Source organism: Hymenobacter daecheongensis DSM 21074 (assembly GCF_900141805.1).
GTDB lineage: Bacteria > Bacteroidota > Bacteroidia > Cytophagales > Hymenobacteraceae > Hymenobacter > Hymenobacter daecheongensis.
In genome coordinates, this window is record NZ_FQYN01000006.1 from 1 (window position 1) to 57,671 (window position 57,671).

46 protein-coding genes, 1 tRNA gene and 1 rRNA gene (1 of these 48 running past the window's edge) are annotated in these 57,671 nt (G+C 60.9%); 28 read left to right on the top strand and 20 right to left on the bottom strand.

Annotation, left to right across the window (positions count from 1 at the left end):
• Positions 1 to 131: 131 nt before the first annotated feature.
• Positions 132 to 243 (top strand): 5S ribosomal RNA (gene rrf / locus BUB62_RS12175).
• A gap of 554 nt (positions 244 to 797) precedes the next feature.
• Here rrf and BUB62_RS12180 read toward each other — a convergent pair.
• Positions 798 to 1,841 carry a LacI family DNA-binding transcriptional regulator gene (locus BUB62_RS12180; RefSeq protein ID WP_073110469.1) on the bottom strand — a complete coding sequence of 348 codons (1,044 nt, stop codon included), beginning with the start codon at positions 1,839 to 1,841 and terminating at the stop codon, positions 798 to 800.
• Between the two features lie 300 nt (positions 1,842 to 2,141).
• On the opposite strand from BUB62_RS12180, the gene BUB62_RS12185 reads away from it, so the two are divergent.
• Positions 2,142 to 2,639: a helix-turn-helix domain-containing protein gene (locus BUB62_RS12185; RefSeq protein WP_073110471.1), complete on the top strand. Its 498-nt coding sequence runs from the start codon at positions 2,142 to 2,144 to the stop codon at positions 2,637 to 2,639.
• A 225-nt stretch (positions 2,640 to 2,864) separates the two neighbouring features.
• Here BUB62_RS12185 and BUB62_RS12190 read toward each other — a convergent pair.
• Positions 2,865 to 2,942 (bottom strand) — tRNA-Val (locus BUB62_RS12190).
• Between the two features lie 144 nt (positions 2,943 to 3,086).
• On the opposite strand from BUB62_RS12190, the gene BUB62_RS12195 reads away from it, so the two are divergent.
• Together BUB62_RS12195 and BUB62_RS19670 are read left to right on the top strand one after the other, a co-directional pair.
• Entirely contained in the window at positions 3,087 to 5,645 is a 2,559-nt protein-coding gene (locus BUB62_RS12195; RefSeq protein ID WP_073110472.1) for an AsmA-like C-terminal region-containing protein, read from the top strand.
• Between the two features lie 163 nt (positions 5,646 to 5,808).
• Positions 5,809 to 6,732 (top strand): TerB family tellurite resistance protein, encoded by a 924-nt coding sequence (locus BUB62_RS19670; protein WP_073110474.1) that lies wholly within the window; start codon positions 5,809 to 5,811, stop codon positions 6,730 to 6,732.
• Between the two features lie 109 nt (positions 6,733 to 6,841).
• On the opposite strand, the gene BUB62_RS12205 is transcribed toward BUB62_RS19670, so the two are convergent.
• Entirely contained in the window at positions 6,842 to 7,993 is a 1,152-nt protein-coding gene (locus BUB62_RS12205; RefSeq protein ID WP_073110476.1) for a mechanosensitive ion channel family protein, read from the bottom strand.
• Positions 7,994 to 8,109: 116 nt separating this feature from the next.
• Positions 8,110 to 9,339: a Glu/Leu/Phe/Val dehydrogenase dimerization domain-containing protein gene (locus BUB62_RS12210; protein ID WP_073110477.1), complete on the bottom strand. Its 1,230-nt coding sequence runs from the start codon at positions 9,337 to 9,339 to the stop codon at positions 8,110 to 8,112.
• Between the two features lie 236 nt (positions 9,340 to 9,575).
• On the opposite strand from BUB62_RS12210, the gene BUB62_RS12215 reads away from it, so the two are divergent.
• Positions 9,576 to 9,884: an ArsR/SmtB family transcription factor gene (locus tag BUB62_RS12215; RefSeq protein WP_073110479.1), complete on the top strand. Its 309-nt coding sequence runs from the start codon at positions 9,576 to 9,578 to the stop codon at positions 9,882 to 9,884.
• 221 nt (positions 9,885 to 10,105) lie between these two features.
• On the opposite strand, the gene hemA is transcribed toward BUB62_RS12215, so the two are convergent.
• Positions 10,106 to 11,377 carry a glutamyl-tRNA reductase gene (gene hemA / locus BUB62_RS12220; protein ID WP_073110480.1) on the bottom strand — a complete coding sequence of 424 codons (1,272 nt, stop codon included), beginning with the start codon at positions 11,375 to 11,377 and terminating at the stop codon, positions 10,106 to 10,108.
• Between the two features lie 314 nt (positions 11,378 to 11,691).
• On the opposite strand from hemA, the gene BUB62_RS12225 reads away from it, so the two are divergent.
• A complete protein-coding gene (locus BUB62_RS12225) occupies positions 11,692 to 12,879 on the top strand; it encodes an ATP-binding protein (protein WP_073110482.1) in 1,188 nt (395 codons plus the stop codon).
• Between the two features lie 108 nt (positions 12,880 to 12,987).
• Here the strand turns inward: BUB62_RS12225 and BUB62_RS12230 are convergent, their stop codons facing one another.
• Positions 12,988 to 14,043, bottom strand: coding sequence for a lipocalin family protein (locus tag BUB62_RS12230; protein WP_073110484.1), 1,056 nt, complete (start codon positions 14,041 to 14,043; stop codon positions 12,988 to 12,990).
• Between the two features lie 145 nt (positions 14,044 to 14,188).
• Between BUB62_RS12230 and BUB62_RS12235 the strand changes: the two genes are divergently transcribed.
• The 3 genes from BUB62_RS12235 to BUB62_RS12245 all read left to right on the top strand — a co-directional run bounded on the left by BUB62_RS12235 (position 14,189) and on the right by BUB62_RS12245 (position 17,852).
• Positions 14,189 to 15,952, top strand: coding sequence for an amino acid permease (locus BUB62_RS12235; protein ID WP_073110486.1), 1,764 nt, complete (start codon positions 14,189 to 14,191; stop codon positions 15,950 to 15,952).
• Between the two features lie 64 nt (positions 15,953 to 16,016).
• Positions 16,017 to 16,619: a transposase gene (locus BUB62_RS12240; protein WP_073110488.1), complete on the top strand. Its 603-nt coding sequence runs from the start codon at positions 16,017 to 16,019 to the stop codon at positions 16,617 to 16,619.
• A gap of 255 nt (positions 16,620 to 16,874) precedes the next feature.
• On the top strand, positions 16,875 to 17,852 hold the full coding sequence (locus BUB62_RS12245; RefSeq protein ID WP_084539034.1) for a lipid A deacylase LpxR family protein: 978 nt from the start codon (positions 16,875 to 16,877) through the stop codon (positions 17,850 to 17,852).
• 366 nt (positions 17,853 to 18,218) lie between these two features.
• On the opposite strand, the gene BUB62_RS12255 is transcribed toward BUB62_RS12245, so the two are convergent.
• Both BUB62_RS12255 and dusB read right to left on the bottom strand, forming a co-directional pair.
• Positions 18,219 to 19,169, bottom strand: coding sequence for a DMT family transporter (locus tag BUB62_RS12255; protein ID WP_084539035.1), 951 nt, complete (start codon positions 19,167 to 19,169; stop codon positions 18,219 to 18,221).
• A gap of 165 nt (positions 19,170 to 19,334) precedes the next feature.
• Positions 19,335 to 20,324 (bottom strand): tRNA dihydrouridine synthase DusB, encoded by a 990-nt coding sequence (dusB, locus tag BUB62_RS12260; protein WP_073110494.1) that lies wholly within the window; start codon positions 20,322 to 20,324, stop codon positions 19,335 to 19,337.
• Positions 20,325 to 20,392: 68 nt separating this feature from the next.
• On the opposite strand from dusB, the gene BUB62_RS12265 reads away from it, so the two are divergent.
• The 4 genes from BUB62_RS12265 to BUB62_RS12280 all read left to right on the top strand — a co-directional run bounded on the left by BUB62_RS12265 (position 20,393) and on the right by BUB62_RS12280 (position 24,784).
• Positions 20,393 to 21,457, top strand: a complete 1,065-nt coding sequence (locus BUB62_RS12265; RefSeq protein ID WP_159437458.1) for a CPBP family intramembrane glutamic endopeptidase — start codon at positions 20,393 to 20,395, stop codon at positions 21,455 to 21,457.
• Between the two features lie 30 nt (positions 21,458 to 21,487).
• On the top strand, positions 21,488 to 22,423 hold the full coding sequence (locus BUB62_RS12270) for a phosphatidate cytidylyltransferase (RefSeq protein ID WP_073110497.1): 936 nt from the start codon (positions 21,488 to 21,490) through the stop codon (positions 22,421 to 22,423).
• 143 nt (positions 22,424 to 22,566) lie between these two features.
• Entirely contained in the window at positions 22,567 to 23,856 is a 1,290-nt protein-coding gene (locus BUB62_RS12275) for a Glu/Leu/Phe/Val family dehydrogenase (RefSeq protein WP_073110499.1), read from the top strand.
• A 265-nt stretch (positions 23,857 to 24,121) separates the two neighbouring features.
• Positions 24,122 to 24,784 carry a phosphatidylserine decarboxylase family protein gene (locus BUB62_RS12280; RefSeq protein ID WP_073110501.1) on the top strand — a complete coding sequence of 221 codons (663 nt, stop codon included), beginning with the start codon at positions 24,122 to 24,124 and terminating at the stop codon, positions 24,782 to 24,784.
• Between the two features lie 169 nt (positions 24,785 to 24,953).
• Here the strand turns inward: BUB62_RS12280 and BUB62_RS12285 are convergent, their stop codons facing one another.
• From BUB62_RS12285 to ribD, 3 genes are all read right to left on the bottom strand, one after another.
• Positions 24,954 to 25,436 carry a GAF domain-containing protein gene (locus BUB62_RS12285; protein WP_073110503.1) on the bottom strand — a complete coding sequence of 161 codons (483 nt, stop codon included), beginning with the start codon at positions 25,434 to 25,436 and terminating at the stop codon, positions 24,954 to 24,956.
• 63 nt (positions 25,437 to 25,499) lie between these two features.
• Complete coding sequence (locus BUB62_RS12290) at positions 25,500 to 26,207, bottom strand: DUF4386 domain-containing protein (RefSeq protein ID WP_073110504.1); 708 nt, start codon at positions 26,205 to 26,207, stop codon at positions 25,500 to 25,502.
• A 76-nt stretch (positions 26,208 to 26,283) separates the two neighbouring features.
• Entirely contained in the window at positions 26,284 to 27,318 is a 1,035-nt protein-coding gene (ribD, locus tag BUB62_RS12295) for a bifunctional diaminohydroxyphosphoribosylaminopyrimidine deaminase/5-amino-6-(5-phosphoribosylamino)uracil reductase RibD (protein WP_073110506.1), read from the bottom strand.
• A gap of 171 nt (positions 27,319 to 27,489) precedes the next feature.
• On the opposite strand from ribD, the gene prmC reads away from it, so the two are divergent.
• The 7 genes from prmC to rfbA all read left to right on the top strand — a co-directional run bounded on the left by prmC (position 27,490) and on the right by rfbA (position 34,894).
• The gene (prmC, locus tag BUB62_RS12300) at positions 27,490 to 28,350 is read left to right on the top strand and encodes a peptide chain release factor N(5)-glutamine methyltransferase (RefSeq protein ID WP_073110507.1); all 861 of its coding nucleotides are present in this window, start codon (positions 27,490 to 27,492) and stop codon (positions 28,348 to 28,350) included.
• A 145-nt stretch (positions 28,351 to 28,495) separates the two neighbouring features.
• The gene (locus tag BUB62_RS12305) at positions 28,496 to 29,119 is read left to right on the top strand and encodes an acyltransferase (RefSeq protein ID WP_073110508.1); all 624 of its coding nucleotides are present in this window, start codon (positions 28,496 to 28,498) and stop codon (positions 29,117 to 29,119) included.
• A gap of 26 nt (positions 29,120 to 29,145) precedes the next feature.
• Complete coding sequence (locus tag BUB62_RS12310; RefSeq protein ID WP_073110509.1) at positions 29,146 to 30,444, top strand: nucleotide sugar dehydrogenase; 1,299 nt, start codon at positions 29,146 to 29,148, stop codon at positions 30,442 to 30,444.
• Between the two features lie 133 nt (positions 30,445 to 30,577).
• Positions 30,578 to 31,606 carry a UDP-glucose 4-epimerase GalE gene (gene galE / locus BUB62_RS12315; RefSeq protein WP_073110511.1) on the top strand — a complete coding sequence of 343 codons (1,029 nt, stop codon included), beginning with the start codon at positions 30,578 to 30,580 and terminating at the stop codon, positions 31,604 to 31,606.
• 131 nt (positions 31,607 to 31,737) lie between these two features.
• Positions 31,738 to 32,793 (top strand): dTDP-glucose 4,6-dehydratase, encoded by a 1,056-nt coding sequence (rfbB, locus tag BUB62_RS12320; protein WP_073110512.1) that lies wholly within the window; start codon positions 31,738 to 31,740, stop codon positions 32,791 to 32,793.
• Between the two features lie 116 nt (positions 32,794 to 32,909).
• Positions 32,910 to 33,917, top strand: a complete 1,008-nt coding sequence (locus BUB62_RS12325) for an SDR family oxidoreductase (protein WP_073110514.1) — start codon at positions 32,910 to 32,912, stop codon at positions 33,915 to 33,917.
• A 95-nt stretch (positions 33,918 to 34,012) separates the two neighbouring features.
• Complete coding sequence (gene rfbA / locus BUB62_RS12330; RefSeq protein ID WP_073110515.1) at positions 34,013 to 34,894, top strand: glucose-1-phosphate thymidylyltransferase RfbA; 882 nt, start codon at positions 34,013 to 34,015, stop codon at positions 34,892 to 34,894.
• 74 nt (positions 34,895 to 34,968) lie between these two features.
• On the opposite strand, the gene chrA is transcribed toward rfbA, so the two are convergent.
• Together chrA and BUB62_RS12340 are read right to left on the bottom strand one after the other, a co-directional pair.
• Complete coding sequence (chrA, locus tag BUB62_RS12335) at positions 34,969 to 36,204, bottom strand: chromate efflux transporter (RefSeq protein WP_394333423.1); 1,236 nt, start codon at positions 36,202 to 36,204, stop codon at positions 34,969 to 34,971.
• Between the two features lie 132 nt (positions 36,205 to 36,336).
• Positions 36,337 to 37,314 (bottom strand): isopenicillin N synthase family dioxygenase, encoded by a 978-nt coding sequence (locus BUB62_RS12340; RefSeq protein WP_073110516.1) that lies wholly within the window; start codon positions 37,312 to 37,314, stop codon positions 36,337 to 36,339.
• Between the two features lie 137 nt (positions 37,315 to 37,451).
• On the opposite strand from BUB62_RS12340, the gene BUB62_RS12345 reads away from it, so the two are divergent.
• On the top strand, positions 37,452 to 38,282 hold the full coding sequence (locus tag BUB62_RS12345) for a hypothetical protein (RefSeq protein ID WP_073110517.1): 831 nt from the start codon (positions 37,452 to 37,454) through the stop codon (positions 38,280 to 38,282).
• 206 nt (positions 38,283 to 38,488) lie between these two features.
• On the opposite strand, the gene BUB62_RS12350 is transcribed toward BUB62_RS12345, so the two are convergent.
• Positions 38,489 to 40,495, bottom strand: coding sequence for a hypothetical protein (locus tag BUB62_RS12350; RefSeq protein ID WP_073110519.1), 2,007 nt, complete (start codon positions 40,493 to 40,495; stop codon positions 38,489 to 38,491).
• Between the two features lie 277 nt (positions 40,496 to 40,772).
• Between BUB62_RS12350 and BUB62_RS12355 the strand changes: the two genes are divergently transcribed.
• On the top strand, positions 40,773 to 42,818 hold the full coding sequence (locus BUB62_RS12355) for an OmpA family protein (protein WP_073110520.1): 2,046 nt from the start codon (positions 40,773 to 40,775) through the stop codon (positions 42,816 to 42,818).
• Positions 42,819 to 43,038: 220 nt separating this feature from the next.
• Here BUB62_RS12355 and floA read toward each other — a convergent pair whose 3' ends face one another.
• Together floA and BUB62_RS12365 are read right to left on the bottom strand one after the other, a co-directional pair.
• A complete protein-coding gene (gene floA, locus BUB62_RS12360; RefSeq protein WP_073110521.1) occupies positions 43,039 to 44,022 on the bottom strand; it encodes a flotillin-like protein FloA in 984 nt (327 codons plus the stop codon).
• 73 nt (positions 44,023 to 44,095) lie between these two features.
• On the bottom strand, positions 44,096 to 44,617 hold the full coding sequence (locus BUB62_RS12365; RefSeq protein ID WP_449544969.1) for an NfeD family protein: 522 nt from the start codon (positions 44,615 to 44,617) through the stop codon (positions 44,096 to 44,098).
• Positions 44,618 to 44,686: 69 nt separating this feature from the next.
• Between BUB62_RS12365 and BUB62_RS12370 the strand changes: the two genes are divergently transcribed.
• Together BUB62_RS12370 and BUB62_RS12375 are read left to right on the top strand one after the other, a co-directional pair.
• Complete coding sequence (locus tag BUB62_RS12370) at positions 44,687 to 45,280, top strand: Crp/Fnr family transcriptional regulator (RefSeq protein ID WP_084539037.1); 594 nt, start codon at positions 44,687 to 44,689, stop codon at positions 45,278 to 45,280.
• Between the two features lie 73 nt (positions 45,281 to 45,353).
• Positions 45,354 to 45,914 carry a DinB family protein gene (locus BUB62_RS12375; RefSeq protein ID WP_073110523.1) on the top strand — a complete coding sequence of 187 codons (561 nt, stop codon included), beginning with the start codon at positions 45,354 to 45,356 and terminating at the stop codon, positions 45,912 to 45,914.
• 153 nt (positions 45,915 to 46,067) lie between these two features.
• Here the strand turns inward: BUB62_RS12375 and proS are convergent, their stop codons facing one another.
• Positions 46,068 to 47,543: a proline--tRNA ligase gene (gene proS / locus BUB62_RS12380; RefSeq protein ID WP_073110525.1), complete on the bottom strand. Its 1,476-nt coding sequence runs from the start codon at positions 47,541 to 47,543 to the stop codon at positions 46,068 to 46,070.
• Between the two features lie 209 nt (positions 47,544 to 47,752).
• Between proS and BUB62_RS19050 the strand changes: the two genes are divergently transcribed.
• Both BUB62_RS19050 and BUB62_RS12390 read left to right on the top strand, forming a co-directional pair.
• Complete coding sequence (locus BUB62_RS19050; protein WP_073110526.1) at positions 47,753 to 49,174, top strand: hypothetical protein; 1,422 nt, start codon at positions 47,753 to 47,755, stop codon at positions 49,172 to 49,174.
• 63 nt (positions 49,175 to 49,237) lie between these two features.
• Entirely contained in the window at positions 49,238 to 50,803 is a 1,566-nt protein-coding gene (locus BUB62_RS12390) for an OmpP1/FadL family transporter (RefSeq protein WP_073110527.1), read from the top strand.
• 93 nt (positions 50,804 to 50,896) lie between these two features.
• Here BUB62_RS12390 and BUB62_RS12395 read toward each other — a convergent pair whose 3' ends face one another.
• Positions 50,897 to 51,838: a hypothetical protein gene (locus tag BUB62_RS12395; protein ID WP_073110528.1), complete on the bottom strand. Its 942-nt coding sequence runs from the start codon at positions 51,836 to 51,838 to the stop codon at positions 50,897 to 50,899.
• Positions 51,839 to 52,089: 251 nt separating this feature from the next.
• Between BUB62_RS12395 and BUB62_RS12400 the strand changes: the two genes are divergently transcribed.
• Positions 52,090 to 53,577, top strand: coding sequence for an energy transducer TonB (locus tag BUB62_RS12400; RefSeq protein WP_073110530.1), 1,488 nt, complete (start codon positions 52,090 to 52,092; stop codon positions 53,575 to 53,577).
• 135 nt (positions 53,578 to 53,712) lie between these two features.
• Positions 53,713 to 55,071: a hypothetical protein gene (locus tag BUB62_RS12405; RefSeq protein ID WP_073110531.1), complete on the top strand. Its 1,359-nt coding sequence runs from the start codon at positions 53,713 to 53,715 to the stop codon at positions 55,069 to 55,071.
• Positions 55,072 to 55,083: 12 nt separating this feature from the next.
• On the opposite strand, the gene BUB62_RS12410 is transcribed toward BUB62_RS12405, so the two are convergent.
• The gene (locus BUB62_RS12410) at positions 55,084 to 56,526 is read right to left on the bottom strand and encodes an aldehyde dehydrogenase (protein WP_073110533.1); all 1,443 of its coding nucleotides are present in this window, start codon (positions 56,524 to 56,526) and stop codon (positions 55,084 to 55,086) included.
• Between the two features lie 69 nt (positions 56,527 to 56,595).
• Positions 56,596 to 57,671, bottom strand: the 3' portion of a protein-coding gene (locus tag BUB62_RS12415; RefSeq protein WP_084539040.1) for an ArnT family glycosyltransferase. The gene runs 523 nt beyond the window's last position; 1,076 of the gene's 1,599 nt are visible here — the last part of the coding sequence; its start codon lies beyond the right edge, outside the window — the gene reads right to left on this strand; it ends in the stop codon at positions 56,596 to 56,598.

The following is a 57,671-nucleotide window of genomic DNA, read 5'->3' on the forward strand; positions in this document are numbered from 1 at the left end:
CCGAGCTGAGCCGTACTAATGACTCGAACACTTCTAAGGACTGTGCTTGACCGCACTTTCTTCTTACCCGTTTTTACTACGTCAACGATTTTGACAGTTTTCACAATCAACATGTGATACTGCGCACCAGTAATGGTGGCTTTAGCACGGGTGTTCACCTCTTCCCATTCCGAACAGAGCAGTTAAGCCCCGTTGCGCCTATGGTACTGCCTTCACCGGCGGGAGAGTCGGTCGCCGCCAACCTTACTACCCGCCCGCCCCGGTCCGCGCCTCGCGCTGCAGACCGGGGCGGGCTGCGTTTATAGCCTACCCCAAAGCCCAGCCACCCGCCCGCCCAATGACCCTACACGGCTCACAGGAGCAATATTTTAGTTGAGATAAAGTAGCGGTGCAGGCAAACGGACGCTATTCGCAAAAAGTAACTAAGGAATAGGGGCATCATGTACTTATCTATGCTCACTTGATGCATAGCTACCCGCCACAGACGATATTGAGACTGTGGCCAAAGAGAATAATTGGCAGATGCCTATATAACTTATGCTGTCGGTCTGAACTAAGCCTTGAGCGTGCGCTCACCTGTACGCACTCTATTATTTAGATTATGCCGGCTGTGTAAGTCAATACGCCCTCGCAGCCGCAGCCTCACGCCTACATTGATAGGTCGTGACAGTGACTAGCTTTGGTTGGGCATATAATCATTCATACAGCATCCAAGTCAGAGCAAATTTCCAAAACCTGGCCCTAGACCTATGGCAACCGTTTGACCTTACGGAGAGCAGTATTGCTTCGATATTAACTTAAACTGCTATGCTGCCCGCAGGCACGCGCTGCGAAGAGCCGCGGATGAGCAATGTGGGTTGGAGCACTACATGACGCGGTGTGACGGGGTGTTTGCCTGCTGTTATCATTTCTAATAGCAGTTCTACCGCTGTTCGGCCCATTTCCTCACACCGTTGGTCTACGGAGGTTAACATGGGCTCTGTCAAGGAATCGAATAGCTCATTGCTGAAGCCTGCCAGGGCAACGTCCTGGGGGATACGTAGACCTTGGCGCTTCACCATTTGCATGGCTCCTACCAGCGCCAAATCGTTGCAGGCAAACACACCATCGAGGTGAGGGACTTTTTTCAGTAGCATAGCCATACCATCGCGGCCGTCCTGCATCGATAAATCGCTGAAATGAATCAAGTCGGGGTTGACGGCCTGGCCGTACTTGCGCAAGGCATTTACGTACCCCTGGTAGCGGTTTTTGCAGATATTCAGGTGCTGGGGGCCGCCTAAGTGGGCAATTTGCTGGCAGCCCTGCTCAAGCAGGTGGCACACGGCATCATATCCGCCCTGATAATCATCGAGTACTACGGCGCTGACTTGCTCGCTCTCCATGATGCGGTCGAAAAACACCAACGGAATGCCGCGGCGGCGTACTTCTTCCAAATGCTGAAAATCGTGGGTAGAGAGGGAAAGGGAAACCAAGATGCCATCCACCTGCGCGTTGAGTAATGCTTCGATGTTCTTCTGCTCCTGCGCTACGTTCTCGTTGGACTGGCAGATCATGACATTGAAGCCGGCCTGATTGGCCAGGGTTTCTATGCCTTTTACTACCAGCGCGAAGAACTGGCCATCGATGTGCGGGATAACGACTCCGATGGTGTTGCTACGACCTTTGCGTAGCGCCGCGGCCAGGTGATTGGGCTGATAGTGCAGCTGACGCGCCAGCTCCCAGACCCGCTGTTTGGTTGCTTCGCTGATGCGGCTGTTGTTGCTCAGCGCCCGTGAAACTGTCGAAACCGATAGGTTCAGCTGAGCGGCAAGATCGGAGATGGAAGCGCGGTGAATGGTCACGGGGAAGGAGAATAATGCTTAAGCAAGGTCGCACAATTCGCGCAACATGCCTGAATGGTGAGAACAACAGCCAACGGAAAACAATCTTTTTTGACGGTTAAGAGTACGGCTGACCTGCTGCAAACTCATTGCGGGAAGGGCAGAGACAAAAATTAAGGCCTATTAGTTTGTGCAATCGTTTGCACAAACTAATAGGCCTTCTTACATTTAAGCCGTTGAATCAGAAGCTATCCACCAGCTTCGGTTTTGCACGGCTCCAAACACGTCTTCTAAGTCTTCTAACCGCTATTTCTACTGTAAATGGGACGTCATCGTCACTCCGTCAGCCTCACCTCTCAGCAACAGACGTATCTGACCAGCTTTGTGAATTCGGAAATTCTTTCCCGCCAGCAGCGCAATCGGGCGCTGGTGCTGCAGCATTGGCAGTCTAATTATTCCGTGCAGGAATCAGCAGAAGTACTGGGGTTGAGCATTCATCGGGTGTACAGTATGCGGCGGGCCTATAGCGAGCAGGGGTTTCAGGACTATCTGCACGCTATCCGGCGGTGCGGAGCGCCGAATAAGCTGACTCCGAAGATGGAGGCGCACTTGCGGCGTTTTACGGAGCGGGCTTCGGCCAAAGGCAAGCGGGTGACGCTGACTGCGCTGGCTAAGCGCGTGGTTGATCTGGGGTATGTAGAAAGTATCTGCACCGTTACCATTCATAAGGTCCTGAAACAGGCCCGCCCGGCAGTTGCGGCGCAAACGGCTCATTTGCTGCTCCGGCCCATTCAGCAGGATAAAGAGCGGGCTGCTTAGGACTGGTAGCCAGGCTCTGGCTTGGACTACTGCATTTATAGAAGATACCTCCGCCCGCTTATCGGCAGGAACTGCTGATGCCAGTCGTTTGGAACGACAGCCTGCAACTCCTGCCGGTAGGCGGGCGGAGGTGTGAACAGGCCCCAGCACATCCGCAATGTGTGAGTATGAAATCGATCTAAAACCAAAAAAGCCACTCTGCCTTGCGGCGAAGTGGCTTTTCGATGGTGGGAGATACTGGGTTCGAACCAGTGACCCTCTGCTTGTAAGGCAGATGCTCTGAACCAGCTGAGCTAATCTCCCGTGTTGTGTACGTCCCGTTTGGGATTGCAAATATGGGAGGTGTTTTTCGAAACAGCAAGAAAATATCTGATCTTGGGTAAAGAATTTTTAGAGAAACCCAGCGTTGGAAGAGTCAACACATTCATTGTCAGAAATTTTTGGGTGTTGAAAAAAAGTAAATTTTTTTTGTGGGGCGGGCTGTTGGTGGCAGTATCGCTGTTGGGCGGCGGGATTCTGGGAGTTTGGCTGGGGCAGGATCGAATTATTTCGCTGTTTGTGCAGGAAGCCAACCGTCACCTGCGCACGCCAGTTCGGGTGGGCCATCTGGAGGTTTCGGTGTGGCAGGCGTTTCCGCGCGTTGCCATCACGCTGCATGATGTGGTGGTGATGGGGTCGTTGCCGGGCGATACGGCGGCCCTGGCGCGGGTAAAGTCGCTTTATTGCGCATTCGACGCCTGGGATATGCTGGCCGGCCGCTACCACATCCGGGCCCTCACGCTGGCTGATGGCCGCGTGCAGGTGCGCCATGATGCTCGGGGCCGGCCCAACTATGCCATATTTCGCGCCGATTCGACCCAGGCCGCGGATAAGCCGCTGGCATTTGAGCTGGAAACCATCAGGCTGGAGCGCGTGGGGGTGCAGTACGCCAACGACAGCCAGCGGCAGCGCTACGCACTGCGGGCGCACGATCTGCGGGCCTCACTCACGGTGACTGATGCGAGTATCCGGATTCGGGCGGCCGGTAATATGCGCGTGGAGACGGTGCGGCTGGGCACGGACGATTATTTCCGGGGCAAAGATTTGGCGCTGACTACGCAGCTAGTGATAGACCGCCAGGCGCAGCAGCTAACCATTCAGCCTTCGGTGTTGCGCGTTGGCCAAGCCAGCTATGACCTAGCGGGCCGCATGGGGTATGGGGGAGCTGCTACCGACTGGGATCTGACGCTGAACGGCCAGCACACGAATCTGCAGGCCCTAACGGCCCTGCTGCCCCCGCGCCTGACGCAACGCTTAAACCGCTACCGCAGCCGCGGCGACATGTACTTCCGGGGCCGCGTGCAGACTGTGGCGGCCGGAACCAATCCACGCATTGATATTCGCTTTGGCTGCCGCGACGCTTCTTTTTACCACCCCGAGTACCAGGAAACGGTGGAGCACGTGTTTTTGCGCGGGGCATTCAGCAATGGGGCTCAGCGCACGGCCCGCACTACGTCGCTCACGCTGCAAAATCTGCGTGGCATGCTGCGGGGGCGGCCGTTCAGCGGCAATCTGCGCTACGAGAATCTGCTGGACCCCAGCGTGCGGCTCGATCTGCGGGCTGATGTGGATGTGGCGCGGGTGCTGCGGTTTTTTCCGGTGGCGGCGGTGCGCGGGGCCAGCGGACAGGCCCAGCTAGCGGTGCGGCTGGCGGGCAATCTGCGCCAGTTTCGGGCGCGGCCGGCCACGGCGGTCCGGCAATCGGGAGGCGAGCTGACGCTACGGGGCGTGAACGTGCAGCTGCGCGACTACGCCCAGCCGCTGACCGGACTCAGCGGCAATTTCCTGCTGCGGGGCAATGATGTCGCCATTACGGACTTCACGGGGCACATGGGTCACTCCGACTTTCGTCTGAACGGCTTTTTCAAAAATGCCCTGGGCTGGCTGCTGCTGCCCCACCAACAGCTGCTGGTGGAGGCCGATGTAACAGCGCGGCGGCTGGACCTGGACGAGCTGTTGCGGATGCCCACGCGGGGCCGAGGTAGGGCTGTGGCTGCGGCCACGGAGGACGCGGGCGGCGCAGGCTATGCGTTGGAAGTGTCGCCGAACCTGGCGCTGGAGCTGCGGGCTACGGTGGGGCAGGTGCGGTTCCGGCGCTTTCGGGGCCGGGCGCTGCACGGCACGGTGCGGCTGCAGAACCAGGTGCTTTCTACGCCCGGCCTGAGCGTGGCGGCGGCCGGCGGCAGCGCCACGCTGCGCGGCCAGTTGGATGCCCGGCAGCCCGATCTGCTCAAGGCCAGCACGCACATGACCTGCACCCAGTTGCCGCTCGATAGTCTTTTTTACGTGTTTGAGGACTTTGGGCAGCAGTTTCTGACGGCCCGTCATCTGCGCGGCACGCTCACGGCCACGGCCGAATCAGACATCTATTTTGACCGCAATCTGCGGCCCCTAACTGACCGCCTGGAGGCGGAGGTGCAGGCCACAGTGCGCAACGGCGAGCTAAATAACTTCGCTCCGCTGCAAAAGCTGAGCATGGTGGCCAGCCGGGAGCAGCTCCGGCATCTGCGTTTCGCGCAGCTTACCAACAGCCTCTACATTCAGAGCCGCACGGTGTACGTGCCCGAAATGGAAATCCGCTCGAACGTGCGGGCGGCGGCGGTGCTGCGCGTGACGGGAACGCACACCTTCGATCAGCAGATGGATTATCATCTCTCGATTCCTATTCTGCCCGGCCTGCTGCGGCGGGTGAGTCTGGGTGGCGAAACGGCTACCGGCCCGACGCTGCTGCTGGCGGTGCAGGGCAACGAGACGGATTTTCGGGTGAGCCTGGACCGGAGCCGAGGCCAGGCAGGAAGGCCGCCGGCTCCGGCCCGGCGCGTACCGGGCCCAGTGCCCGGGCCGGCCACCGGGCCAGCGGCTTCGGGGCCGGAGGCCGCGCCGGTGGTGGCCCCCAAGCTATTTGAGCTGAAGAAGCCGGAAAAGAAGCCGGCGCAGCCGCAGCCCGACCAGTATTTCGACTTTTAGCCGCCTGACTACAAATTTATTGCGTCCGGAATTGGGGCTTTAAGGGGCGGTTTGCGCGAAAGTGCGTCTGGCACGGGAGGAAGACGGGAGCGGGTTCAACCTAAATCTGCCGGCCCTCGTTAAGTCCAACGATTTATATTTTCACTCTCCAACCAACGCACCCATGGACAACCCCCAACTTCTGCAGAACTACTCGGATCAGGAAAAAGCGGCGTATCTGAGCGCCATTGCGAGTCTGGCTTCGGCCGACCGCGAGGCTTCGGCCGCGGAAGTGGAATTTCTGCAACAGCTGGCTCAGACGACGGGCCTGTCGGGCGGGGCTACTCAGCAGGTGCTGAATGCCGCCAAAGACGCTTCCAACGAGTCCATTAAGCAGAGCCTCGATACGCTGCGCGGCAGCGACCTACGCTTCTCGCTCGTGACGGACCTCATCAGCTTTGCCCGCGCCGATGGTGCTTACTCCAATACGGAGGAAGAAATGGTGAACAAAATAGCCGCTTACCTGGGCGTGAACCAGCAGCAGAAGCAGGCGCTGGAAACCGTGGTAGACCAGGCCGCCACCGTACCGCACGATGCCAATGACCCCGGCAAGCAAGGCTTCCTGAGCGGCATTACCGATAAGCTCGACAGCGTGGGTATTCCGAAAGGAGCCCTGATGGCTGGTTTGCTGGGCGTAGTGGCCCCTATGGTGCTTTCGCGCGTGATGGGCGGTGGCAACCGCGGCGGTATGGGCGGTGGCATGGGGGGCATGATGGGCGGCAGCGGCACCATGGGCGGCCTGTTGGGCGGAGCAATGGGCGGTGGCAGCTCGATGGGTGGCCTACTCGGCGGCTTGCTCGGCGGCGGCCTGCTCAGCAGCGTGCTGGGCGGCGGCTCGGGCAGCGGGGCCAGCGCCGGCTACGGCAATATGCCCCAGCAGGGCACGCACGTAGGCAGCGGCGGACTAGGCTCGCTCATGTCTATTCTGGGCGGGCTGGGTGGCCAGCCGGGCTCGGCTCCGCGTAGCGCGGGCGGTGCCGGCCTGGGCGGCTTGCTGGGCGGCGGTGGCATGGGCAGCCTGCTCGGCGGTCTGCTGGGCGGCCGCTAGGTCGTTTCTCAATAGTAGGTCAGATCAACTAAAAAAAGCAGCCAGTCAAACCCTTCGCGGTTTGGCTGGCTGCTTTTTTGCGGAGAAGCCGGACGGAATCAGCAACAAATCAGACCACTGACTGCGGCTGCGACTGCAGGCCGCGCAACGGATCGGCGGCGGGGGCGGCCAGCTGCACCACGCTGATGCTGGTGCTGGCAAAGCTGCCGCCGTGCTGTTCCACCAGCTCCACCAGCCGGTAGTTCAGCTCCTCTTTCACGTCCATATATTCCTCGTAGCTGGTGGTTTCTACGAAGTACTGCACCGTTACTTCCTTGGCGGCCGGGGTGAGGGCCGAAAACTTGATCTGCACGTCATCGGTAGTGAGCGGGTGCTCCTGAATGACACGGTGAGCATCCTGCACGATACCGCGCAGCTGCTCGCTGGTGGTGGTGTGGCTCAGGGCCAGCGTGAAGCTCACGCGCCGGGCCGTGCGCAGAGAAAGGTTGTCGAGCGGCTTGTCAATCATCGACTTATTGGGCACCGTGACGTAGCTTTTTTCGGCGGTGCGCAGGCGCGTGCTGCGGAAGCCCACTTTTTCTACTGTGCCCGTCACGCCGCCCACTTCCACCAAGTCGCCCACGGCGAAAGGGCGGTCGAGGAAGATGGTGAAGGAAGCAATGAGGTTTTCCAGGCTCTCCTTGGCCGCGAAGGCCACCGCCAGCCCGCCAATGCCCAATCCGCCGATCAGGGCCGTGACGTTGACCCCGAACACGCGGCTGAGCATGACCAGAAAAGCCATGGTGAGCACCAGCACCTTCAGCAGATCTTTGGCGAAGGGAATAAGCTGGTTGTTGATGCGGGAGGTGTTGGTTTCGGCGCGGCGCTGAAACACCATTACCAGAAAATCGACGCCCCGCAGCGCAATCCAGGCCACGCCGGTGATGATACCGATCTGGTAGAGCTTGAACAGGGCCACTTTGGGCCAGGGCTCATCGTGGGCCAGCTCGGAGCTGCGCACCGGGTAGTCGAGCACCTGAAACGCCAGATACACCGTGACGAAAAACACCACAATGGACACGGGCTGAATTAGCAACGCCTGAAACTGGGCCTCGCTCACGCCCTCGGTCTGCTTGCGAATAAAGCGGAACGCCAGCTTGGACAGCAGCTTGGACAGCAGCGTTTTGAATGCGTAGCCAAAGAGCAGAATGCCCGCGCAGGTGAGGTACGCGGCTACATCATTGCCCAGAAAGCGCAGGTGCAGAATTTCCTGAAGGGTCATTTTTTAGGGTCTTTGGGTCCTGGGGGCTCGGGGACTTAGTTTTCGGGCAGTTATGAGCAACCAGGCCAGCCGCCCGAAAACCAAGTCCCTAAATCCCCAAGGCCCCATCAGCCAAGCTACACCAGTTGGCGCAGGGCCATTTCGAAGGATTTCTGGGCTACGCCGGTGCGGGCATCGCCCTGCTTGCGGGTGCGCTCCAGGGCGCGGCGGATGATGCGCGACGTGTCGCCGAAGATGGCCTGGTCGGTGATTTCGGCGTTGGTTTCCATCAGGTAGGCAAATACTCGCGCCATGCCGCAGTTGGCAATGAAGTCGGGAATCACGCTCACGTGCTGGTCGGCGTACTCGCCGGTGGGGCCGAAGAAGATTTCGGGGTCCGAAAACGGGACGTTGGCCCCGCAGCTCACCACTTCCAGGCCGCTGGCAATCAGCTGCTCCATCTGCTCGCGCGTGACGAGGCGCGAGGCCGCCGCCGGCACAAAAATCTCGGCTCCCGAAGTCCAGATCTGCTTGTTGATTTCCTCAAACGACAGCAGATTGGGCGCGGCCAGGGCGTTGCCTTCGCGTTTCAGAAACAGCTCCCGGATTTCCTCCAGTGAGAAGCCTTCCGGCTTCAGCAGGCCGCCGGCCCGGTCGATGATACCGGTGATGCGCGCCCCCTGCTGGGCCAGGTAGTAAGCCGCCGCCGCGCCCACATTGCCCCAGCCCTGAATGATGGCCCGCTTGCCGGCCACCTCGCGGCTGCCCCACAGCTCGTAGTAGTGGCGCACGGCCTCGGCCACGCCGTAGCCCGTAATCAGGTCGGCCACGGTGTATTTGCGGCTTAGGTCGGGGGTGAAAGTGGCATCTTCCAGCACTTTCACCACGCCCTGGCGCAGCTGGCCCAGCTTCTGAATCTTCTGGGGCTCGGTGGCGCGGTAGTGCCCGTTCACGATGCCCTCTTGCGGGTGCCACAGGCCGTAGTCTTCCGTAATGGGAATCACGTCGTGGATTTCGTCCACGTTCAGGTCGCCGCCGGTGCCGTAGTAGGCTTTCAGCAGCGGAATGACGGCCCGATACCAGCGCTCCAGCACGCCGCGCTTGCGCGGGTCCTGCGGGTCGAAGTTGATGCCCGACTTGGCCCCGCCGATGGCCGGGCCCGACACGGTGAACTTCACTTCCATGGTTTTGGCCAGGCTTTCCACTTCGCGCTTGTCGAGGCCCTTGCGCATGCGGGTGCCGCCGCCGGCCGCGCCGCCGCGCAGCGAATTGATGACCACCCAGCCTTCGGCCTCGGTTTCGGCATCTTTCCACTCAAAAACGATTTCGGGACGCTTGTTTTCGAATTTGGCCAGCAGGTCTTTCATCAGAGGGTGAAGTGATTAGGGGTGGGGGAGGGAATTAAGGCGCAAAGGTAAGCAGCCCCCGGCAAGCAGGCGCGTCTTTGCCCGCCTACTAGAGTCGATATTGCGTACAGGAAAAACGGGAAAAATCAAAAAATTTAGGCTTAATCCGTTTTAATAGGAACTCTAGAGGCCGGAAATATCGTATTACGCATATTCCTGCCGAATATCCTTCCAGGCCCACCGTTGTACCATAATATATGAAACCTTTGCTCTCACGCGTAGAATCGAAAAAAGTAGATAAGGCTGCCGCAATGCTGAAAGTGCTGGCTCATCCCAAGCGTTTGGCTATCGTGGATTTGCTGGGCAAAGAGGACAAAATGACCGTAACGGAAATCTACCGCACGCTCGATTTGCCCCAGGCTATTGCCTCCCAGCACCTCATCACGCTCAAAGACCGCGGCATTCTGTCGTCGTTCAAGGTGGGCACCAAAATCTACTATTCCCTCTCCATTCCGAAGCTGCTCGATGTGATTGACTCGCTCGAGGATTGCTGCGACTCAATGTAAGCAGTTGATTTTTCCTTCGGAAAAATGAAAAAGGACCGCCAGTTGACGGTCCTTTTTCGTGCCTGTCATTGCGAGCAGAGCGAAGCAATCCGTCCTGAACAATGAGCTGAGCTTTGTAAACAGAAAAGCCCTGACGTAGTGCATACGTCAGGGCTTTTTAGGTTAACAGAGCTTTCTACATTTCAGAGGACGGATTGCTTCGCTTCGCTCGCAATGACAACTTATGCTGACGCGGTCTGGTTTTCCAGGTCGAACAGGTCTGTTAGTACGTCGATGAGCTGGTCGGCTTCGCCGCGCTTGCAGGCGGCTTTGAGCTGGAGCACGGGCTGCTTAAGAATCTTCTGCATCAAGGATTTCGTGGCTTCATCCAGCCGGCGGGCCTCCTCGGGGCTCATTTTCTTCTGGAAGCGGTCCATTTCTTCCTGCCGAATCTGCTCCAGCGCGTTTTTCAGCTTCTGAATAGTGGGCGATACCAGCATTTCCTTGGTCCAGTCCTGCAGGCCGGCAATGCTTTCGGCAATGATGGCCCGCACCTGCGGAATGGCAGCCAGGCGCTGCTCCAGCGCGGCCGAAGCCTTGCTCTGAATGGTGTCGATGTTGTAGACCAGCACGCCGGGCACGCTTTCTACCTCGGCCTCAATGCTACGGGGCACCGAGAGGTCGATGAAGAACTTGAAGTTGAGCACGTCGAGGTGCTCTACCATCTCGCGGGTGAAGAAGGGCGCGGCATGGGCAATAGACGAGATGATGACATCAGCATCTTTGAGGCCCTGCACCAGATTCTCGAACTCCAGCACCTGCAGGCCGCACTCGGCGGCCAGCGCGTCGGCTTTGGCGCGGGTGCGGTTGCAGAGCGTCACGTCGGTGAAGAGCTTGCTGTCGCTGAAGTGGCGGCACACGTCGGCCCCGATTTCGCCCAGGCCCACCACCAGCACGCGCGGGTTGGCGATGTCGGCGGTTAGCTCCTCCACCAGCTCCAGCGTGGCGTAGGAGGTAGAGGCGGCCCCATCGCGGAAGCTGGTTTCCTGCTGTACGCGCTTGTTGGTGAAGAAGATAGTGTGCAGCAGCCGGTGCAAAAACGGCCCCGCCGCGTCGGCATCCGCCGACCACTGGTAGGCCGTTTTTACCTGGTTGCTGATCTGCAAATCGCCCACCACCTGCGCATCGAGGCCCATGGCTACCTCAAACAGGTGCCGAACGGCTTCATCGTAGGAGTCAAGAATATCGAAGTAGGGGAAGTATTCCGCCACGTCGGCGAGGCCCTTCAGCTCGGCCAGGGCCTCAATGATGGCGGGGCTCTGGTCGCGCTCGGCGCTGTAGTAGATTTCGGTGCGGTTGCAGGTGCTCAATACCAGCAGATCCTGGAGGCCCAGATCGTGGTGGAGCGTGTGCAGAAAGCGGCGGCAGGCGGCCTCGTCCAGCGCAATCAACTCGCGGATGGCGAGCGGCGCTTTTTTGAAGGACAGGCTAACGGCCTTAAAGGGATGAAGCATAGCGGGGGCTACGGCGTATTGTAGGGGGCAAAATTACGGCGTAATTCGATAGTCTGAAACAGGAAGTTGGGGGTAGAGGTTCGGCGGGTGGCTATAGTAGGCAATAAATACAGTCTGGGGCGCGTGAGAGGCTTCTTTCGGAGTGCTGCCGGGCATAAAAATACTGGCGTGACCGGCGCGTTTGGCGAAAACGGCGCATAACGAAGTCGGCGCTGCGCCGTTAGGAAGCCACGCGGCGGTGCTGGCGGCGGCTTGTATCTTCGCTGGCCGCGCCGTGGGCCGGGGCTTACGCTTTCTTTCCTCTTTTTCGCTCAGTGCTACCCATCTACGACCAAAAATCCCGGATCAAGCTGTTTGTGCTGGCGGGGGCCCTGCTCATTGCGGCGGCCACCGTTATTTATACCAGCGTGCTGGTGCAACGCCTTTCCGAGCGCGAGCAGAAGCAGATTGCCCTGTACGCCAAGGCCCAGCGCTTCATCATTAGCATTGAGGAAGTTGACGCGAATACGACGTTTGTCTTCGACGAAATTATCAACGCCAATACCACCATTCCCATCATATTCACCGATGGCGAGGGCAATATTCTGGATACCAAAAATCTGCCCCTTCCCAACAAAGCCACCAAACAGGCCAAGGAGGAGTTTCTGCGCCGCGAAATAGCGGTGATGAAAAGCCAGCACCCGCCCATTGTGGTGAAGCTCAGCGCGGGACTGCTCAACTACATCTACTACAAGGACTCGCAGCTGCTGACCCAGCTGCGCACCTACCCGCTGGTGCAGCTGGCCGTGATTGGGTGCCTGGGCGTGATGGCCTATTTCGCGTTCAGCTACTCGCGGCGGGCCGAGCAAAACCGCGTGTGGGTGGGCCTAGCCAAAGAAACCGCCCACCAGCTGGGCACGCCGCTGAGCAGCCTGATGGCGTGGCACACGTACTTAAAGGAGTCGGAACGGTTTCAGCACGAGCCCATCGTGGAGGAGCTGGGCAAGGATGTGCGGCGGCTGGAAATCATTACGGAGCGTTTCAGCAACATCGGCTCGGTGCCGGTGCTCAAGGATGAGAACATTCTGCAGGCCACCAAAAACGCCATTGCTTACCTGCAGAGCCGCGTTTCCAAGAAGGTGCTGTTCGAAATCAAAACCGACCTGCCCACCGACACGCCGGCCCGCATCAACGTGCCGCTCTTCGACTGGGTGATTGAGAACATCTGCAAAAACGCCGTGGATGCCATGGATGGCAAAGGCAACATTACGCTGCACCTGCGCCGCCCCACCAAAAACAAGAACCTCATTGCCCTCGACATCACCGACACGGGCAAGGGCATCCCGAAAAGTAAGATCGAAACCGTGTTTCTGCCGGGCTTCACCACCAAGAAGCGCGGCTGGGGCCTGGGTCTGGCCCTGGCCAAGCGCATTATTGAGAACTATCACGAAGGCAAGCTCTACGTGCGCTGGTCGGAAGTAGGCAAAGGCACCACGTTCCGGGTAGTGCTGAAGGGGGAATGACGGTGAGTTAGCGACTTGGTGATTTAGTGAGTTTCATGTCCTGTTTGCGCAGGCGGCGCAAGTGGCGCAGACAGCACGTCAAAATCACTAAATCACTAAGTCGCTAACTCACTTCGGATTCGTGATTTCGACGTAGCTGCGGCCGGTGACGGGCTGGCCGTGGCGGGTGCCCGAGACGCGGCACATGCCTTCCCAGTAGTGCAGGTTGATGGCTTTGAACAGGCGCAGGCTCAGCTCCTGGTTGGGTAGCTCGGGCTCGATGAGCAGGTCGTAGCCCTGGCTGGGGATGCGCAGGCGCCATTTGGTGGGGTAGCGCTGACGGGAGCGGGGGCTGGTCCAGTATTCCAGGGGTTCAAGCTGAAAATCGGTGGCGGACAGGTGGGTGCTCTGGCTCTGGGCCGAGTTGTGGGTGCCGCCGCCCAGGCTTTCGCCGGAGCGCTTGTTGTGGAGCTGGTAAGCCATTATTTCCTCGCGGGGGCCGTCGAGCTGGATGCTGAGCCAGTCCCAGCCGGTGTCTTTGCCCATCACGGAGTTGCAGTTCCACTGGCGGTCGTACCACAGCTCGCCCTCTACCTGGCGCACTTTGCCGCCTATTTCGATGGTACCGGCGGTGGCCAGGCGCGGGTAGCTATAGTAGCCGGCGCGGGCCACTGGGCCATACTGCTCGTAGCCGGTGCCGCCGTGCAGCAGAATGGGCTTGGCGGGTGTGGTAATAAGGTTGATGGCGAGGCCGGCCTCGGTAGCCATGCGGGCCTGCAGCTGGTAGCTGCCCTCCTGGCCGGTGAGGCTCCATTGCTGCTGGCCTTTTTCCATCAATAAGTTCAGCGGCAGGGTGGGGGGGAGCAGCTCGGGCAGGCTGGCCAGCTGGTAGTCGTAGCGGAACTGCTTCTGCTGCGGGTCGGTGAGGGCGAAGTTCACCATCTGCCAGTCCTTTTTGCCGGTGGGGTTGAAGTGGAAGAAAACGTACTCCACGCCGAAGGTTTCGCCGGTGGCTTTGTCGCGCAGGTGGCCGGTGAAGTACCACCACTCCAGAGAGTTGCGCAGGTGCGGGGCTTCTTCCTGGGGCAGCTGGGCGCGGTCCTGAAATACGTCGTGCTTGTTGGTGGGCTTCAGGGCGCAGGCGGTGGCGAGAAACAGCAGGGTAGCGAGCAACAGATTCTTCATACCCCCGGAAAAGCCATTTTCGGGGCAAAAAGTTTGCGGCAAAACCAGCCCGGTTGCCCATGCACTACCAGCAGCCGGACGCTGGGCTGCCGCAATATTCTTTATCTTTTGGCCCTAATTCCCTTCGCTCCCTCTCTCAACCCGAATGAGTTCTTTCAACAGTCTGTTTCGCCGCAAAGACATCGGCGCTATTCTGCAAAACCCACCCGCCGACGCCGAGCTGCACGCCCACGGCGGCCTGGAGCGCAACCTCACCGTCCGCGACCTGACCGCGCTGGGCATTGCGGCCGTCATTGGGGCCGGCATTTTCAGCACCATCGGCAATGCCTCGCATGATGGCGGCCCGGCCGTGTCGCTGCTATTTGTGTTCACGGCCATTGCCTGCGCGTTTTCGGCGCTGTGCTACGCCCAATTTGCCGCCACCATTCCCATCAGCGGCTCGGCCTACACCTATGCCTACGCCTCCTTCGGCGAGCTGACAGCCTGGATTATCGGCTGGGCTTTGATTATGGAATATGCCGTCGGTAATATCGTGGTGGCCATTTCCTGGTCCGATTACTTCACCGGACTCATGGAAGGCGTGGGCATTCACATTCCCATCTGGCTGACGATGGGCACGCAGAGCGCCTACAAAGGCTACCACGAAGTGCTGACGCTGATGCAGGCCAACCAGCCGCTGGCCGATGTAGCGCCGGCCACGCTGGATGCCTACAAAGCCTGGAACACGGCCCCCACGCTGTTCGGCGACTTCCGCCTCGTCTGCGACCTGCCCGCGTTCCTGATTACGGTGCTGATTACGGCCGTGGTGTACGTGGGCATCAAGGAGTCCAAAACGGCCAGCAACCTGCTGGTGCTGCTCAAGCTGATTGTGGTGGCCGTGGTCATTGCCGTGGGCGTGTTCTATGTGAATCCGGCTAACTGGAGCCCCTTCGCGCCCAACGGCGTGGCCGGCGTGCTCAAGGGCGTATCGGCGGTTTTCTTCGCCTACATCGGCTTCGATGCCATTTCGACCACCGCCGAGGAGTGCAAAAACCCCCAGCGCGACCTGCCCCGCGCCATGATCTACGCCCTCATCATCTGCACCGTGCTCTACGTCATTATCACGCTGGTGCTCACCGGCATGGTTTCGTACAAGGAGTTGGGCGTGGGCGACCCGCTGGCGTTCGTGTTTCAGAAAGTGGGCCTGCCGCAGTTGGCGGGCGTGGTGGCCGTGTCGGCCGTGTTTGCCATGGCCTCGGTGCTGCTCGTGTTCCAGATCGGGCAGCCCCGCATCTGGATGAGCATGAGCCGCGACGGTCTGCTGCCTCCCATTTTCGGCCGGGTGCACCCGCGCTTCCACACGCCGTCGTTCAGCACCATCGTCACGGGCTTTTTCGTGGGCGTGCCGGCGCTGTTTCTGAACATGGACCTCGTTATTGACCTGACCAGCATCGGCACATTGTTCGCCTTCGCGCTGGTGTGCGGCGGCATTCTGGTGCTTGACCCGCACGGCACCTCCGAGGCCCGCTTCAAGGTGCCCTACATCAACGGCAAGTTCCTGGTGCCGCTGCTGATGCTCGTTGGCATCGGGCTGCTGTTTGCCTACAACGGCGAGGCCGTGGGCGAAATGGGCCGCACCATGACCGGCGCGGGCGGCTACGAGGCCTTCCGTCACTACATCCCGATGCTGGTGTTTTTCGGCTTCTGCGTGTATCTGGCTATTGCGTCGTTTCGCCGCAACCTGTCGCTGCTGCCCACGCTGGGCCTGCTCACCAACCTGTATCTGATGACGCAGCTGGGCTTTAATAACTGGCTGCTGTTCTTCGCGTGGCTGGTTATCGGGCTGGCGCTGTATTTTAATTACGGCTACAAGCACAGCAAGCTGAACGTCGGGGCCACGGCCAACAGCCAGCCGCCGGTGATTCGGTAGGGGCTGATTTTCGCGCCGGTATCGTGGCCGGCACCCGCCCTTTTTTCTTCTGACGCGTCCTGCCATGCTCCCGCCCGGCGAAACTATTTTCACCACGTTTCGCCTGGCGGGCTCGGTGCCCGCGCGGGCGTTTCGGGAACTGCACCGACAGCGGCAGGTAGCGCAGGAAGCAGCCCGCGCCCTGCCGGACCCCGCCGCCTACCAGGCCGCGCATCGCCGGGCGGAAAAGGTGTTTTTCGCCGGCTTCGATGCGCTGCTGGATGCCGCTACGGTGGGCCCCACGTTTCTGGAGAAAGAGAAAATAGCCGAGCTGGTGGCCGGCGAGCTGATGCTGCTGGAGGAGCTGGGGTTTCAGGTGCTGGCCTTTGCGCTGCTGCCCAACCACGTGCACGCGGTGCTGCATCTGCCGCAAGGCAGCGGGGTTTCGTTCTACAAAGCCCTACAGCTGCTGCACCAGCGCACCGCCGCCCAGAGCCGCCGCCTGCTGCGTAGCACGCTGCCCCCCGAGGCCGACTTCTGGCAAACCAGCAGCTACGACTACGCCGTACATGAGGCCGCTGAGCTGCCGCGGCTTATCGACTACGTGCGGCACAATGCCGAACGCAGCCACAAACAGGGCCGCTGGCTGGAATGGCCGTATTGCTATGTTAGTCCGGCGTTTGAGTAGCGGCAAAGGTAGCAAGCCGCAAAAAGAACGTCATTCCGAGCGAAGCCGAGGAATCTCGCGTGCTTCGTCGCTTCGTTGTCATACTGAACCCAGCGAAGAACCTCTGACGCTTCGTCTGAATGGCTTTGCAACAAAGCGGTAGAGATACTTCGACTTCGCTCAGCATGACAGATACTTTGGCAATGTCAGCACGCGAGATTCCTCGGCTTCGCTCGGAATGACGTGCTGGTTTTCGTGTGCTATCCATACTTCATCATGCGTTTCCTCCTGTCGCTTCCGGTATTGCTAGCCCTGATGGCCCCGGCCGCCCGCGCCCAGTCGGTGCCCGACAGCCTGACCAGCCCGGACCGCATCATCCAATATACTTTCGCCAACGACGCCTTCTTCCGCACCGATTACTACTTCACCCAGGGCATGACGCTGAACGTGGTGCTGCCGGCGCTGCGCAAGTCGCCGGTGAACAAAATCCTGCTGCCCGGCCCCGCTAACGCAACCCGGCACCACGGCGTGAAGCTGCACTACGATGGCTTCACGCCCCTGCGCATCCAGGACGACACCATCCGGCGCGGGGACCGGCCCTATGCCTCCTACATCTACGCCGCGCTATACCGCATTTCGACCAATGAGGCCCGCCGCCAGCGCCTCACCTCCGGCCTCGATGTCGGCTTTATCGGCCCCGCCGCCGGGGCCAAGGGCTTCCAGACCACCGTCCACCGCCTGATTGACGCGCCCACGCCCCGCGGCTGGGATTTTCAGGTGCGCCATGACTTGGTGCTAGGCTACCGCGTCGGCTACGAAAGGCAGCTGCTGGCCGCCGGCCGCGCCGCCGAGCTGATCGGGACTACGCAGGCTTCTTTGGGTACGCTGAGCACGTTTGGCGCAGTCGGCCTGCTGCTGCGGGTAGGGAAGATGAATCCGTATTTCCGCAATCTGGGCGTGGAAACCGGGTCGGCGCGAGGCTTCGGGCAGAAGCTTCAGCTTTATGCCACGGGCCAGGCGGAAGGGCGGCTGGTAGGCTACAATGCGACGTTGCAGGGCGGCGTTTTTAACCGATCCAGCCCGTACACGTTGCCAGCCCGTCAGATTTCACGCGCTGTGGGCCAGGCCACTGCCAGTCTCGTGGCCGCGTACGGCGGCGTGAGCTTCCGCACGTCGGCCACCTGGATTACGCCGGAGTTCAAGGGCAGTCGTAACCACGCCTGGGTGCAGTTTGGGCTGAACGTAGCGTTTTAGCTGTCGGTTGGTAGTGGCTGTTTTGAAGAACCGGCTACCTGACACCATAGCCCGGTGACAAGAGCGTCTGTCCGGGTGGCATGGGCTGTTGCGGAGGTGGCAAGGCTTCAGCTGGGGCCGTCATGGCACCTGATGGGGGTGACATGGCTCTTGCAAGACGTGACATGCCACTGAATGGGCGTGACATGCCACTGAACGAAGGTGACATGGCATCGTGCGAGCGTGACATGGCACTGAAAAAGCGTGACATACCACCGTGCGAGGGTGACATGGCACTGAAAAAGCGTGACATGGCTCTCGCACAGGGTGACATGACACTGTGCGAGGGTGTCATGCCAGTAAGCAGGCCCCAGATACTCCGCAGCGCTACTTAGCCCGGTGAATGATGGCGACGCTGACCAGAATAATGACCATGCCCAGCAGGTGCCAGAGGTTGAAGGCTTCCCCATCGAGCACGCCCCAGGCCAGGGCCATGATGGGCACAATGTAGGTGTTGGAAGCCGCAAACAGCGCCGTGGATTGGTGAATGAGCTTATTGAACAGCACCATGGCCACGGCCGTGCTCATAGTAGCCAGCAGGGCAATGTAGCCGAAGGCCTTCCACGCGCCCGCCACGTGCTGAAGCTTGTACAGAAACCCGGTGCCTACCAGCAGGTAGGCCAGCGCCGGCCCGCCAATGAACAGCAGCAGCAACCCCGTGACGGCCAGCGGCGGAATGCCGTGCAGGCGGCTTTTTATCACGTTCACGCTCACGCCGTAGCCCAGCGTGGCCAGCACGATGTAGAGGCCGTACCAGGCGTTGCCCTCACCGCTGGGTGTGGCCGCGCCGCCGCTGCCGCCGAGCAGCATCAGCACCACCGTGCCCACCAGCCCCAGCACAATGCCCAGCACCCGCAGCGGCGTGATCTTCTGGCCAAAAAACAAGGCCCCCACCAGCAGCGTGAATACGGCCGTCAGGGCATTGAGCACGCCGGCCAGGCCCGAGGCCAGCTTGGTTTCGGCGTAGGCAAACAGAAAAGCCGGAATGAGCGTGCCCACTACGCCGGCCAGCACCAGCCACTTGATGCGCGGGCGCTCCAGCTGCGGCAGGTGCTTCAGGGCGAAGGGCAGCAGCAGCAGGGCCGCCACCGTCACGCGGCACGCCCCCAGCTCCATGGCCGAAAACACCACCAGCCCCTTCTTCATCAGAATAAACGACGTGCCCCAGATGGTGGCCAGCGTGAGCAGCAGCACCCACGCCGAAGCCGGCGTGCGGGCTGGGACGGGCGCGGCTATCGGGGTAGTGGTGAGGGCAGGAGCGGAGGGGGCGGTAGGCATTGGATGAGGTGGGAAACAGCGACAAAAAATTTGCCTGTCATCCTGAGCAGAGCGAAGGACCTTATCGCAGTTGCACGACTATCGTTGCCACGACTCGTTCTACTGCGATAAGGTCCTTCGCACTGCTCAGGATGACAGGGTAAACAAAGAGTAAGTCCAAAAAACCTACCCCACCAGCACCGGCTCCGCGGCCATGATTTCTTCCAGAATCGCCTGTACCTCTGCCACCGAGCCGGTTTCTACCAGGCGCATACGCCATTGCTTGGCGCCTTCCAGGCCGCGGAAATAATGGGCATAGTGGCGGCGCATCTCGAAGATGCCGGCCCGCTCGCCTTTCCACTCAAGGCTTTTCTCGAAGTGCATCCGGCACATGGCCACGCGCTCTTCCACGGTGGGCGGGGCCAGCAGCTCGCCGGTGGCCACGAAGTGCTTCACCTCCCGGAATATCCAGGGGTAGCCGATGCTGGCTCTTCCGATCATCACCCCATCCACGCCGTAGCGGTTCTTGTATTCCAACGCTTTTTGGGGCGAGTCGATGTCGCCGTTGCCGAAAATCGGGATTTTGATGCGCGGGTTTTCCTTGATTTTGGCAATCAGGCGCCAGTCGGCGTCGCCCTTGTACATCTGCACCCGGGTGCGGCCGTGCACGGTGAGGGCCTCGATGCCTACATCCTGCAGGCGCTCGGCCACTTCCTCCACGTTCAGCGTATTTTCATCCCAGCCCAGGCGGGTTTTCACCGTTACGGGCAGGTGGGTGTTGCGCACCACGGCCGCGGTCATCTCCACCATCTTCGGAATGTCGCGCAGCAGCGCGGCGCCCGCGCCCCGGCAGGCCACCTGCTTCACGGGGCAGCCGTAGTTGATGTCAATCAGATCGGGACCGGCTACGGTGCTGATGCGGGCGCATTCGCCCATCGTGTCCACGTCGGAGCCGAAGAGCTGGATGCCGATGGGCCGCTCGTAGTCGAACACGTCGAGCTTCTTGCGGCTCTTGGCCGCGTCGCGAATCAGGCCTTCCGAGGAAATGAACTCGGTGTACATCAAATCGGCCCCGTTGGCTTTGCACACGGCCCGAAACGGCGGGTCCGATACGTCCTCCATGGGCGCAAGCAGCAGCGGGAAATCGGGCAGGGCAATGTCGCGGATGTAGACCACAGGGCAGGCTATTACAGTAATTTGACGCAAATTTACGTCTTTTAGGCTCTTCCAGACCCCAAATGCCCATGAAAGGTTTCGTATCCAGCCGCTTGCATCCCGTGGTGAACCTGCTTTTGCTGGTGGTGCTCATGTTTGCGGCCTTCAGCGTGGCGGGCTTCCTGATTGGTGTATTGGGCAATGTGCTCTACGGTGTGGGCCTGTTTGAGCTGGGCAACGTGACCCAGAACCCCGCCGCGCACCCCAACGGCTGGGCCATTTCGATGCTCTCGCAGGGTCTGCTGCTGCTGGTCGGGTTTGGCGGGGCCGCGCTGGCGCTGGTGGGCCTGATGGGCTACCGCTGGGCCGACTATTTCATGCCGCGCCGGCCCGTATCGGGGCTGTGGCTGCTGGCGGCGGCGCTGCTGGTGCTGGGCAGCATTCCGTTTATGTCGGGGCTGGTGGAGTGGAACGCCAAGGCGCATTTTCCGGCCTTTATGCACGGCCTCGAAGAGCAGGCCCGCGAGCTGGAAACCCGCGCCCAGGTGCTCACCAAGTTCCTCACCCGCTTCAACTCCACCGGCCGGTTTCTGATAGGGCTGCTGGTCATTGCCATTGTGCCGGCCATCAGCGAAGAGTTGGTGTTTCGGGGCGTTATTCAGCGCAATCTGGTGCAGTGGTTTGGCTCGCGCCACGCGGGCGTGTGGCTGGCGGCGGCCATTTTCAGCGCCATTCACTTCCAGTTTTTCGGCTTCGTGCCGCGCTTCGTGCTGGGGCTGATACTGGGCTATTTATACGAGTGGAGCGGCAATATTCTGGTGCCCATAGTAGCCCACTTCACCCAGAACGCCTTTCAGCTGCTGCTGCTCTATCTGCAGCAGCGCGAGTGGACCACCTCCACCTTCGACCCCGACTCGACCGAGAGCCTACCCTTGCCCTGGATGCTAGCCTCGCTGCTGCTCACCGGCTACCTACTCTACTTTCTGCACCAGCGCTGGCGCTCCGAGCTGGTAGCCCCGCCCACCGAAATGCACGTTATAAGCAGCCACGGCGTGGCCGTAGCGAAGCCCGACGCCGAGCTGCCCGCCGGCCATACGCTGGGCAGCACCGGCATCATTGAGGCAAAGCCCGCCGCCCCCGATGCCCCGCAGTAGTTCCTTTCTCCCTTCCCGAATCCCGCTTCCTTGCCTGCTTCCCCCACGCCCGCCCCGCCCGCTCCTGACCAGCCCACCGAGGATAAAAAGCCGATGTCGAATCTGGCGCAACGGGTCATTTTCGGGGCCATTGGCGCGGCCCTGCTGCTGGGCAGCGTGTGGTACAGCGCCTGGACGTTTGCGCTGTTCTTCGCCGCCGTGCAGGCCAAGATGCTGCTGGAGTTTTACCGCATGATGCGCCAGGCAGGCTACAAGCCGGCGGCGTTGCTGGGCACGACTATCAGCCTGTTTCTTTTCGCAGGGGTACTGGGTGTTAGCCAGGTGCTGGCTCCCGCCGCGGTAGGGCTGCCCCGGTGGCTGGCCGATGCTCATGCTGCCGGCCTGTTGCTGACGGGTATCATGTTGCTGCTGCCGGTGGTGCTGATTTTGCGGGAAATGTACTCGTGGCCCCGCGAAAACCAGGCGCTTTCGCCCTTCTCCAACGTAGGCGTGGCACTGCTCGGGCTGCTCTACGTGAGCCTGCCCATGAGCCTGCTCAGCGTGCTGGCGCTAAGCCCGGCCGGCTACGACTACCGCCGCATTTTCGCCCTGCTTTTCCTGGTCTGGTCGTCCGATATCGGGGCCTACGCGGCGGGCAAAACCTTCGGGCGGCACAAGCTGGCCCCCAAAATCTCGCCCGGCAAAACCTGGGAAGGAGCCATCGGCGGCTTTCTTCTGACCTTGGCAATGGGTTGGGCAATGGGCTATTTGCTGCCCGAGCTTTCGCTCACCTACCGTCTCGTGGCCGCCGGCGCGGTAGCCATCTTCGGCCCCCTGGGTGATTTGGCCGAGTCCATGCTCAAGCGCAGCGTGGGCGTGAAGGACTCCGGCACCATCATGCCCGGCCACGGCGGCCTGCTGGATCGGTTCGATGCCTTTTTGTTCATTCTGCCCGTGCTGGCGCTGCTGCAGCTGCTTTGGGGGTAAAAGCAGGTGGCCTTGCCCGCCCCGCTTTTTCCTGCGTATGGCATAAACCACTACCTTTGAGGCCTCAAATCCGGCCGCTGGCTCTGGTTTCCCACCGCTGAACAGCTGCTTTTCTTCCCACCCACTAATTTATCCTCCCCCGTATGGCTGCCACCACGGTGTACAAAGAACCGGCTCCCCGCGTCGATGCCGAAAACCCCCTCGAGTCCATGATGTCGCGCTTCAACGTGGCCACGGAAATCCTGGGCCTCGATGAGGAAACGTATGATGTGCTCAAAGCGCCTGACAAGCAGGTTATTGTGCACATTCCCGTCACGATGGACAACGGCAAGGTGCGCGTGTTCGAGGGCTACCGCGTGATTCACAACACGATTCTGGGCCCATCGAAAGGCGGCATCCGCTACGACAAGAACGTGCACCTCGACGAGGTGAAGGCCCTGGCGGCCTGGATGACGTGGAAGTGCGCTGTGGTAGATATTCCCTACGGTGGCGCCAAAGGCGGCATCATCTGCGACCCGACCAGCATGAGCGCCGGCGAAATCGAGCGTCTCACCCGCGGCTATACGCTGGCCCTGAAAGACGTTTTCGGCCCCGATAAAGACATTCCGGCCCCCGATATGGGCACCGGTCCCCGCGAAATGGCCTGGCTGATGGACGAATTCAGCAAGACCGTGGGCGCCACCTCGCCCGCCGTAGTTACCGGCAAGCCGCTGGTGATGGGCGGCTCTTTGGGCCGCACCGAGGCCACCGGCCGCGGCGTGATGGTATCGGCTTTGGCCGCCATGAAAAAGCTGGGCATGGACCCCAAAACCGCCTCTGCCGCCGTGCAGGGCTTCGGCAACGTGGGCTCCTGGGCCGCCAAGCTCCTCTGCGAGCAGGGCGTTACCATCAAGGCCGTATCCGATGTGAGCGGGGCCTACTGGAACGACAACGGCATCAACATCGATGAGGCCATTGCCTACAAAAATGCCCACAAAGGCCGCCTCGATGGCTACACCGGCGCTACGCTGATGGAAAACGCTGACGACCTGCTGCTGGCCGAGGTAGACGTGCTGGTGCCCGCCGCCGTGGAAGATGTGATTACGGAGCACAACGCCCACCACATCAAGGCTAAGCTGATCGTGGAAGGTGCCAACGGCCCCACTTCGGCCTCCGCCGACCCGATTATCAACGAGAAAGGCATCATGGTGGTGCCCGACATTCTGGCCAACTCCGGCGGGGTCACGGTTTCGTACTTCGAATGGGTGCAAAACCGCCAGGGCTTCAAGTGGACCGAGGAAATGGTGACCGAGCGCGCCGACCGCATCATGTCCGATGCCTTCGAGAAAGTGTACACCACCAGCCAGAAATACAAGATTCCGATGCGCATCGCGGCCTACGTGGTAGCCATCGACAAAGTAGCCCAGACCTACCGCTTCCGCGGCGGCTTCTAAGTAGTGAAATAGTGAGATGGTGAACTGGTGAGTTTGACGTTCTAGTAGCGCAAGTGGCGCATTTGGCGCAAGCCGAACATCAAACTCACCAGTTCACCATCTCACTATTTCACCGAAAAGATAGCCCGGGCCTGCTGGCTCGGGCTATCTTTGTGTAGTTTGACACGTAAAGGCGGGGCCGGGCGGCGTCAGCGGCCCGGTACTGTTTCTGAAAGAGCGTCTGAATCAGCGAAATCAGCTTTTAATCAGCGCTAATCTGCGATATATGAAGATTCACAAAGAAGGACGACGGATCCTGTTTTTTACCCTGCTGGTGCTGCTGGCCGTCAATCTGCTGCTGTTTCAGCTTAATGCGGAAAATGGCACGTTCAACCGCATTTTCGTGGGGGCCTCGCTGGTCGCCTTTCTCATTCTGCTGCAGTTTTTCCGCAGCCCGGCACGCCGCCTCTTCACCCACGAAGACCTGATTATCGCCCCCGCCGATGGCAAGGTGGTCGTTATTGAGGATGTGCATGAGTCGGAGTATTTCGACGATACGCGCAAGCAGATCAGCATCTTCATGTCGCCCATCAATGTTCACATCACCCGCAACCCGATTTCGGGCATCGTGCGCTACTTCAAATACCATCCGGGCAACTATCTGGTGGCCTGGCACCCCAAAAGCAGCACCAAAAACGAGCGTACTACGGTGGTAGTGGAGTCGGAAGTGGGGCCTTTTGTACTGTTCCGCCAGATTGCCGGCGCTATGGCCCGCCGCATTGTGTGGTATGTCAATGAGGGCGACGAGGTAAGCCAGGGCGAAGAGTTCGGCTTTATCAAGTTCGGCTCCCGCGTCGATATTTTCGTGCCCGTCAATACTGAAATGAAGGTGCAGATTGGCGAGAAAGTAAAAGGCGGCCAGACTGTTATCGCGCAGCTTAAAGTCTGACCACGGCTTGCCGCGGAATTTTCGGATTTCACGGATTTTGTGGAAGATTTTTTAGGAAGCAGAAAGGCCACCCAAGCGGGTGGCCTTTCTGCGTTTTATAGTCCCTGAACAGTTGGGCTTGCCGTCCACAAAATCCGTGGAATCCGAAAAATCCGGACAAATCCGTGGTTCAGAACCAAGTAGCGGCTAGCTGCATCAGCTGTTCCAGTGCGTGCTGGTCGGCGGAGTCGAAGTCGTTGAGCTGGTCGCTGTCTACATCCAGCACGGCTACTACCTGGCCGTTTTTGAGGATGGGCACCACGATTTCGGATTTCGACTCGGAGCTGCAGGCAATGTGGCCGGGAAACTGCTCCACGTCGGGCACGAGCAGCGTGGTGGCCTGCGCCCAGCTAGCCCCGCACACGCCCTTGCCGTGCCGGATGCGCGTGCAGGCAATGGGACCCTGAAACGGCCCCAGCACCAGCTCCTCGCCCTTTACCAGGTAGAAGCCCACCCAGAAAAAGCCGAAGGCCTGCCGCAAGGCCGCGGCTGTATTAGCCAGATTGGCCGTCAGATCCGGCTCGCCGGTCGTCAGCGCTTCAATCTGGGGCAGAAGCTGCCGGTATTTTTCGGCCTTAGTGAGCGTGGTATCGAGAATGAGTTCTTCGGCCATGAGGTAAGCAAGTGAAGCAGGAAGTTGTGGAGCGGGGGTTCCACCAGGCAAAGGTACGGGCTACTAGGCTGGTTCGGGCAGCGTGGACTGTTGCGGAATCCGTCCGCCCCGGATTAGCAGCCACCCCATAAACAGCAGTTCCCCATAAAATGTGAAGGCCGCAAAATCGACGTTCAGGTCGGGGGCCACGTAGGGCCGCAGACTGGTAAGCAGGTAGCCTAGCCCCGTGACAACCAGCGCTACGCCCAGCAGGCGAGGGATATATCCCGATTTGAAGACCATGTAGCCGGCCAATACGAGATGAATGCCAAACAGGGACAAATCAAAGTACCAGTGGTTTTTGAAAGCGCGCAAGTATACCATTGCCAGCGCCTGCACCTGTGCCGGACTAAAGAGCGTTGTGTACTCCGGAGTGGTGAACAGACGTAGAGCTGTAACCATATTGTTGAGGGCCACCAGCGCCAGCACCGTGTACACCAGCCGAAAACCCGCCGTGAGCTGAGCGAGGGACTTGCTCACGGGCTTCAGCAAAATATAGAGCGACCAGCTTAGCACCAAGTCCAGCACGAAGGTGAGGAAGTAGGCGAAGATGGCGGCCGTAAACAGGCCTTGGTGGGCCAGAATGTTCTGGGCAGTTTCCGCCGCCTTGTAGGGCACAACCAGCTTCGGAAGTGCATACATCTCAGCAAATGGAGCCGCAATAACGGAGCCCAGCAGGCAAAAACCCGTAATCAGGGCCGCGCTACGCAGGGAAGTAGAGGAGTTGGACATGGCCGGTTCAGATGAGGACGGAACTACAGATGCGGAACGACAAAAAATAGTTGCCCGGCCTTGCCACAAGGGCTCCTTAGCGTTTCAGATATATAAACACGTCATCGTCGCCGAGCGTGAATTGCTCGTGCAGGCCGGAAAGCCCGGGTTTGGGGGCCGGAATGCCGCCACCCAGCGTCTGGCGGTTGCGCAGAATGCGCAGCTCGTCCCACAGACCGTCGCGCAGCAGGGAGTTAAGCACCGTCGGCCCGCCTTCCACCAGCACCGACTGTATGTTGCGCTGATGCAGATTAGCAAACAGTTGCGGAAACAAATCGTCGGCTTCCGACAGCGTGATGTAGCCCAGATTGCCCTGTGTGGGGCGGCTGCGGTAAGTGTAGACCAGCGTGGGCTGCTGGCCGTCGAAGAGGTGGTGGGAAGGCGGCAGGCTCAGGTTTTTGTCGATGACGATGCGCGTGGGGTCGGGGCCGGGCCAGTCGCGGGCGTTCAGGCGCGGGTTGTCGTGCAGAGCCGTGCGCGTGCCCACCAATATGGCCTGCTCCTCGGTGCGCCACTGGTGCGTGGCCAGGTGCGCCAGCTCCCCGCTGATGCGCACCGGCTGAAAATAAGGCCCGGCCAGGTAGCCATCGGCAGTTTCGGCCCATTTGAGCACGATATAGGGGCGCTTTTTTTCCTGGAAGGTGAAAAAGCGGCGGTTCAGCCAGCGGCCTTCAGCTTCCAGCACGCCCGTTTCTACCCCAATGCCGGCCTCGCGCAGCTTCGCAATGCCGGCCCCGGCCACCAGCGGATTGGGGTCGAGGTTGCAGACCACCACTTCGCGCACGCCTTTGGCAATGAGCAGATCGGCGCAGGGCGGCGTTTTGCCGAAGTGGGCGCAGGGCTCCAGCGTCACATACACCCGGCTTTCGGCCAGTAGGCGCGCATCGGCCACGGCCGCCAGCGCGTTTACCTCGGCATGTGGCCCGCCATACTGCCGGTGCCAGCCCTCGCCGATGATGCGCCCCTCGTGCGTCACCACGCACCCCACCAGCGGGTTGGGGCGGACGTATCCGGTGCCGAGGCGGGCCAGATCGAGGGCTCGGCGCATCATAAGGGCATCAAAATCAGTCATACCGGGCGAGAATGTAGCTTTGCAGTTCCGAAGGTAGGAGCGTACGGGTTCAGAATGTTGAATTTTAAGTGTTGAATGGCTTGGCTCCCGAATATTCAGCATTCATCCTCCAAGTATGCCTCTCAGGCCTGGAATTCATAATTCATAATTCAACATTCAGAATTCCCAAAAATGACCGTCCGGCAGCTCACCACCGACCTTGGCACCGCGCTCCAGGCCATTTATCCGGGGCCGGAAGCAGCGGCCATTGCCGCGTTGGTCGTGGAGCACCTGCTGCATTTGTCGCCCTTGCAGCGCCGGATGCAGGCCGCCGAGCCAGTACCGGCCGACGTTTTAAACCAAGTGCCGCCGCTGCAACAGCGCCTGCTTTGCCACGAGCCGGTGCAATATGTGCTGGGCGTGGCGCATTTTTTCGGGCTGGAGCTGGAAGTGACGCCCGCCACGCTCATCCCGCGCCCCGAAACGGAGGAGTTGGTGCAGCTGATTATCAACGAAAATAAAGCCCAGCCCAACCTTTCCGTGCTCGACGTGGGCACCGGCAGCGGCTGCATTCCGTTGGCGCTAAGTATGGCGCTTCGGCCCGAAAAAGCTCTTGCTGTTGATATTTCGGCGGAGGCGCTAGCCGTAGCCCGTCGCAACGCGGCCCGCTACGACTGCACCGTTGAGTTTGCGCAGCTCGACATTCTCAGCCAGGAGCCGCCGGGCTTGACCCCAGCTTCGCTGGCGGTGCTGGTCAGCAACCCGCCCTACGTGCTGGAAAATGAGCGGCCCCTGATGCGCCCCAACGTGCTGGACTACGAGCCCGCCACCGCCCTGTTCGTGCCCGACCACGACCCGCTGCTGTTTTACCGTCGTATCGCGGAGCTGGGCCGGCGCTATCTGCGGCCCGGCGGCGGCTTGTACTTCGAAATCAACGAGCAGTATGCGGCCGCGCTGGTGGCACTGCTGTATGGTTTGGGCTATCAGCAGGTGCTGCCTAAGGCTGATATGTTTGGCAAAGACCGGATGCTGCGGGCCACTTGGCCGGGCTAATGGGCTCAACTTCACGCCGCCGCGGTTTAGGGGGCGGTTTGGGTGGCTAGCTAAACTTCTGCGGCGGCGCACGCATAAACTTTTGAAAAGCCCTACCTTTGCCGGCTGAAAAACTGCCCGCCCGTGGGCGGATTATTACGAGCCCGTGACCGAAACCCCCGCCTACTTCGCGCATCCTACCGCCGTCCTCGACGAAGGCTGCCGCATTGGGGACGGGTGCCGCATCTGGCATTTTGCCCACCTGATGCCCGGCTGCGAGTTGGGCGAAGGCTGCAGCATCGGCCAGAATGTGATGATTGCCGACGGCGTGCGGCTGGGGCGCAACGTGAAGGTGCAGAACAACGTGAGTCTCTACACCGGCGTAGCCTGCGCCGACGACGTGTTTATCGGCCCGTCGGTGGTATTCACCAACGTACGCAACCCCCGCAGCGCCGTGCCGCGCCGCGACCAGTACCAGCCCACGGAGTTGGCCCAGGGCGTGAGCATTGGGGCCAACAGCACCATCGTGTGTGGCGTGCGGCTGGGCGAATACGCTTTTGTCGGGGCCGGCTCCGTCGTCACGAAAGATGTGCCGCCGTATGCCCTGGTGTACGGCAACCCGGCCCGGCAACACGGCTGGATGAGCGCCCACGGCCACCGACTAGCCTTCGATGCCGCCGGCCGGGCGCAGTGCCCCGAAAGCCACGAACAGTATTTATTGACCAATCAGCGGGTTTCCCGTATCAGCCCAACGGAGGCGGCCCGTAACCAGCAGCATCCAAGATCCTAAGTCCTCCAGACCCTAAGACCCCAACCGTGTACGAGCAACTCCTCCAGAAAAAGACCAAGCTCGCCGTTATCGGCCTCGGCTACGTCGGCTTACCGATTGCCCTCGAATTTGCCCGCCACATCAGCGTTATCGGCTTCGACATCAACGCCGCCCGCGTCGATCTGATGCGCAATAACATTGACCCCAGCGGCGAGCTGGAAGCCCAGGATTTTGAGGGGCGCGACATCGTCTTCACCGATTCGCTGGAGGTGCTGCGCGAGGCTACGTTCTTCATCGTGGCCGTGCCGACGCCGATTGACGAGCACGCCCAACCCGATTTGCGGCCGCTGCTCGGCGCTTCCACCACGATGGGAAAGGTGCTGAAAAAGGGTGATTACGTGGTGTTTGAAAGCACCGTGTACCCTGGCTGCACCGAGGAAGACTGCATTCCGGTGATGGAAAAGCATTCGGGCCTGAGCTTCGCCAACGGCGACTTCAAGGTCGGCTACTCGCCTGAGCGGATCAACCCCGGCGATAAGGAGCACACGCTGGCCCGCATCGTGAAGGTGGTCAGCGGCTGCGATGAAGAAGCCCTGGACCTGATTGCCAAAGTGTATGAGCTGGTGATTACGGCTGGTGTGCACCGCGCCAGCAGCATCAAGGTGGCTGAGGCCGCCAAGATCATCGAGAACACCCAGCGCGACGTGAACATTGCCCTGATGAACGAGCTGTCGATGATTTTCGACCGCATGAGCATCAACACTTACGAAGTGTTGGAAGCGGCCGGCACCAAGTGGAACTTCCTGAAATTTTCGCCCGGTCTGGTGGGCGGCCACTGCATCGGCGTTGACCCGTACTACCTAACTTACAAGGCCAAGGAGTTGGGCTACGATGCGAAAGTGATTCTGAGCGGGCGCACCACCAACGACAACATGGGGGCCTACATTGCCCGCAAAACCGTGCAGATGATGATCAAGCACGGCAAGGACGTGGCCAAGAGCCGCGTGCTGGTGATGGGCGCTACTTTCAAGGAAAACGTGGAGGATATCCGCAACTCCAAGGTGGCCGATGTGATTCAGGAACTGAAGAACTTCTCCGTGAACGTGGATATCATCGATCCGCACGCCAGCTCTGATGAGCTGCACCACGAATACGGATTCCGCCTCACCGCCCCCGACGACATGCGCAAGGACTATGATGCCGTCATCGTGGCCGTAAGCCATTTGCCCTACGCTACCCTCAACGAAGACTATTTCAAGTCCATCACGTCCGAAAATCCGGTGCTGGTGGATATCAAGGGTCTGTTTCGCGGCAAGATCGAGGACATGCACTACTGGAGCCTCTAAGGCGAAATGGTGAGATGGTGAAATGGTGAGTTTGATGTTCTGTATGCGCAGGACAGCGCCATCAGAACATCAAACTCACCATCTCACTATTTCACTATCTAACCATCTCACTATTTCACAATTTCACCTCAAGATGGAGCGCACGAAAATACTGGTGACGGGAGGCGCGGGCTATATTGGCTCGCACGCGGTGGTAGAGCTATATCAGGCCGGCTATCAGCCGGTTATCGTTGATGATTTCAGCAACTCGCAGGAGTCGGTAATGGCCGGACTGCGCGCTATTCTGGGCGTGAGCGTACCCCTGCACCGCATCGACTGCAATGACGTGGAGGCCATGCGGGCGGTGTTTGCCGAAGAAGGCAGCCTGCGCGGCGTGATTCACTTCGCGGCCTATAAGGCCGTGGGCGAGTCCATTGTAAAGCCGCTGGAATACTACCAGAACAACGTCGGCTCATTGCTGACGCTGTTGCAGGTGATGCGCGAATTCGGCGTGGAATCTTTGGTGTTCTCCTCATCGTGCACGGTGTATGGCGTGCCCGATGCGCTGCCTGTAACCGAGCAAACGCCTACCAAAAAAGCCAACTCGCCCTACGGTGCCACCAAGCAGATGTGCGAAGACATTCTGCAGGATGTGGCGGCTGCGCCCGCCGTGGCGCTACGCGCCATTCTGCTGCGCTACTTCAACCCGATTGGAGCCCATGATTCGGCCCTGATCGGGGAACTGCCGCTCGGCGTACCCCAGAACCTGATTCCGTATGTGACGCAGACCGCCGCCGGCATCCGGGAAAAGCTCACCATCAACGGCGACACGTACGACACGCCCGACGGCACCAACATCCGCGACTATATTCACGTGGTAGACCTGGCCAAGGCACACGTAGTAGCCGTGCGCCGGCTTCTGGAAGGCAAAGCCGCCGCGGCCGTGGAAACCTTCAACGTGGGCACTGGTCACGGCAACAGCGTCTTGGAAGTCGTGAAGGCGTTCGAGCACGCTACTGGCCAGCGGCTCAACTACACCATCGGCCCACCCCGGGCCGGCGACGTGCCGGCCATCTACGCCGACGTAACCAAAGCCAGCACCGAGCTGGGTTTCACCACCACCACATCGCTGGAAGACTCCCTGGCCAGTGCCTGGAAATGGCAACAGAGTTTAAATCGTTAATGTGCTGATGTGCTGATGCAGGAATGGGTTGGCTTCCGGCTGTCCATACCGGCTACCAAACGCAGGCTTCCTCATTCTCACCAATAGCACATTACCACATCAGCACATTATCACATCAGCACATCAAAACCATGAAAATTATCATCACCGGCGGGGCCGGCTTCATTGGGTCGCACGTGGTGCGCCTGTTCGTGACCAAGTATCCGGAGTACCAGATCCTGAATCTGGACGCGCTGACGTATGCCGGCAACCTGGAAAACCTGCGCGACATTGAAAACGCGCCCAATTACCGCTTGGTGAAAGGCGATATCACCGATCAGGCGTTCGTCGATCAACTCTTCGCTACCGAAGAGCCGGATGCCGTGATTCATCTGGCCGCCGAGAGCCACGTAGACCGCTCTATCACCGACCCGCTGGCGTTTGTGAAAACCAACGTGATGGGCACGGTGAACCTGTTGCAGGCGGCCAAAAACCTATGGAAGCCGCTGGGCTACGAGGGCAAAACCTTCTATCATGTGAGCACCGACGAAGTGTATGGCTCGCTGGACTTCGGTCCCGAAATGTTCACCGAGGAAACCAGCTACGACCCCCGCTCGCCGTATTCGGCCTCCAAAGCCGCTTCCGACCACTTCGTGCGGGCTTGGCACCACACCTACGGTCTGCCCATTAAGCTCTCGAACTGCTCGAACAACTACGGCCCGAACCACTTCCCCGAGAAACTGATTCCGCTGGCCATTCACCGCATTCAGCACGGCCAGCCCGTGCCGGTATATGGCAAGGGCGAAAACGTGCGCGACTGGCTGTTCGTGAAAGACCACGCCACTGCCATCGATGCCGTGTTCCACAAGGGCAAAGTGGGCGAAACCTACAACATCGGCGGCGTGAATGAGTGGGCCAACCTGGAACTGATTCACCTGCTCTGCGACACGCTGGACGAGAAAACCGGCAAGGAAAAAGGCACTTCGCGCAAGCTCATCACCTTCGTGAAAGACCGCGCCGGCCACGACCTGCGCTACGCCATCGACAGCAGCAAAATCATGAACGAGCTGGGCTGGAAACCGTCCGTCACTTTCGAGCAGGGCCTCTCCCAAACCGTGGATTGGTACCTGGAAAACGAGGAATGGCTGAACAACGTAACCAGCGGCGCCTACCAGCAATACTACAACCAGCAGTACGCGGCCCGCTAGCCCGCAATCAAGAATAAATGTGCTAGTGTGGAAATGTGCTAATGTGCTAAACTCGTAACGGTCACTACATCAGCTTATTTCCACATTTTTCACATCAGCACATCAGCACATTAAAAATGTACGAAACTCCTTTTCACGACCAGCCGCTCGATAACCTGACCTTTCTGGTAACGGGCGGAGCAGGGTTTATTGGCTCCAACCTGGTGGAATACCTGCTGAAGTACAGGGCCAAAAAGGTGCGCGTGCTTGATAATTTCTCCAACGGCTTCCGCAAGAATGTGGCGCTGTTTGCCGATAATCCGGCGCTGGAAGTTATCGAAGGCGACATTCGCGACCGGCAGACCTGCATCGAGGCCTGCCAGGGCGTGGACGTGGTGCTGCACCAGGCCGCGCTGGGCTCGGTGCCGCGCTCCATCAACGACCCGATTACGAGCAACGACGTGAACGTGGGTGGCTTCGTGAACATGCTGGTGGGGGCCAAGGAAGCCGGCGTGAAGCGCTTCGTGTACGCAGCCTCGTCTTCCACCTACGGCGACCACAAGGCCCTGCCGAAAGTGGAGGACCGCATCGGCAAGCCCCTTTCGCCGTACGCCGTGACCAAATATGCCAACGAGTTGTACGCCGACGTGTTTGGCAAAACCTACGGCATGGAAATCATCGGGCTGCGCTATTTCAACATCTTCGGCCCGCGCCAGGACCCGAATGGAGCCTATGCGGCCGTTATTCCGCTTTTCATTGATGCCGTACTGGAAGGCAAGCCGCCGCGCATGAACGGCGACGGCGGCCAGACCCGCGACTTTACCTTCGTGGAAAATTGCGTGCAGGCCAATATCAAAGCCGCGCTGGTGCAGAACCCGGCGGCCGTGAACCAGGTCTACAACGTGGCCGTGGCCGACCGCACTTCCCTCAACGACCTGTTCAACATCCTCAAGGAAGAAGCCGGCTCCGACATCACCCCCGAGTACGGCCCCGACCGCGCCGGCGACATCCGCGACTCCCTGGCCGATATCAGCAAAGCCAACACGCTGCTCAACTACCAGCCACAGATCCGCATCCGTGAGGGTTTGCAAAAAACGCTGAGTTGGTTTAAGCAGAATCAGGCTTTTATTGCGGAGCGCAATTAGCTTTGAGTTGTTATGCTTCAACCTCGCGGACGACAGATAAAGAATGACGCTTTAGTAGCTAATGCCCCGAGTTTTCAAGACCCCAAAACCCCACTATGAAAGGTATTATTCTCGCCGGCGGCTCCGGCACTCGTTTGCACCCGCTCACGCTGGCTGTGTCCAAGCAAATGATGCCGGTGTATGATAAGCCAATGATTTATTATCCGCTATCAATTCTGATGATGGCTGGTATTAAGGAAATCCTCATCATCACCACGCCCCACGACCAAGCCCAGTTTCAGAAGCTGCTTGGCGATGGCAAAAACCTAGGATGCAACTTCCAGTACACGGTGCAGGAAGTGCCTAACGGCCTAGCCCAGGCCTTCGTATTGGGTGCTGACTTCATCGGCGACGACAAAGTGGCGCTGGTACTCGGCGACAATATTTTTCACGGGGCCGGCATGGAGGAACTGCTCAAAGCCAACAACAACCCCGACGGTGGCGTGGTGTATGCCTACCATGTGCACGACCCGGAGCGCTACGGCGTAGTAGAGTTCGACGCCAACAAGAAAGCTCTCAGCATCGAAGAAAAGCCGGCCAAGCCCAAGAGCAACTATGCCGTGCCCGGCCTCTATTTCTACGACAACGAGGTCATTCAGATTGCCCGCGACCTGAAGCCCAGCCCCCGCGGCGAGTATGAAATCACGGATGTAAACCAGGAATACCTGCGTCGGGGCAAGCTGAAAGTGGGCATACTGGGCCGGGGCACTGCTTGGCTCGACACAGGCACGTTTGAAAGCCTGATGCAAGCCGGCGAATTTGTGCGCGTATTGGAGCAGCGGCAGGGTCTGAAAGTGGGCTCGATTGAGGAAGTAGCGTACCGCCAGGGCTTCATCGATGCCAACCAGCTTCGCAAAATCGCCGAGCCGCTACGTAAGAGTGGCTACGGCGACTACCTCATGCGCCTGCCCGAAAGCCTAATGCTGAGCAACGAGTAAAGTTTTGTAACACATCAAAAAAGCCATTCTCAGTCGGGAATGGCTTTTTTAATGCTGTTGCTTGAGCGGACTGCCTAAAACAAGGCCCCCGCCAGCAACCCGGCCAGCACAATGGCATACGAGGGAATCTTCTCCCACAGCAGCAGGAAAAACGTGGCCGCCACCAGCACCAGATTCACCGGCGTATCGGGCAGTGGGTGGTAGAGCAGGAACGTAGCCGCGCACACCAGCCCCGCCGACACGGCGTTGATTCCTTCCAGTGAAGCCTTCACCACCCGGTACTGCTTGAGCTGGTCCCAGAAGCGAATCAGGAAGAAGATGAGCAGCGTGCCCGGCATAAAAATGCCCGCCGCCGCCACCACCGCCCCCAGCACCTGTCCTCCAATGCCGCTGCCGTCGCGCCGCATGGCCAGAGCCCCGATGTAGGAAGCGAAGGAAAAATTGGGCCCCGGCATGGCCTGCACCAGTCCCAGCCCCGACAGAAATTCCTGGGTGCTTAGGTAGTGCTTAAATTCCACAAACTCAGCGTAGAGCAACGGTGCCAGCACCTGGCCGCCGCCAAAAACCAGGCTGCCGTTGCGATAAAAGTTTTCGAACAGCAGCACCGGCAGCAGGCGCGTATACGAGCCCAGCAGGGCCGCCCCGATCAGCACGCCTATCCACAGCGCGAAGTTGGCCCACTCAATCTGCAAGGGCTGCTTATCGGGCAGTACCGGCATTTTGCGGTAGCGAAACGTAGTGATGGCCCCGCCGGCCAGCAGCAGCAGCGGCAGCAGCCAGGGCAGCTGAAAGCGGTAGGCCAGCATGGCCGAAGCGACCATCAGCGCCACCGAGGTCTTGGTATGAATGACTTTCTCCGCGATTTTGTAGGCCGAATACGCCACAAAGCCCACCGCAATGGGCTGCACGTACTGCACCAGATTGGTTACCTGAGTTTTATCCAAGTACGTGATGGTGAGGCCCGCCAGCGTCATCATCGTCACGGCGGGTAGCATCCAGACCAGAACTGTGAGGTAGGCCAAGTTGGGCCCGCCGAGGCGAAAGCCGATGGCTGTGATGGTTTGGGTGGACGTGGGGCCGGGCAGAATCTGGCACAGGGCCGTCAGCTCCAGCAGCTCAGCCGCCGTGAGGTAGCGGCGCTTGTCTACCAACAGGCGCAGCATCATGGCCAAGTGGGCCTGCGGGCCGCCAAAGGCGGTGAGGCCCAGCGTGAGCACGTCTTTCAGGAAAATAATGCCCCGCACCCGTTTCGTGCGGGCTCCGCGGCGGCTCCGGGCGGGGGGCACAAGCTGGATTTCTTCCGTTTCCAAGACCAGGGGGAGTGTGGGGCCTTTAACCGAGGCAAAAGACCTCAACAGCACCGAACTTACCAAAATAAAATCGGTTGCCAAGGTGGATATCAACCCCGGCAACCGATTGCGAAGCATCAGCCAATGAGAGGTTTACTTCTTTTTTAGGCCCAGCTCAATCAGGCGCTCATTCAGAAACTCGCCGGCCGTGATGTCGGCTTCCTTCTTGGGGTTTTCGGGCGTTACGCAGCTAGGCAGCGCCGCCAGGCTCATTTCGGAGCGCGGGTGCATGAAAAACGGCACCGAGAAGCGCGAGGAATTCATCTTCTCGCGGGCGGGGTTCACCACGCGGTGAATGGTACTTTTCAGCACGCCGTTGGTCAGGCGCTGTAGCATGTCGCCCACGTTCACCACAATCTGGTCGGGCAAAGCGGTGATGGGAATCCACTTGTCGTCGCGGCGCTTCACTTGCAGGCCATCGGCCGATGCGCCCATCAGCAGCGTAATCAGGTTGATGTCGCCGTGCTCAGCGGCCCGTACGGCATCGGCCGGCACCGCGTCGGGGTTTTCGATGGGGAAATAGTGAATTGGACGCAGAATAGAATTTCCATTGCGTACCTTGTCATCGAAGTAGTTTTCAGGCAGCTTCAAATAGAGGGCAATGGCCTTCAATACGTCTTTGCCCGCCGCTTCCAGCGTTTTGTAGGTGGTCAGGGTGCTCTCGCGGAACGAGGAAATTTCCTCGGGCCAAATGTTATCCGGATATTCGTGGCGGATGGGGTCGTTTTCATCGTCCACTTCCTGGCCCACGTGGAAGAACTCCTTCAAATCGCCGGTATTGCGGCCCTTTGCATGTTCTTTGCCTTTGCTGATGTATCCTCGCTGCCCGGCCAGGGCCGGGTTTTCGTAGCGCTGCTTGGCCTCATCGGGCAAGGAGAAGAACTGCTTCACGTCGCGATACAGCGCCTGGGTCTGCTCGTCGGTGAGGCCGTGGTTCTTCAGTGCCACGAAACCGATGTTCTGATACGCTTCGCCCAGCTGCTGAACAAAGCGGGCCTTGCGCTCCGGGTCACCGGAACGGAAATCGGCCAGGTCGAGGGACGGAATTTCTTCCAACAATTTTTCTTCCATAGCAGGAAATCATTATACTTTTGAGCGAACCTTACGTATTGCGCAAGGTACTGAAAAAATCATTCGTCGTTTCGCAGTCGAAACGCGCCCGGACAAGCGGTCCGGTAGTCTTGTAAACCCTTCCATTCTTTCCCCACATGAAAGCATCTGCTTTATTGGTGAGCAGCGCAATGCTGCTCGGGCTGGCCGCCTGCGATACGGCCCGCCAGCAACAGGAGTCCGGCTCGAACGCCACGGCCAGCACGATTTCGAGCGGTTCGGCGGCTTCGATGGAGAAAAATGGTCTGCGCCTGACTCCGTTCAGCGACTCGCCCAAAATGCCTGAGGCTCAGCTGCTGCTCAAGTCGCCGGCCTCTGGCTCCAGCGTCGCCAGCGGCAATGTTGCCTTCGACTACGACATCACCAACTTCCAGCTGAGCAAAATGACCGGCGGCATGCACGCCGGCGAAATGGCTACCTCGGAGAAGGGCCAGCATATTCACAATATCGTGGACAATGAGCCCTACACGGCCCATTATACCACCGAATTTACCAAGCCTTTGGCCGACGGCCAGCACGTAGTGCTGTCGTTCCTGTCGCGCTCCTACCATGAGAGCCTTAAGCACCGCGGTGCCTACGACCTGCGCGTAGTAACGGCGGGCAATGCCGCCACCGCCAAGCCCCTGGGAGCCGACCTGACCGCGCCGCACCTGTTCTACAGCCGCCCCAAGGATACGTACTCCGGGGCTGATGCCAAGAAGGTGATGCTGGACTTCTATCTGGTAAACACCACTTTGTCGCCGGACGGCAACAAAGTGCGGGCTACCATCAACGGCACCGAATTCATGCTCGACCAGTGGGCTCCCTATATGATGGAAGGCCTGCCCGCCGGGCAGAACACCGTGAAGCTGGAACTGGTAGATGCCAGCGGCACCATGATTCCCGGCCCCTACAACTCCGTGACGCGCACGTTTACGCTGCAGCCGTAAGGTGAAATAGTGAGTTTGATGTTTTGGATGCGCTCCTTGTGCCAGCAGAACATTAGACTCACCATTTCGCTATTACGCCAAAACGCCCCCTTTCCAGCTGGAGAGGGGGCGTTGCTGATTTATGACAGCGGCGAATAGATCATGCCTGTCCTTGCGAAAAGGCATGACATTCCGCGTATCAAGTGAAGCAATGACAGGCAATCATTTCATCGCCAGCTGCCTACGCGCCAGTTTATGGCTATTTCGAAATAAGGGTAGAGGTTGCGAGTGGCGCGGGCCAGCTCTTCGGGGGCGTAGCTGGTGCCGGCGTAGAGGCCGGGGCCTTCGCGGTAGCGGTAAAAAGTGCTTAGCTGCTGCAGCCAGAGGCTGGTGGTGAGGGTGAAGCCGGCGGCGGTGTGGCGCTCGTAGGCCAGGTCGGGGCCCTGCTGGCGCGTTACGTGGCGCAGGTAAATGAGAATGGGCGTGCCGCCGGCGGTGGCCAGCAGGGCAGCGCGACCGTGGGTGCGCTGCTCCAGAAAGCGGTAGCCCACGCGCAGGCTGCTGCGGCCGCGCGGGCCGCTCCAGCCCTGGCGCAGGCCGCCAGCCAGATCGTGCGTGATGGTGGTATCCAGGGGGCTTTCGCGGAAGCGGGGCCAGTTGAGCAGGCCCACGCGGTTTTCGCGGCGCACGTAGTCCAGCGTGAGAAGGCGCTGGGGCGTGAGCTGGTAGCTAAGGTTCTGCTGCTGCTCCAGCACCCGGTTGGCGCGATTTTTCAGCTGCTCGCTGGCCCGGTCGCGCACCTGGTAGCTCACCCACAGATGATACGTTGATTTGAGGCTGAAGCGGCCCGGTGCCCACGTGAAGCCCGGCTCCCAGTGCAGTAGGCGGTCGGTGTAGTTCTCGGCACTCTGGGCGGCTTTGATGAAGATGAACTGCCGGTATTCGCCGCCCACGGCCAGGGTGGTGCGAAATGCGCCGGCCCAACGCCCGGCCCAGGTGAGGCGCAGCAGATGCTGCGACTCGTCGCGGTCCTGCTCGTTTTCCTTGCTGGGCGTATCCACGCGCAGCAACTGGGCCGTGCCCAGCAGCGTGAGGGCGTGGCGCGGCTGGGGCAGCCACGTCAGCTCCGACTGCCAGAGGGTAGTTTTCTCGGTAATGTCCTTCACCCGCTCGCGGGCCATAGCCGTTTCCAGGCGCGTGGGCAGCAGGTTGCGGTTGTTGTCGAGCGAGTAGGCGCGGTTTCGCTCCCGGTAGTTGAAGGTGAGCATGAACTGCAGCTTTCGGCTGCCCAGCCGCACTTCCTGTCGGGTATCCAGCTCCTGCTGCTGGTAGCGCAGGTTTTGCACGGTATCTGCCTCAGAAGCAAGGCGACGGTAGAGGAAGGCTCGACTGGGGAGCACCAGGGAATTGTCGGAGCGGAACGAAACCCGGTCGGCGAGGCGGTAGACCCACGTGAGCTGGGTGGCCACGGTGTCGCTCTGAATGCGCTGCACGTTGCCGGGCACGTAGTCTTCGGCCCGGTTGGAGCGGTAGCCCAGGCGCAACGCCCCGGTCGAGTAGTCGTCGAACGTGCGCTCGTAGAAGCCTTCGGCCACGGTGCGCTGCCAGATGCGCGGACCCAGGTTGGAGCGCGTGCCATAGAGCCGCACCGCCACCGGCTGCGTGGAGCCCTGATGGGGGTACACCAGCGTCGTCACTTCCAGTCCATACGCGGGGCCGGCATCGCGGCGGCCATTGCGGGCATCGTAGCCCAGCCCGCCAAACAGCACATAGCGGGCCTCCGACAGCGTATCGGTGGCTGCCAGTGGGCGCAGGCGGTGGTGGTAGCCCAGCCGGCCCAGCCAGGCCCCGGAGCGGGTGGCATTGGCCCTACTTTGCTCAAAGTGTAGCTGCTGACCGGCCTCCCAGCCCCGGCCCAGGCGCAGGGTGTGCAGCGCATGGGCCAGGTAGTCTTCGCGCACGAAAGGCGGGCGGCCGCGCTCGTCGTAGAGCCACTCGCTGAGCAGCCGGTAGCGCAGGTGCTGGCGGGCCGTAAGGCGGTAGCTACCCAATAGATTGGTTTGCTGGGCGTAGGTACTCACGCCCACGCGCCGGGCCCGGAAGGAAAGCAGCACCAGCGAATCGGGGGCCGGGACTTGGCCGGGCTGCTGGGCCCTAATTGGCACCGCGCACCCGGCCGCCAGCACCAGGCTCACAATGAATACGAACAGAAACCAGGCACCGCGGCGACACATAACAAACAGATAATAGGGCGCATCTGCACGGTGCCGCCAGCAAGGGGTAAGGTAGCCAATCGGGGCCCGCGCCGCAACGGACCGCCCGGCGGAGTGGCGCTGCCGGCCGCCATACCGCAAAAAATAATGCTAAACCCAAGCTCGGCTGTTTATTTTTGGGTTGGCTTGTCGGGCTTGTCGTAACTTCCCGGCGGCACAAGTCGTCTTGTGTGTCCGGGGTTGCCATAGGGGTAAGTTGTACAAACCCGCAGGCTTTTGTTTTGCCATCATGTAGCTTATGATTGTTCGGAAACTTTTTCTGTCGCTGGGGTTGGTTTTGGGCGGTGCCGGGCTTACGCAGGCGCAACACGCCATCTGGGCCGCCAAAGTGGTAGGCGTATCTTCGCAAAAGGCGGAGGGGAAAGAAGCCTTTTCGCCCGAAAAAGTACTGGGCGAGCCCAACGCGCAGCCGCTGGGCCAGATCAGCAACGATGCCTGGATTCCTAAAAAGGAAGGTACCAACGAATTTATTGAGGTGCGCTTCGGCAAGTCATTGGTGGCCAAGCAGGTGACAGTGATTGAGAACTTCAACCCCGGCTCCGTTATCAAGATTGAGCTGGTGGACACCCGCGGCACCAAGCACCAGATTTATACCAACGACAGCCCCGGCCCTATTCCGGAGCAGTTCCGCTCGCTGCAGGCCACCTTCCCGGCTGCTACCTACCGCACTATCGGCGTGGTAGTGACCATGAATACCAAGGCCGTGAACGGCGTAAACCAGATCGACGCCATCGGCATTGCAGACGTGGCGGAGGTGATGGTGAAAAAGGAATTCGCTAATGTGGCCCCCGAGGGCAGCGTGCGGTTCGACTCCGCGATGGTGAACCTGGGGCCAAACGTCAACTCAAAATACGTAGACACCCACCCGGTCATCAGCCCCGACGGCAAGACGCTGTTTTTTGCCCGCCAGGAGAGCCCGCAGAACGTGGGCGGCTCGAAGGACGGGCAGGACGTGTGGTACAGCACCCTGGCCAATGCCGCCAAAAAAAGCTGGAACCCGGCCAAAAACATCGGCGGCCCCATCAATACTCCCGGCCCCAACGGGCTGGCCTCGGTGTCGTCGGATGGTAACAGCGCGGTGCTCATCAACGTGTATCGCCCTGACGGCTCGCTCGATCCGAAAGGCGTGAGCACAGTTCGCCGCACCAAAACGGGCTGGGGCATGCCGGTAAAGATGGAAATCGAGGATTTCTATAACGACGACCCCGACCATGTCGACTACTTTTTGGCTACTTCCGGCAAAGCCCTGCTGATGGCCGTGGCCCGCAAAGACGGTAAGGGCGAGCAGGATATCTACGTGAGCTTTCCTAAGCCCGACGGCGGCTGGTCGCGGCCCAAAAACCTGGGCTCGGCAGTGAATACCAAGAAGCCCGAGTTTGCCCCGTTTCTGGCGGCCGATGGCAAAACGCTCTACTTCGCCTCCGAAGGCCACACCGGCTACGGCAACGCCGACATTTTTTACTCCAAGCGCCTCGACGACACCTGGACCAACTGGAGCGCCCCGCGCAACCTGGGCACCAGCATCAACTCGCCTGATTTCGACGGCTACTTCACGCTGGCCGCTTCCGGCGAAGATGCCTACCTGGTTTCGTCCCGGAAGGGTATTGACAATTCCCGCGACATTTTCCGCATCAACCTCACGCCGCAGTTCAAGCCCGAAGTGGTGACGCTGGTGCGGGGCCGCGTGCTGGATGCCGCCACTCAGAAGCCGGTGGCCGCCACCATCCGCTACGAAAACCTGCTGACCGGCGAAGAAATCGGGGTGGCGGAAACCAGCCCCGTTGATGGCTCCTACACCATTGTGCTGCCTTCGGGCGCGCACTACGGCTACCGCGCCGAGTCGCCGAACTACCTGGCTGAGAGCGACAACCTCGACGCTACCGACAAGCAGAAATACAGCGAAATCACCCAGGATTTGTTTCTGGTGCCCTTCGCGGTGGGCTCCACCATCAAGCTGAACAACATCTTTTTCACCCAGAGCAAGTACTATCTGCGCGACAATTCTTATCCCGAACTGTTGCGGCTGGTGCGCATTCTGAAGGATTATCCGGGCGTGGAAATTAAGCTGGAAGGCCACACCGACAACCAAGGCGACCCGGCGCTGAACGTGAAGCTAAGCTTGGACCGCGTGAACGAGGTGAAGAAATACCTGGTGTCGAAGGGCATTCCTGGTAACCGCATTGCCACCGAAGGCTTCGGCGGCTCGAAGCCCATTGCCAGCAACGAAAAAGAAGAAACCCGCAAGCTGAACCGCCGCGTGGAGTTCCGAATTACGAAGAAGTGATTTTTTAATGTGCTGATGTGGAAATGTGCTGATGCAAAGCGCCTGTCATCCTGAGAAAAGCGAAGGACCTTTCTCCGTTAAGCGACAAGCTTTTTAAAATGAGCAAAGCCCTTTACCACGCAAATGGTAAAGGGCTTTGTGCGTTGAATGACAATTGCAGTAGCTGAAGAGGAAGATCCTTCGCAGGCTCAGGATGACAGACGAAATTTTTAGCAGCTTATCAACTCGGCTTGGTGCTGCTGCCCTGGCCGCCGGGGTTGGCGATGGAGTCGCGCATGTCGGTGTCGGCTTGCACGTTGCGCATTTTGTAGTAATCCATCACGCCGAGGTTGCCGGAGCGGAAGGCGTCGGCAATGGCTTTCGGGATTTCAGCTTCGGCCTCCACCACGCGAGCTTTGGCCTCCTGGGTTTTGGCGCGGTTTTCCTGTTCCACGGCCACGGCCATGGCGCGGCGCTCCTCGGCCTTGGCTTCGGCCACCTTCAGGTCGGCGTTGGCCTGATCTATCTGGAGCTTGGCCCCGATGTTGGTGCCGATTTCGATGTCGGCGATGTCAATGCTCAGGATTTCGAAGGCTGTGCCGGCATCGAGGCCCTTGCTGAGCACGAGCTTGGAGATGCGGTCGGGGTGCTCCAGCACTTCCTTGTGCGACACCGACGAGCCGATGCTGGTCACGATGCCCTCACCCACGCGGGCCAGAATGGTTTCCTCGCCGGCCCCGCCTACCAGCTGCGTGATGTTGGCCCGCACCGTGACGCGGGCAATGACGATAAGCTGAATGCCATCCTGCGACACGGCGGCCACATTCGGCGTATTAATCACCTTCGGATTCACGGAAGTTGTGACGGCCTCAAACACGTTGCGGCCCGCCAGATCAATAGCCGTGGCTTGCTTGAAGGTGAGCGGAATGTTGGCCTTGTCGGCCGAAATCAGGGCTTTAATAACGCTGGGCACGTTGCCGCCGGCCAGGTAATGCGTTTCCAGCTCGTTACTGGTGAGCTGCAGGCCGGCTTTAGTAGCCGTGATAAGCGAGTTGACAATGAGCGTGGGCGACACCTTGCGCACCCGCATCAGCACCAGCTGGAACAGGCTGACCCGTACCCCCGAGAAGATGGCCGTAATCCAGAGGCTGATGGGGAAAAAGTACAGGAAAACCAGCAGGGCAACGCCGGCAATGGCAACCGGAACGACGGGAAAATTATTCATGCGGACAGGATAAGTTGGCGGGGCAAGGTGGCGCTTAAATCGATGCAATAATAATGGGCAGCTGACTTTATGCTCAAGCCACCGCTTCCACGATGATGCGGTTCTGCTCTATGCGCAGCACCCGCACCGCCGCTCCGGTCGGCACGAACTCGCCCCGCGTCACTACTTCGCGGCGGTGCTCGGCAAAGAGCACCGTGCCCGAGGGCCGCAGCGCCGAAATGGCCCGGCCCACGGTGCCGGGCTGCACGTCGGGCAGGCGGGCATCGCGCACGTGGGTGTCGTTTACTTCGGTGAGGGCCAGCCGCGCCATGTTCTTGGGCCGCAGGCCGATGTAGATGATGATGCCGGCCAGCACCAGCGCCGTGACCAGCGTGACGTGCCCGGCCGAGGTACCCAGGTCGCGGTAGCCGAACCAGATGCCAGCTGCCAGCAGCGCGAAGCCCGCCAGCCCCACCACCGTGGTGCCGGGAATGAACAGCACTTCGGCAATGAGAAACAGCAGGCCGAAAAACAGCAGCAGGGCAATGCTAATCCAGTCCATGAGGTGAAAACGGTAGGGGTGAGGGTGCTCTAAAGATACGCAGAAAGCCGCCACGCCGCGCAGTATGTTCGGCGGCCAAAGTGTTAGCTTCGCCTGTTGCCCGCGCCTTTACTTTCCCTTCTTATGTCGCTTATTTCCGCCACCCCCGCCGCCGCTGCCCCCGAGCTATTGGCAGCCCTGTTGCGGCAGGTGCCTTTTCTGACGGAAGAAGACATTGCGGCCTTCGTGCCGCTCTGGCACAAGTCCGTCCGGCTGCAGCGCGGCGACTTCCTGATTCGGCCGGGACAGGTGGAGCACCATTTGTACTTCGTGCGGGCGGGCACGCTGCGTATCTTCTACCCCAGCCAGACCGAGGAAATCTGCGTGGGCTTCGCCTACGGCAACACACTGGTGTGCTCGTTTCCGTCGTTCGTGGCCGGGCAGCCATCGGAGTACAGCATTCAGGCACTGCGCAAAAGTGAGCTGATCGGTATCAGCCGCGCCGATTTTTCGGCCATCGTGGAGGCGCGGCCCAACTTCGCCCGGTTCTGGCGGCTGGAGCTGGAGCGGGCCGTGATGGGCCGCATCGAGCGGGAAATTGACCTGCTACTGCCCGAGCCAGAGCGGCGACTGGCGCGCCTGCTGGCCCGCAGCCCGCACCTGTTTCAGCTGGTGCCCAAAAAATACATTGCCTCCTACCTGCGCATGACCCCCGAAACGCTTAGCCGGCTGCGCTAAATCTTGCGCTCAATCAAGATTCTGCCCGGCCAGATTGGAGAGTTTTGTAGCCCGCACCAAACCGCATTTTGTCATGAACTCCCGCGCTTTTCTCGAAGCCCTGCATGGCCGCGTGCAAGCCCTGCACACCACCGTCAGCACTGACTTCGCGCCCCTGGAAGCCGCGCTGCTGAACGTCAAGCCCAGCCCAACCAGCTGGAGCATTCTGGAGTGCCTGGAGCACCTGAACCGCTACGCCCGCTACTACCTGCCGCAGCTGGCCAAGGCGCTGGCCCAGCCGGCCGGGCCAGCGCCCACCGATTTCAGCCACAGCTGGCTGGGGCGGAAATCCATTGAGGCCGTGCGGCCCGAAAACCAAAAAAAGCAGAAAACGCTGGCCCGTATGAACCCCAACCAAAGCCAGCTCAGCCCTGCCACCATAGCAGAGTTTCTGGCGCACCAGCAGCAATTGCTTGCTTTGCTTGCCCAAGCCAAAACGACTGATTTGAGCCGCAAAGCCATTCCGGTCGAGTTTTTCCGGCTGCTGAAGCTAAGTATTGGCGACGCGCTGGAGTTTGTAGTAGCCCACCAGGAGCGGCATGTGCTGCAGGCGGAGCGTGTGCGTCAGCAGCTGCATCTGGAGTTGCGCGTGTGAAGCCAAGCTTAGTTTGGAATATAAAAAGAACGTCCTACCGAGCGAAGTCGAGGTATCTCGCGTGCTGATGTTGGATTAGTAATCCAGTGTCAGCACGCGAGATACCTCGACTTCGCTCGGTAGGACGTTCTTATCTGCTTTAAAATAAGTTGTTTAGTAAGCCCGGGCGAAATACACGCGGCGGGCACTGGGCTTGCCGGTGAGCATATCCACGCCTTGCTCGTCGGGCTCGGCCAGGGCCAGGCAGCGGATGGTGGCTTTGGTTTCTTCCTTGATGCGCTCCTCGGTTTCGGAGGTGCCGTCCCAATGCGCTACCACGAAGCCGCCCTCACCTTCGAGGGCCTGCTTGAACTCCTCGTAGGTATCCACGCGGGTGGTGTGGGCTTCGCGGAAGCGTAGGGCCTTGTTGTAGATGTTGGCCTGAATGTCGTCGAGCAGCGCGGCAACGTGGTCCACGATGTCGGCCAGAGGCAGGTTCATTTTCTCCTTGGTGTCGCGGCGGGCCACTTCCACGGTGCCGCTTTCCAGGTCGCGCATGCCCACGGCAATGCGCACGGGCACGCCTTTCAGCTCCCACTCCGCAAACTTGAAGCCTGGCCGCTCGGTGTCGCGGTCATCAAACTTCACGCTGATGCCGCGGTCCAGCAGGCCCATCTGCATAGGGCGGATGCGCTCGGCCAGCTCTTCCAGCTGCCCGGCCTTATAAATGGGCACGATAACCACCTGAATCGGGGCCAGCTTGGGCGGCAATACCAAGCCTTCGTCGTCGGAGTGCGCCATTACCAGAGCGCCCATCAGGCGGGTGCTAACGCCCCAGCTGGTGCCCCATACGTGCTCCAATTGGCCTTCCTTGTTGGTAAACTGCACATCGAAAGCCTTGGCAAAATTCTGCCCCAGGAAGTGCGACGTGCCGGCCTGCAGGGCTTTGCCGTCCTGCATCAGTCCTTCGATACAATACGTATCCAGGGCACCCGCAAACCGCTCGTTTTCCGACTTCACGCCTTTCACCACGGGCAGCGCCATCCATTCTTCGGCAAACTGGGCGTACACGTCCAGCATCTGGCGGGTTTCGGCAATGGCCTCCTCGGCCGTGGCATGGGCCGTGTGGCCTTCCTGCCACAGAAATTCGGCGGTGCGCAAAAACAGCCGGGTGCGCATTTCCCAACGCATCACGTTGGCCCACTGGTTGATGAGCAGCGGCAGGTCGCGGTAGCTCTGAATCCAGCCTTTGTAGGTGCTCCAGATAATGGCCTCCGAGGTGGGCCGGATAATGAGTTCTTCCTCCAGCTTGGCGTTGGGGTCCACGCGCAGCTTGCCGGGGTTGTCGGGGTCGGTCTGCAGACGGTAGTGCGTCACTACGGCGCACTCTTTGGCAAAGCCCTCGGCGTTTTTTTCCTCGGCCTCAAACATGCTTTTGGGCACGAGCAGCGGGAAGTAGGCGTTCTGGTGGCCCGTGCGCTTGAACATATCGTCGAGCTGGCGCTGCATCTTCTCCCAGATGGCGTAGCCGTAGGGTTTGATGACCATGCAGCCGCGCACGGCCGAGTTTTCGGCCAGGCCCGCCCGCTTCACCAACTCATTGTACCACAGTGAATAATCTTCACTGCGCTTGGGCAAACTTTTACTCATATTCGGGGTATCTTTGGTAGGGGGAAAAGCGCCTAAAGCTGGTACAGGATTTGTCCTTGTTTCGGGGCACCGTTTCGCCGCCAAATTACGTTAAAAATAAACCGGCGTAACCGGCGATTGTCAGACAACCATTCGCGGGTTTTCGCCCTCTTCGGGGTAACGGTTTACACGCTCTCCCTCTTCCGGCCCTTTCTTACGCGCAAGCAGCCATGAAAAAGATCTTAACCGCATTTTTGCCGGCCCTGTCCCTGCTCGCGCTGGGCAGTTGCGCCAGCACCTCGCAGCTCGCCTCTACGGAGGACGACGGCGTGTATTACTCCTCCAAAGACCGCACCACCCGGAATGCCACCGCCTCCGCGGCTCCTTCTTCCGGGCAGAGCGATGCCCGCGCTGCGCAAGATCCTAATGACAAGGCGGATACCGATGCCGGTGCTGACGAAGCCACTAACCCGGAGTACCGGAGGGAAAGTGGCCGTGCCTCGGGTTCAGCCAGCCGCACCGAGTACTACGATGACGACTACGGCTACTCGGCCCGCATCCGGCGCTTCCACCAGCCCGCGTTCCGGGGGTTCGGCTACGGCTACTATGATTTTGCCTACGTTGACCCCTTCTGGTACGGCGGCGGCTTTTCGCCCTACGGCTGGGGGCCGGGCTACTATGGCGCGTTCTACGACCCGTTTTATGACCCCTTCTACGGCCCCTATGCCTACGGCGGCAGCTTTGTTAATATCAACATCGGCTTTGGCCGACCCTACTACAACCCCTGGCGCTTTGGGGGCTTTGGCTACGGCTACGGCTATGGCGGCTTCGGCGGCTACCGCAACGGGTATCGCAACGGCTATTATGATGGTCTGAACAGCGGCTATAGCTACGGCGGGCGCGGTGCCGGTACCAGAACTTACTATGGCCCCCGGCGCGACGGAGCCCGCGAGGCTACCTCGGCCGCTGCGGGCCAGGGCAACGCCGGGCGGGGCCGGGGCCGCATCGAGGAAGGCGGTATTGCCAACCCAAGCGGTGGCGGCTCGTCTACGGGTGGCTTTTCCAACGGGGGCAATGGCAGCGGCACCTCGACCGTGGCACCCGGTCGGGGCCGCGGCCGCATTGTGGAAGGCCAGAGCAGTGGCACGGCCGTGTCGGAAAGCACGATTCGGCAGAATCCAAGTGGCCAGTTCAATAACGCTAGTGAGGCAGCGGATAAGCAGTTGAAAGAGCGGGAGATGCGTCGGAGCCAAATTTCGGAGGCCGAGCAGCCGCGCCTGAACACGGAAAGCTCGCGGGGCCGCTGGCGGGTGGTGGAGAATGGCGGCGGCACCGATGCCGCTCCGGCCACCACGCCCCAGGACTACGCCCAGCCCCGGCGCGGGAGCTACCGCGAAATGCCCCAGCCCCAGCAGGCCGGCGGCGATGACGAGCAGCCTCAGCGGGTTCGGCAGCGCGTATTCGGCAATGCTGACCAGCCCAGCCGGTCGCGGGAGCAGCCGGCGGAGCAACCCCAGCGCCAGCGCTATTCGGAGCCTTCCCGCTCGGAGCCTTCGCGCACGTACTCCGCTCCTCGCAGCTCCGGTAGCGACAACAGCGGCGGCGGTGGTAACAGCGGTGGCGGCTCGCGCGGCCGGGGCCGGATGCAGTAAGCCGGGCCTCGCCAACTCCTTGATTGTGAACAGCCGGGTAGCCGGCTCCCTTCCTTTTTCCTGATGAAAAACCTGAAATATGGCCTTGGCCTGGTCCTGATGGGACTGGCCGGCCACGCCTTTGCCCAGAATGAAACGGATGCGCTACGCTATTCGCGGATTCAGTTTGGGGGGCCGGCCCGCACGCTGGGCATCGCTGGGGCCAACGTGGCGTTAGGCGCTGACCTGGGCAATTTGAGCAGCAATCCGGCCGGCCTGGGTCTGTTCCGCAAGTCGGAGTTCAGCTTCACGCCAGGGCTGGGGCTGGGGCAGGCCGAAACGCAAGCGCCGGGCGCCGATACCCGGCTCACGGCCAACCGCAACAGCTTCCACGTCGGCAGCTTTGGGGCCGTGTTCACCAACCGCCTGACCGACGACGACATCAGCTCGGACTGGCGCGGCAGCAGCTTCGGCATTGGCTTCACCCGCCTGAACGACTTTAACGCCCAGTACCGCTACACCAACACCGTGAGCGAGAACCGCTCGTTTTTTGAGCGCCTGCGCAATCCGGAATTCGTGGATGGCAGCCTGATTGGGGCCTACGATGACATTGATGCCCAGTATAAGGATGGGGAATACGTGTCGCTGGACGGGCTGGCCTACGGCGGCCTGCTGACAGGCTTCTACGACAAGAAAAAGCGGGCCGACCCCCGGGTGCCGGAAGACTCGCTCGGCACCATTCGGCGCGTGGGGCCCATCACGCAAAATGAAACGGTGCTCACCACCGGCGGACAGAATCAGTTCGACTTCGCCTTCGGGGCCAGCTACAAAGACCGGCTCTACGTGGGAGCCAGCGTGGGCCTTGTCACCAGCAGCTACAACGAGACGCGCACCTTTCAGGAAACGGAGGCCAACGACCCCAACAACACTACGCCCTTCCTCAGCCTGAGCCGGCGCGACCAGGTGGAAACCCGCGGCACGGGCCTCAACCTGAAAGTGGGGGCCATATACCGCCTGAACGATGCTGTGCGCCTGGGCGGCTCGGTGCAGACGCCCACCTTCATGCGCCTCACCGATAACTACTCTACTTCGCTGGATACGCGCTTTTCGGCGCTGCCCCAGCCGGGTACCGCGCTTTCGGCCTCGGTGAAGTCGTTGCCGGGCGAGTACACTTATTCGCTCACCACGCCGTTCCGGGCTTCGGGCGGGGCCGCCGTCACCATTGGCAAGCATGGCTTTCTGACCGGCGACGTGGAGTATCTGAACTATAGCCAGGCCCGGTTGGGCGGCGACGCCGAAACGAACAACACCTACGCCTTCGACCGGGAAAACAACAGCGTGAAAGCTCTGTACCACTCGGCCGTAAACGTGCGCTTCGGTGGCGAGGCCCGCTTGGATGTGTTCCGGGTGCGGGCTGGCTACGCCCGCTACGGCGACCCATTCAAAACCAACGAGTTTGACCGGACGCAGCAGTACTTTACCGGCGGTCTGGGCCTGCGGCAGGGCAACTTCTTCCTCGATGCCGCCGCCGTGTACGCCCTCGACAAACGCTACAGTCAGTCGTATTCGCTGCCCAACGCGGCGGCCCCGGTCATCCGCATCGACGGCAACCGCTACACCACGTCCGTTACCATCGGCTCCACGTTTTAAGGAGTTGAATAGCTGCGGATCAAACCCAAAAAGGGGCGTTCCGGTCAGGAGCGCCCCTTTTTGGGTTTACTTAAGCCGGAATCAAAAGCCTCCTTACTTCGTGACGCGCACTTGCAGGAGCACGGTCGGAACGGGCGCGGTGAGGATTTCCTGCACGAAAAACAGCCCGGATTTCTGGTCCTGGGTGCGGAAGGCGTAGACCTGGCCTTTGGCAAGCGGCGCGGTGCGGGTGGCTGGGGCGTTGGGGTTGCCCGCGAACAGGTCGGTCAGCTCCTGGCCGGTGTCGGCGGCATCGAAGCCGGCCTTATCCAGGGCGGTAGACCGGAAAGCGGTGGGGCGGGCGGGCCAGGCGGCCAGATGCGCGATGGTGTCGGTGGGAGCGGCCAGTACGATGCCGTTGCGGGTGGCTACATACACCACATCGATCAGGCTCTGGGCCGCCGCATTGGTGCGCACCGTGAAGCGCGGCAGCGTGAGGCCGGGCAGCAGCGCCAGAAAGCTGCGGCGGTTGCCGCCGGCCCCAGGGGCCTGCAACTGAGCAGTGTAGCGGTGGTAGGTGAGGCGCAGCGAGTCGCTGTTGCGCAACTGCAGCTGAAAGCTCCGGCTCACCTTATTGCCCTCCGCGTCTTCGGCCTCGAAGCGCCACTTTTCCCGGCCCGAGGTCGTGCGGGCGTTCAGCGTGGTCTGGAGAAGAAATTCGCGCGCGGACATGGCCGAATCGAGAAAAACCAGCTCCGGGTCTTGGTTGGCCGCCACCGTCACCGCGTCGTAGTCGGCCCGTTCGCGCAGCGGGTTTTTGGTGGGCGTGTAATTCACGAAGATGCGCACATGCGTTAGCAGCCGGTCGGCGGTGCGCACGCTGCTGTAGAGCTTGAACGTAACCGTGTCGCCAGGCGTGGTGAGGATGCGGTCGAAGCTGGTGTAGCGGCTGCTGCCCACCAGGTCCAGGCGCGGCCCGGCCGGGGTTTTGGAACAGGCTACCAGCAGGCTGAGCAGGAGCGGGGCGGGCAGAAGCAGAAGCAGGCGATGACGCATAGAGAGCAAAGGTCGGAAGGAAGCCGCGAAGTTTTGGCGGCGCGGCCGGCGCGGGGCCGCCAGCCGCGCCGAAATCAATATCTTTAAACCGCTAACGCCCCAGCCCGGGTTCTATTTCAGCGCGCCGTAGGTGGGGCCCGCGGACAGAGTGGCCCGGCCGCGACTGGGGCCGGCTCAGCCCCAAGTTTGCAGGAAAAAATGCCGGGGCAGCGTTTGTTTCTGAGTTTTTCGCGTAGAATGGCCTCATGCGTATGCTCCAGATAAAAACCCGCTTCCTGCTCGGAGCACTGCTTCTGGCCGGCCTGGGAAGCTGCCAGCGCGAAAAGCCGGTTCGCGCCGCCCCCGCCGAGCCCGCTGCCCCCGCGCCGGCCCTGAACGACTCCTTGCCCCAAACCCCGGCCACGGGCCAGACTATAAACCGGACCTGGCACCGCTTAGCCCAGCGCACCCGCCGCAACGCGCCGCTGGTGTACCGGCGCGGCACCACGCGGCCCTTTGCCGCCGATACCGCCGCCCCGCCGCCCTCCGAAGCCCGCCTGCACGACCTCACGCTGAAGGCCAGCGAGTATTTTCAGATTGACCCTACCCAGCCCGCCGAAGTGCACGGCCGCGAGGGCACCATCGTGCGCTTGCCGGCGCAGGTGCTCGTGAATGCCAGCGAAAAGCCCGCCACCGGTCCGGTGTGGGTAGAGCTGAAGGAGTGCTACACGGTGGCCGATATGCTGCTTTCCAACCTCTCGACGGTGACCCCGGAGGGCGACCTGCTCGATTCGGGCGGCATTGTGCTGGTGCGGGCATCGGCACACGGGCAACCGCTGCACGTAGCGGCGGGGCAGGCTTTTCAGCTCGAAATGCCATTTGTGCGCCGCCAGAAAGGCATGCGACTTTTCTACGGCCAGGGCAGCCGGCGGCAGCAGCCCGCACACTGGGTGGCGGCCGGCCCTATCGTGCGCCACCCAGCCCCGCCGGCCGTTGCCACCCAAGCTACCCAAATGCCCAGCTACGGCAGCGGCCCCGCCGATATCAACCGCCTGATCCGGTATCCGGCGGCGGCGCTGGCCAGCCGCACTGAGGGCCTAGTTTACGTTTCCTTCGTGGTAGATGAAGGTGGCAAGGTGCTGAGCCCCAATGTCGTGCGGAGCCTCGGCGACGGCTGCGATGAGGAGGTGCTGCGCGTGCTGGCTCTCACCTCCGGCCACTGGACCCCGGCCCGGCAGGGCGGCCAGCTGGTGCCCGTGAAGATGACGCTGCCCATCCGCTTCTCCCTGCAGCAGCAGGGCCAGATGACGGCCGAAAATAGCCCCGACCCCGCCGCCAACGCCGACACGTTGCCCGCCACCGACGAAGGCGACGACCACCCCGAAGTCTCCGAGCCGGCTGCCGCGCACTACGCCTTCCAGGCTGACAGGCTGGGCTGGCTGACTTGCGAGCGGGAGTGGCGGCCCGCCGGGGCGCAGGCTGCTTTCACCGCCACTGCCGATACCGAGCCCACCACCAGCGTGCATCTGGTATTCCGCGAGAGCACCACCATCGTGGCGGGGGAGCCACGGGCCGAGGGCTACCATTTTGCGGGCGTGCCGGCCAACCAGCGGGCGGTGGTGGTGGGCGTACAGTACCGCAACGGTACGCCGTATCTGGCTATGCAAGAAACCGTTACGGGACAGCGAGAAACAGAGACGCTGGAGTTTCGGGAAACGACGCTGGCTGAGCTGGAAAGGGAGCTGGAGAAGCTGCAGTAGCCGGGCAGCCTGCGTTAGGACAGAGTGGTTTGGGGAGAAAAGAAAAACCAGTGCTATTTGCAGCCGGTTTGCCGCCCGCGCCTTTTGGTGGCTGCGGCGGGTCAGTCAACCAGTACGTTTTGCCGAATATTTTTCATGATTCCTCCCGGTTCGCTCCGCGCGACTAGTCCGGTCCTGTTGGCAGGCATTGGCTTGCTCTTCGTGCTGGAAACGCTGTTTTTTACGTATCTGCGTGGCGGCCTTGGGCCATATTGGAGCCCGTTGGTGCTGTATCTGCTGGGCTTGGCGCTGTGCCTGCTCACGGCCCGCGCCGTGCTGGACTCGCGCTTTCAATGGCCCGCTCCCGCCGCCGGCCCCCGGACCGTGCTGCCCCGGCTGGCCATCGGTGCCGGCCTCACCTTTATCAGCTGGCTGATTACGGCTCCGGTTATCGCCAAGCTCGTCGGGCGGGTGCAGGTGGCGGATATTGGGGTAAAGTCGGATATCATCCCTGCGTTGCAGGTCTACGTAACCCGGTTTCTGGGGCCGGAGACGGTTTATCGGCCCATCACACTGCTGGGCTACACGTTTCTGCCCAATTATCCGCCCCTGCAGTGGCTGCCGTTTGTGCCGGCCGAGCTGTGGGGCCTCGACTACCGGGCTTGGGCATTTGGCCTGCTGCTGCTGGCGCTGCTGCTGGCGTACCAGTGGCCGCTGGCCCGGCTGGCCCTGCCGCGGGGCGAGTGGCTGCTGAAAGCGGTGCTGCCCGTGCTGGTGCTGCACTTCGCCGTGCTGACCGATAAGAACATGTACAGCCTCACGGTGGAAAGCCTGATTGTAGGCTACTACTTGGTGCTGGCGGGCGGCACGCTCAGTAAAAACCCGTGGCTCAAAGCGTTGGGGTTGGTGCTATGCCTTTTGTCGCGGTTTTCGCTGGCGCTGTGGGTGCCGCTCTACGGGCTGCTGCTGCTGTGGGAAAACCGGCGGCGCGGCTGGCTCACGGCCGGTTTGGCGCTGGCCGTGGTGGTGCTCATCTTCGGTCCTTTCCTGCTCTCCGACCCCACTATTTTCCTGCGGGCCCAGCTGGAAAATATGGGCATTGCCGAGGGCGAATGGCAGCGCATCGACCCCCGCGCCGTGCCGCCGCTGCCCATGCACCTGTTCAACGGCGTGGGCTTCGCGCCCTGGTTCTACGATATGACCGGCACGCTCACGGAGCGCATTGCCCGGCTGCAAACGGTGCATTTCGCAGCCTGTACGGCCATTGTGGTGCTTAGCGGCGGGCTGTTCTGGCGCTTCCGCCACCGCTTCGACCCGCGCCTAGCCGCGCTGCTCAGCCTGAAAGTCTACCTGGCCACTTTCTACGGCTTCCTGATCATTCCTTACACGTATCTGGCCTCTGTGAGCCTGTTCACGTCCTTGTTTGTGGTGCTGCTGGTAAGCCGAAAAGCTCCGTTTCTGGTGCCATTCACGCAAGCCGCGCCGTTGGATGGGGGTACAGAGCCGGAGGCGTAAAGTCGACCAAACTCACAGCTTCACGCACACATTCTGGGCCTCGGTGAAAAACCGCAGCGCTTCCAGCCCGCCTTCGCGGCCCACGCCGGAGTTCTTCATGCCCCCGAAGGGCGTGCGCAAGTCTCGCAGCAGCCAGGTATTGATCCAGACCACGCCGGCGTGCAGCTGGTGGGCTACACGGTGGGCGCGGTCTAGGTCGCGGGTCCAGATGGTGGCAGAGAGGCCGTAGTCGGTGCCGTTGGCCCATTCCAGCGCCTCGGCCTCGGTGTCGAAGGGCGTGAGCGTGACCACGGGACCGAAGATTTCCTCGCGGTTGGTGCGGCAGTCGGGGGCCAGGCCCTCAAACACGGTGGGCTGCAGGAAGAAGCCCCAGGCGCAGCGCCCTTCAGGCCGCACGCGTTGCCCGCCGGCCAGCAGCGTGCCGCCTTCCTGTTGGGCTAAGTCGATGTAGGACTGCACTTTCAGTAAATGCGCTTCGCTCACCAATGCGCCTTGCCGGGTGGTGTCCAGCTGCGGGTCGCCGACGGTGAGCGTGGCCACGCGGGCCAGGAAAGCGGCCTTGAACTGCTCATAGATAGGCCGCTCGATGAAGATGCGCGAGCCGCAGAGGCAGATCTGGCCCTGGTTGCTGAAGCTCGACTGCACGCTGGTGCTCACGGCCGCCGCCAGGTCGCAGTCGGCGAAGATGACGTTAGGGTTTTTGCCGCCCAGCTCCAGGCTTAGCTTTTTGAACATGGGCGCGGCCGTGCGGGCAATATGCTCGCCGGTTTTGGTGCCGCCCGTGAAGCTGATGGCCTTCACCAGCGGATGCTCCACAATGGCCTGCCCCGCGCCCGGCCCCGTGCCGTGCACGATGTTGAGCACGCCCGCCGGCAGCCCCGCCTCTTGGCACAGTTCGCCCAGCAGAAAAGCCGTGGCGGGCGTAATCTCCGAAGGCTTGGCCACCACGCAGTTGCCGGCGGCCAGCGCGGGCGCTATTTTCCAGGTGAAGAGGTACAGCGGCAGGTTCCAGGGCGAAATGCAGCCCACCACGCCCAGCGGGTGCCGCACCGTATAGTTCAGCGCCAAGCCTTCCTGGAAGTGGGTTTCGGAAGCAAAATGGCTGATGCCGGTGCCAAAAAAAGCGAAGTTGCTGGCCGCCCTGGGGATGTCCACCACGCGGGCCAGGGCTACTGGTTTGCCGTTGTCCTGGCTTTCGGCCTGGGCCAGCCGCTCCAGGTTCTGCTCAATCAGCTCGGCAATGCGCACCAGCAGGCGGCCCCGCTGCTCGGCCGGCCGGGCCCGCCAAGCCGGAAACGCCGCCTGAGCCGCCTGCACGGCCAGCGCCACATCAGCCGCGTCGGAGTCGGGGATGCGGCCGTAGACCTGGCCGGTGGCGGGGTCGATGTTGTTGAGGTAGCGGCCGGCGGCGGGCGGTACAAACCGGCCGTTGATGAAGTTCTGAATCTGGAGCATGGAGCAGCGGAAAAGCTGGCTTGGGGCGAAAACAAAGCTACGAAAAGCCGCTACGGCGCGCCAGGTGACCTACCAGCCAGCAGGTTTGGCAGCCGGTGGGGCCGGCGGCTGGGGTAGCACGGCCTCCACGCGCAGCGTCGCGCAGGAATCCTGCGCTTGCACGGGTTGCACGCGGTAGTATTTGCGCAGGGCCTGGTGAGCTGCCGCGCCGCACACTACCACCAGCTGGCCCGGCGCAAGGCCTTGCATCTCCGGGTAAAGCACCTGCACGGTGTCGTGGCGCGACTGGCGGGCGGTCAGGGCGTAAAATTCCAGCGGGGCATTGTAGCTGCTGATGGGCGGGTCGGTGCTGGCGTGGGCCACTACATAACTAGTAGGGGCGCCGGGCTGCCGGGCCTGCCAGCGTAGGTAGGGCCCGTAGTTAAAGGCGGCCACATCGTAGCGCCGCCGGTATTCTTTGCCTAGCCGCAGGTGCAAGGCCACGAAGGACGGAATAAAGGCCGCGCCCACCAGCAGCGCCACGGCCAGGCCCGGCTTCAGCCCCCACACCAGCGGCCGGCCGGCCGCCACCCGCCGCAGCATCATCAGCCAGCATTGCCGCAGCCACACCGCCAGCCCCGCTCCCAAAACCAGCGCCAGCAGCGGGAATAGCGGGGCGCTATACCAAGCCAGCTTCGTGGTCGAGCTACTAATAATCAGCAGAAAAACGCCGCCCGTGGTGGCCGCCAGCGTGAAGAAGCGATGGACCGGCCGCCGCACCGGGCGGCGCAGCAGCAGCCAGCCAGACAGGAGCACCCACGGAGTCCAGAGCAGGAATTGCTGACTTACGAACGGGGTCAGGTACCAGTACCAGGGCGCGGCGTGGTCTTCGAGGCCGCTGAGCATGCGGCCGCCCAGCTCGTTTTGCCACACCGCCTGCAGGTAGCCGGGCGCGGCCTGCTCGCGCAGCCAATACCAGAGCGCGGGCGGGGCCAGCGCCAGCACGGCAGCCAGCCACGTGGCCGGCTGGCGGAGCAGCGCCGACAGCCGCCCGCGCCGGGTAATTTCGAGTAGAATGCCGGGCAGGAAAAACAGGCCGGCCACGCTTTTGGTGAGCACCGCCAGCGCCACGGCCGCGCCGGCCAGCAGCAGATAGCGGCGCTGCC

Excerpts from the sequence above, each read along its gene's own strand:
- BUB62_RS12185 (WP_073110471.1), top strand. The coding sequence starts at position 2,142 with ATGGGACGTCATCGTCACTCCGTCAGCCTCACCTCTCAGCAACAGACG.
- BUB62_RS19670 (WP_073110474.1), top strand. The coding sequence starts at position 5,809 with ATGGACAACCCCCAACTTCTGCAGAACTACTCGGATCAGGAAAAAGCG.
- BUB62_RS12205 (WP_073110476.1), bottom strand. The coding sequence starts at position 7,993 with ATGACCCTTCAGGAAATTCTGCACCTGCGCTTTCTGGGCAATGATGTA.
- BUB62_RS12210 (WP_073110477.1), bottom strand. The coding sequence starts at position 9,339 with ATGAAAGACCTGCTGGCCAAATTCGAAAACAAGCGTCCCGAAATCGTT.
- BUB62_RS12215 (WP_073110479.1), top strand. The coding sequence starts at position 9,576 with ATGAAACCTTTGCTCTCACGCGTAGAATCGAAAAAAGTAGATAAGGCT.
- hemA (WP_073110480.1), bottom strand. The coding sequence starts at position 11,377 with ATGCTTCATCCCTTTAAGGCCGTTAGCCTGTCCTTCAAAAAAGCGCCG.
- BUB62_RS12230 (WP_073110484.1), bottom strand. The coding sequence starts at position 14,043 with ATGAAGAATCTGTTGCTCGCTACCCTGCTGTTTCTCGCCACCGCCTGC.
- BUB62_RS12235 (WP_073110486.1), top strand. The coding sequence starts at position 14,189 with ATGAGTTCTTTCAACAGTCTGTTTCGCCGCAAAGACATCGGCGCTATT.
- BUB62_RS12240 (WP_073110488.1), top strand. The coding sequence starts at position 16,017 with ATGCTCCCGCCCGGCGAAACTATTTTCACCACGTTTCGCCTGGCGGGC.
- BUB62_RS12245 (WP_084539034.1), top strand. The coding sequence starts at position 16,875 with ATGCGTTTCCTCCTGTCGCTTCCGGTATTGCTAGCCCTGATGGCCCCG.
- BUB62_RS12255 (WP_084539035.1), bottom strand. The coding sequence starts at position 19,169 with ATGCCTACCGCCCCCTCCGCTCCTGCCCTCACCACTACCCCGATAGCC.
- BUB62_RS12265 (WP_159437458.1), top strand. The coding sequence starts at position 20,393 with ATGAAAGGTTTCGTATCCAGCCGCTTGCATCCCGTGGTGAACCTGCTT.
- BUB62_RS12275 (WP_073110499.1), top strand. The coding sequence starts at position 22,567 with ATGGCTGCCACCACGGTGTACAAAGAACCGGCTCCCCGCGTCGATGCC.
- BUB62_RS12280 (WP_073110501.1), top strand. The coding sequence starts at position 24,122 with ATGAAGATTCACAAAGAAGGACGACGGATCCTGTTTTTTACCCTGCTG.
- BUB62_RS12285 (WP_073110503.1), bottom strand. The coding sequence starts at position 25,436 with ATGGCCGAAGAACTCATTCTCGATACCACGCTCACTAAGGCCGAAAAA.
- BUB62_RS12290 (WP_073110504.1), bottom strand. The coding sequence starts at position 26,207 with ATGTCCAACTCCTCTACTTCCCTGCGTAGCGCGGCCCTGATTACGGGT.
- ribD (WP_073110506.1), bottom strand. The coding sequence starts at position 27,318 with ATGACTGATTTTGATGCCCTTATGATGCGCCGAGCCCTCGATCTGGCC.
- prmC (WP_073110507.1), top strand. The coding sequence starts at position 27,490 with ATGACCGTCCGGCAGCTCACCACCGACCTTGGCACCGCGCTCCAGGCC.
- galE (WP_073110511.1), top strand. The coding sequence starts at position 30,578 with ATGGAGCGCACGAAAATACTGGTGACGGGAGGCGCGGGCTATATTGGC.
- rfbB (WP_073110512.1), top strand. The coding sequence starts at position 31,738 with ATGAAAATTATCATCACCGGCGGGGCCGGCTTCATTGGGTCGCACGTG.
- BUB62_RS12325 (WP_073110514.1), top strand. The coding sequence starts at position 32,910 with ATGTACGAAACTCCTTTTCACGACCAGCCGCTCGATAACCTGACCTTT.
- rfbA (WP_073110515.1), top strand. The coding sequence starts at position 34,013 with ATGAAAGGTATTATTCTCGCCGGCGGCTCCGGCACTCGTTTGCACCCG.
- BUB62_RS12340 (WP_073110516.1), bottom strand. The coding sequence starts at position 37,314 with ATGGAAGAAAAATTGTTGGAAGAAATTCCGTCCCTCGACCTGGCCGAT.
- BUB62_RS12345 (WP_073110517.1), top strand. The coding sequence starts at position 37,452 with ATGAAAGCATCTGCTTTATTGGTGAGCAGCGCAATGCTGCTCGGGCTG.
- BUB62_RS12350 (WP_073110519.1), bottom strand. The coding sequence starts at position 40,495 with ATGTGTCGCCGCGGTGCCTGGTTTCTGTTCGTATTCATTGTGAGCCTG.
- BUB62_RS12355 (WP_073110520.1), top strand. The coding sequence starts at position 40,773 with ATGATTGTTCGGAAACTTTTTCTGTCGCTGGGGTTGGTTTTGGGCGGT.
- floA (WP_073110521.1), bottom strand. The coding sequence starts at position 44,022 with ATGAATAATTTTCCCGTCGTTCCGGTTGCCATTGCCGGCGTTGCCCTG.
- BUB62_RS12370 (WP_084539037.1), top strand. The coding sequence starts at position 44,687 with ATGTCGCTTATTTCCGCCACCCCCGCCGCCGCTGCCCCCGAGCTATTG.
- BUB62_RS12375 (WP_073110523.1), top strand. The coding sequence starts at position 45,354 with ATGAACTCCCGCGCTTTTCTCGAAGCCCTGCATGGCCGCGTGCAAGCC.
- proS (WP_073110525.1), bottom strand. The coding sequence starts at position 47,543 with ATGAGTAAAAGTTTGCCCAAGCGCAGTGAAGATTATTCACTGTGGTAC.
- BUB62_RS19050 (WP_073110526.1), top strand. The coding sequence starts at position 47,753 with ATGAAAAAGATCTTAACCGCATTTTTGCCGGCCCTGTCCCTGCTCGCG.
- BUB62_RS12390 (WP_073110527.1), top strand. The coding sequence starts at position 49,238 with ATGAAAAACCTGAAATATGGCCTTGGCCTGGTCCTGATGGGACTGGCC.
- BUB62_RS12395 (WP_073110528.1), bottom strand. The coding sequence starts at position 51,838 with ATGCGTCATCGCCTGCTTCTGCTTCTGCCCGCCCCGCTCCTGCTCAGC.
- BUB62_RS12400 (WP_073110530.1), top strand. The coding sequence starts at position 52,090 with ATGCTCCAGATAAAAACCCGCTTCCTGCTCGGAGCACTGCTTCTGGCC.
- BUB62_RS12405 (WP_073110531.1), top strand. The coding sequence starts at position 53,713 with ATGATTCCTCCCGGTTCGCTCCGCGCGACTAGTCCGGTCCTGTTGGCA.
- BUB62_RS12410 (WP_073110533.1), bottom strand. The coding sequence starts at position 56,526 with ATGCTCCAGATTCAGAACTTCATCAACGGCCGGTTTGTACCGCCCGCC.